Source organism: Micromonospora lupini str. Lupac 08 (assembly GCF_000297395.2).
GTDB lineage: Bacteria > Actinomycetota > Actinomycetes > Mycobacteriales > Micromonosporaceae > Micromonospora > Micromonospora lupini.
In genome coordinates, this window is sequence record NZ_HF570108.1 from 3,728,588 (window position 1) to 3,783,327 (window position 54,740).

The 54,740-nt window shown below is 72.1% G+C and carries 62 protein-coding genes, 2 pseudogenes and 1 riboswitch (2 of these 65 running past the window's edge); of the genes and pseudogenes, 20 read left to right on the top strand and 44 right to left on the bottom strand.

Translation table 11 applies throughout. The annotated features are described in order from the left end of the window. The 4 genes from MILUP08_RS18200 to MILUP08_RS18215 all read right to left on the bottom strand — a co-directional run. Positions 1–316, bottom strand: partial view of a thymidine kinase gene (locus tag MILUP08_RS18200; protein WP_007460278.1) — the 5' portion only. The gene continues 401 nt to the left of window position 1, outside the view; 316 of the gene's 717 nt are visible here — the first part of the coding sequence; it begins with the start codon at positions 314–316; the stop codon falls past the left edge of the window. Positions 317–372: 56 nt separating this feature from the next. Continuing rightward, positions 373–1,764, bottom strand: a complete 1,392-nt coding sequence (locus tag MILUP08_RS18205; protein ID WP_007460279.1) for an MFS transporter — start codon at positions 1,762–1,764, stop codon at positions 373–375. 17 nt (positions 1,765–1,781) lie between these two features. Continuing rightward, positions 1,782–2,549: a glycerophosphodiester phosphodiesterase family protein gene (locus MILUP08_RS18210; RefSeq protein WP_007460280.1), complete on the bottom strand. Its 768-nt coding sequence runs from the start codon at positions 2,547–2,549 to the stop codon at positions 1,782–1,784. Between the two features lie 81 nt (positions 2,550–2,630). Continuing rightward, positions 2,631–3,128 (bottom strand): MarR family winged helix-turn-helix transcriptional regulator, encoded by a 498-nt coding sequence (locus MILUP08_RS18215; protein WP_007460281.1) that lies wholly within the window; start codon positions 3,126–3,128, stop codon positions 2,631–2,633. A 35-nt stretch (positions 3,129–3,163) separates the two neighbouring features. On the opposite strand from MILUP08_RS18215, the gene MILUP08_RS18220 reads away from it, so the two are divergent. Then, positions 3,164–4,063, top strand: coding sequence for an alpha/beta hydrolase (locus tag MILUP08_RS18220; RefSeq protein ID WP_007460282.1), 900 nt, complete (start codon positions 3,164–3,166; stop codon positions 4,061–4,063). Positions 4,064–4,103: 40 nt separating this feature from the next. Here the strand turns inward: MILUP08_RS18220 and MILUP08_RS18225 are convergent, their stop codons facing one another. Both MILUP08_RS18225 and MILUP08_RS18230 read right to left on the bottom strand, forming a co-directional pair. Further along, the gene (locus MILUP08_RS18225) at positions 4,104–4,946 is read right to left on the bottom strand and encodes an SDR family NAD(P)-dependent oxidoreductase (RefSeq protein ID WP_007460283.1); all 843 of its coding nucleotides are present in this window, start codon (positions 4,944–4,946) and stop codon (positions 4,104–4,106) included. A gap of 117 nt (positions 4,947–5,063) precedes the next feature. Continuing rightward, on the bottom strand, positions 5,064–5,837 hold the full coding sequence (locus MILUP08_RS18230) for a lysophospholipid acyltransferase family protein (protein ID WP_039908272.1): 774 nt from the start codon (positions 5,835–5,837) through the stop codon (positions 5,064–5,066). 153 nt (positions 5,838–5,990) lie between these two features. Here MILUP08_RS18230 and MILUP08_RS18235 point away from each other — a divergent pair, with 153 nt between their 5' ends. From MILUP08_RS18235 to MILUP08_RS18245, 3 genes are all read left to right on the top strand, one after another. Then, on the top strand, positions 5,991–7,406 hold the full coding sequence (locus MILUP08_RS18235) for a cytochrome ubiquinol oxidase subunit I (protein ID WP_007460285.1): 1,416 nt from the start codon (positions 5,991–5,993) through the stop codon (positions 7,404–7,406). A 14-nt stretch (positions 7,407–7,420) separates the two neighbouring features. After that, entirely contained in the window at positions 7,421–8,419 is a 999-nt protein-coding gene (cydB, locus tag MILUP08_RS18240; RefSeq protein ID WP_007460286.1) for a cytochrome d ubiquinol oxidase subunit II, read from the top strand. Between the two features lie 107 nt (positions 8,420–8,526). Next, positions 8,527–9,720: a GNAT family N-acetyltransferase gene (locus MILUP08_RS18245; RefSeq protein WP_007460288.1), complete on the top strand. Its 1,194-nt coding sequence runs from the start codon at positions 8,527–8,529 to the stop codon at positions 9,718–9,720. Between the two features lie 33 nt (positions 9,721–9,753). On the opposite strand, the gene MILUP08_RS18250 is transcribed toward MILUP08_RS18245, so the two are convergent. Continuing rightward, on the bottom strand, positions 9,754–10,188 hold the full coding sequence (locus MILUP08_RS18250) for a MarR family winged helix-turn-helix transcriptional regulator (protein WP_007460290.1): 435 nt from the start codon (positions 10,186–10,188) through the stop codon (positions 9,754–9,756). A 95-nt stretch (positions 10,189–10,283) separates the two neighbouring features. Here MILUP08_RS18250 and MILUP08_RS18255 point away from each other — a divergent pair, with 95 nt between their 5' ends. Continuing rightward, positions 10,284–10,736 carry a MarR family winged helix-turn-helix transcriptional regulator gene (locus tag MILUP08_RS18255; protein ID WP_007460293.1) on the top strand — a complete coding sequence of 151 codons (453 nt, stop codon included), beginning with the start codon at positions 10,284–10,286 and terminating at the stop codon, positions 10,734–10,736. Positions 10,737–10,743: 7 nt separating this feature from the next. Here the strand turns inward: MILUP08_RS18255 and MILUP08_RS18260 are convergent, their stop codons facing one another. From MILUP08_RS18260 to MILUP08_RS18270, 3 genes are all read right to left on the bottom strand, one after another. Next, positions 10,744–11,430 (bottom strand): hypothetical protein, encoded by a 687-nt coding sequence (locus tag MILUP08_RS18260; protein ID WP_007460295.1) that lies wholly within the window; start codon positions 11,428–11,430, stop codon positions 10,744–10,746. Between the two features lie 74 nt (positions 11,431–11,504). Continuing rightward, positions 11,505–11,966, bottom strand: coding sequence for a peroxiredoxin (locus tag MILUP08_RS18265; protein WP_007460297.1), 462 nt, complete (start codon positions 11,964–11,966; stop codon positions 11,505–11,507). Between the two features lie 45 nt (positions 11,967–12,011). Continuing rightward, positions 12,012–12,845 carry a patatin-like phospholipase family protein gene (locus tag MILUP08_RS18270; protein WP_007460298.1) on the bottom strand — a complete coding sequence of 278 codons (834 nt, stop codon included), beginning with the start codon at positions 12,843–12,845 and terminating at the stop codon, positions 12,012–12,014. A gap of 78 nt (positions 12,846–12,923) precedes the next feature. Here MILUP08_RS18270 and MILUP08_RS18275 point away from each other — a divergent pair, with 78 nt between their 5' ends. Then, positions 12,924–13,652, top strand: coding sequence for an SDR family oxidoreductase (locus MILUP08_RS18275; RefSeq protein WP_007460300.1), 729 nt, complete (start codon positions 12,924–12,926; stop codon positions 13,650–13,652). Between the two features lie 33 nt (positions 13,653–13,685). Here the strand turns inward: MILUP08_RS18275 and MILUP08_RS37140 are convergent, their stop codons facing one another. The 3 genes from MILUP08_RS37140 to zwf all read right to left on the bottom strand — a co-directional run bounded on the left by MILUP08_RS37140 (position 13,686) and on the right by zwf (position 16,729). Next, the gene (locus MILUP08_RS37140) at positions 13,686–13,811 is read right to left on the bottom strand and encodes an MFS transporter small subunit (RefSeq protein ID WP_007460302.1); all 126 of its coding nucleotides are present in this window, start codon (positions 13,809–13,811) and stop codon (positions 13,686–13,688) included. Continuing rightward, on the bottom strand, positions 13,808–15,220 hold the full coding sequence (locus MILUP08_RS18280; protein ID WP_007460305.1) for an OFA family MFS transporter: 1,413 nt from the start codon (positions 15,218–15,220) through the stop codon (positions 13,808–13,810). Before MILUP08_RS18280 ends, MILUP08_RS37140 begins: the two co-directional genes overlap by 4 nt. Positions 15,221–15,349: 129 nt before the next feature. Next, a complete protein-coding gene (gene zwf / locus MILUP08_RS18285; protein WP_007460307.1) occupies positions 15,350–16,729 on the bottom strand; it encodes a glucose-6-phosphate dehydrogenase in 1,380 nt (459 codons plus the stop codon). A 337-nt stretch (positions 16,730–17,066) separates the two neighbouring features. Between zwf and MILUP08_RS34190 the strand changes: the two genes are divergently transcribed. Continuing rightward, positions 17,067–17,849, top strand: a complete 783-nt coding sequence (locus tag MILUP08_RS34190) for an alpha/beta fold hydrolase (protein WP_144056956.1) — start codon at positions 17,067–17,069, stop codon at positions 17,847–17,849. Continuing rightward, positions 17,842–18,432, top strand: coding sequence for a DinB family protein (locus MILUP08_RS18295; protein ID WP_039908281.1), 591 nt, complete (start codon positions 17,842–17,844; stop codon positions 18,430–18,432). The genes MILUP08_RS34190 and MILUP08_RS18295 overlap by 8 nt, the downstream gene beginning before the upstream one ends. Before the next feature lie 352 nt (positions 18,433–18,784). Here the strand turns inward: MILUP08_RS18295 and MILUP08_RS18300 are convergent, their stop codons facing one another. The 3 genes from MILUP08_RS18300 to MILUP08_RS18310 form a co-directional block, all read right to left on the bottom strand. Then, a complete protein-coding gene (locus MILUP08_RS18300; protein ID WP_144056957.1) occupies positions 18,785–20,062 on the bottom strand; it encodes an MFS transporter in 1,278 nt (425 codons plus the stop codon). 377 nt (positions 20,063–20,439) lie between these two features. Beyond that, complete coding sequence (locus MILUP08_RS36770) at positions 20,440–21,186, bottom strand: hypothetical protein (protein ID WP_237747121.1); 747 nt, start codon at positions 21,184–21,186, stop codon at positions 20,440–20,442. Next, positions 21,183–21,677, bottom strand: a complete 495-nt coding sequence (locus tag MILUP08_RS18310) for an AAA family ATPase (protein WP_144056958.1) — start codon at positions 21,675–21,677, stop codon at positions 21,183–21,185. The genes MILUP08_RS36770 and MILUP08_RS18310 overlap by 4 nt, the downstream gene beginning before the upstream one ends. Before the next feature lie 5 nt (positions 21,678–21,682). Here MILUP08_RS18310 and MILUP08_RS18315 point away from each other — a divergent pair, with 5 nt between their 5' ends. Further along, positions 21,683–22,690: a tyrosine-type recombinase/integrase gene (locus MILUP08_RS18315; RefSeq protein ID WP_039906230.1), complete on the top strand. Its 1,008-nt coding sequence runs from the start codon at positions 21,683–21,685 to the stop codon at positions 22,688–22,690. Positions 22,691–22,697: 7 nt separating this feature from the next. On the opposite strand, the gene MILUP08_RS18320 is transcribed toward MILUP08_RS18315, so the two are convergent. Then, positions 22,698–23,477, bottom strand: coding sequence for an endonuclease/exonuclease/phosphatase family protein (locus tag MILUP08_RS18320; RefSeq protein ID WP_007460320.1), 780 nt, complete (start codon positions 23,475–23,477; stop codon positions 22,698–22,700). A gap of 180 nt (positions 23,478–23,657) precedes the next feature. Here MILUP08_RS18320 and MILUP08_RS18325 point away from each other — a divergent pair, with 180 nt between their 5' ends. Next, positions 23,658–24,431: a sulfite exporter TauE/SafE family protein gene (locus MILUP08_RS18325; RefSeq protein WP_007460321.1), complete on the top strand. Its 774-nt coding sequence runs from the start codon at positions 23,658–23,660 to the stop codon at positions 24,429–24,431. Positions 24,432–24,471: 40 nt separating this feature from the next. Here the strand turns inward: MILUP08_RS18325 and MILUP08_RS18330 are convergent, their stop codons facing one another. Both MILUP08_RS18330 and MILUP08_RS18335 read right to left on the bottom strand, forming a co-directional pair. Further along, positions 24,472–24,981 carry a peptide deformylase gene (locus tag MILUP08_RS18330; RefSeq protein WP_007460322.1) on the bottom strand — a complete coding sequence of 170 codons (510 nt, stop codon included), beginning with the start codon at positions 24,979–24,981 and terminating at the stop codon, positions 24,472–24,474. A 31-nt stretch (positions 24,982–25,012) separates the two neighbouring features. Beyond that, positions 25,013–26,209 (bottom strand): chorismate-binding protein, encoded by a 1,197-nt coding sequence (locus MILUP08_RS18335; RefSeq protein WP_007460323.1) that lies wholly within the window; start codon positions 26,207–26,209, stop codon positions 25,013–25,015. 123 nt (positions 26,210–26,332) lie between these two features. Here MILUP08_RS18335 and MILUP08_RS18340 point away from each other — a divergent pair, with 123 nt between their 5' ends. Beyond that, on the top strand, positions 26,333–26,533 hold the full coding sequence (locus tag MILUP08_RS18340; protein WP_007460326.1) for a DUF5999 family protein: 201 nt from the start codon (positions 26,333–26,335) through the stop codon (positions 26,531–26,533). 129 nt (positions 26,534–26,662) lie between these two features. Here the strand turns inward: MILUP08_RS18340 and gcvP are convergent, their stop codons facing one another. The 3 genes from gcvP to MILUP08_RS18355 form a co-directional block, all read right to left on the bottom strand. Continuing rightward, on the bottom strand, positions 26,663–29,485 hold the full coding sequence (gcvP, locus tag MILUP08_RS18345; RefSeq protein WP_007460327.1) for an aminomethyl-transferring glycine dehydrogenase: 2,823 nt from the start codon (positions 29,483–29,485) through the stop codon (positions 26,663–26,665). Between the two features lie 71 nt (positions 29,486–29,556). Continuing rightward, a riboswitch (glycine riboswitch) is annotated at positions 29,557–29,655 on the bottom strand. A 60-nt stretch (positions 29,656–29,715) separates the two neighbouring features. Continuing rightward, positions 29,716–30,576: an NAD-dependent protein deacetylase gene (locus MILUP08_RS18350; RefSeq protein WP_007460328.1), complete on the bottom strand. Its 861-nt coding sequence runs from the start codon at positions 30,574–30,576 to the stop codon at positions 29,716–29,718. 49 nt (positions 30,577–30,625) lie between these two features. Next, positions 30,626–31,696 carry a MerR family transcriptional regulator gene (locus MILUP08_RS18355; RefSeq protein WP_007460329.1) on the bottom strand — a complete coding sequence of 357 codons (1,071 nt, stop codon included), beginning with the start codon at positions 31,694–31,696 and terminating at the stop codon, positions 30,626–30,628. A gap of 104 nt (positions 31,697–31,800) precedes the next feature. On the opposite strand from MILUP08_RS18355, the pseudogene MILUP08_RS37145 reads away from it, so the two are divergent. From MILUP08_RS37145 to MILUP08_RS18375, 5 genes and pseudogenes are all read left to right on the top strand, one after another. Further along, positions 31,801–31,965, top strand: a pseudogene (locus MILUP08_RS37145) (NAD(P)H-binding protein); the annotation flags it as partial. A 116-nt stretch (positions 31,966–32,081) separates the two neighbouring features. Further along, a complete protein-coding gene (locus MILUP08_RS37150) occupies positions 32,082–32,456 on the top strand; it encodes an NAD(P)H-binding protein (protein ID WP_272944021.1) in 375 nt (124 codons plus the stop codon). A gap of 160 nt (positions 32,457–32,616) precedes the next feature. Beyond that, a complete protein-coding gene (locus tag MILUP08_RS18365) occupies positions 32,617–32,952 on the top strand; it encodes an ArsR/SmtB family transcription factor (protein ID WP_007460332.1) in 336 nt (111 codons plus the stop codon). 3 nt (positions 32,953–32,955) lie between these two features. Continuing rightward, positions 32,956–33,231 carry a hypothetical protein gene (locus MILUP08_RS18370; protein WP_007460334.1) on the top strand — a complete coding sequence of 92 codons (276 nt, stop codon included), beginning with the start codon at positions 32,956–32,958 and terminating at the stop codon, positions 33,229–33,231. 27 nt (positions 33,232–33,258) lie between these two features. Continuing rightward, complete coding sequence (locus MILUP08_RS18375) at positions 33,259–34,845, top strand: serine hydrolase domain-containing protein (protein ID WP_007460337.1); 1,587 nt, start codon at positions 33,259–33,261, stop codon at positions 34,843–34,845. Positions 34,846–34,893: 48 nt separating this feature from the next. On the opposite strand, the gene MILUP08_RS37155 is transcribed toward MILUP08_RS18375, so the two are convergent. The 15 genes and pseudogenes from MILUP08_RS37155 to MILUP08_RS18450 all read right to left on the bottom strand — a co-directional run bounded on the left by MILUP08_RS37155 (position 34,894) and on the right by MILUP08_RS18450 (position 46,563). After that, the gene (locus tag MILUP08_RS37155) at positions 34,894–35,589 is read right to left on the bottom strand and encodes a DivIVA domain-containing protein (RefSeq protein ID WP_007460339.1); all 696 of its coding nucleotides are present in this window, start codon (positions 35,587–35,589) and stop codon (positions 34,894–34,896) included. Next, positions 35,586–36,782, bottom strand: coding sequence for a globin domain-containing protein (locus MILUP08_RS18385; protein ID WP_007460341.1), 1,197 nt, complete (start codon positions 36,780–36,782; stop codon positions 35,586–35,588). The genes MILUP08_RS37155 and MILUP08_RS18385 overlap by 4 nt, the downstream gene beginning before the upstream one ends. Before the next feature lie 2 nt (positions 36,783–36,784). Beyond that, a complete protein-coding gene (locus tag MILUP08_RS18390; RefSeq protein ID WP_007460343.1) occupies positions 36,785–37,183 on the bottom strand; it encodes a group I truncated hemoglobin in 399 nt (132 codons plus the stop codon). A 364-nt stretch (positions 37,184–37,547) separates the two neighbouring features. After that, entirely contained in the window at positions 37,548–38,144 is a 597-nt protein-coding gene (locus tag MILUP08_RS18395) for a MerR family transcriptional regulator (RefSeq protein ID WP_007460345.1), read from the bottom strand. A 195-nt stretch (positions 38,145–38,339) separates the two neighbouring features. Continuing rightward, on the bottom strand, positions 38,340–38,804 hold the full coding sequence (locus MILUP08_RS18400; protein WP_007460347.1) for a bifunctional nuclease family protein: 465 nt from the start codon (positions 38,802–38,804) through the stop codon (positions 38,340–38,342). A 185-nt stretch (positions 38,805–38,989) separates the two neighbouring features. Beyond that, a complete protein-coding gene (gene ftsR, locus MILUP08_RS18405; RefSeq protein ID WP_193376631.1) occupies positions 38,990–39,691 on the bottom strand; it encodes a transcriptional regulator FtsR in 702 nt (233 codons plus the stop codon). Between the two features lie 50 nt (positions 39,692–39,741). Beyond that, positions 39,742–40,194, bottom strand: coding sequence for an oxoglutarate dehydrogenase inhibitor Odhl (gene odhI, locus MILUP08_RS18410; RefSeq protein WP_007071101.1), 453 nt, complete (start codon positions 40,192–40,194; stop codon positions 39,742–39,744). Between the two features lie 217 nt (positions 40,195–40,411). Beyond that, positions 40,412–40,792, bottom strand: a complete 381-nt coding sequence (gene gcvH / locus MILUP08_RS18415) for a glycine cleavage system protein GcvH (RefSeq protein WP_007460354.1) — start codon at positions 40,790–40,792, stop codon at positions 40,412–40,414. Between the two features lie 83 nt (positions 40,793–40,875). Further along, entirely contained in the window at positions 40,876–41,841 is a 966-nt protein-coding gene (locus MILUP08_RS18420) for a DUF881 domain-containing protein (protein ID WP_007460355.1), read from the bottom strand. Positions 41,842–41,852: 11 nt separating this feature from the next. Next, positions 41,853–42,185 (bottom strand): small basic family protein, encoded by a 333-nt coding sequence (locus MILUP08_RS18425; protein ID WP_007460356.1) that lies wholly within the window; start codon positions 42,183–42,185, stop codon positions 41,853–41,855. Then, positions 42,182–43,120, bottom strand: coding sequence for a DUF881 domain-containing protein (locus MILUP08_RS18430; RefSeq protein WP_007460357.1), 939 nt, complete (start codon positions 43,118–43,120; stop codon positions 42,182–42,184). The genes MILUP08_RS18425 and MILUP08_RS18430 overlap by 4 nt, the downstream gene beginning before the upstream one ends. Further along, positions 43,117–43,748, bottom strand: a pseudogene (gene clsA / locus MILUP08_RS18435) (cardiolipin synthase ClsA). Before clsA ends, MILUP08_RS18430 begins: the two are co-directional and overlap by 4 nt. A 293-nt stretch (positions 43,749–44,041) precedes the next feature. Then, positions 44,042–44,506 (bottom strand): MarR family winged helix-turn-helix transcriptional regulator, encoded by a 465-nt coding sequence (locus MILUP08_RS18440; RefSeq protein ID WP_039906243.1) that lies wholly within the window; start codon positions 44,504–44,506, stop codon positions 44,042–44,044. Between the two features lie 56 nt (positions 44,507–44,562). Next, complete coding sequence (locus tag MILUP08_RS18445) at positions 44,563–45,741, bottom strand: PP2C family protein-serine/threonine phosphatase (RefSeq protein ID WP_007460361.1); 1,179 nt, start codon at positions 45,739–45,741, stop codon at positions 44,563–44,565. Between the two features lie 75 nt (positions 45,742–45,816). Then, entirely contained in the window at positions 45,817–46,563 is a 747-nt protein-coding gene (locus MILUP08_RS18450) for an SAM-dependent methyltransferase (protein WP_007460362.1), read from the bottom strand. A gap of 113 nt (positions 46,564–46,676) precedes the next feature. On the opposite strand from MILUP08_RS18450, the gene MILUP08_RS18455 reads away from it, so the two are divergent. From MILUP08_RS18455 to MILUP08_RS18465, 3 genes are all read left to right on the top strand, one after another. Next, complete coding sequence (locus MILUP08_RS18455) at positions 46,677–47,549, top strand: universal stress protein (protein WP_007460363.1); 873 nt, start codon at positions 46,677–46,679, stop codon at positions 47,547–47,549. 72 nt (positions 47,550–47,621) lie between these two features. Then, complete coding sequence (locus MILUP08_RS18460) at positions 47,622–47,834, top strand: hypothetical protein (protein ID WP_007460364.1); 213 nt, start codon at positions 47,622–47,624, stop codon at positions 47,832–47,834. Further along, positions 47,831–48,307 (top strand): hypothetical protein, encoded by a 477-nt coding sequence (locus tag MILUP08_RS18465; protein WP_007460365.1) that lies wholly within the window; start codon positions 47,831–47,833, stop codon positions 48,305–48,307. The genes MILUP08_RS18460 and MILUP08_RS18465 overlap by 4 nt, the downstream gene beginning before the upstream one ends. Here the strand turns inward: MILUP08_RS18465 and MILUP08_RS18470 are convergent. Then, positions 48,304–48,510 carry a hypothetical protein gene (locus MILUP08_RS18470; RefSeq protein WP_007460366.1) on the bottom strand — a complete coding sequence of 69 codons (207 nt, stop codon included), beginning with the start codon at positions 48,508–48,510 and terminating at the stop codon, positions 48,304–48,306. The two genes, MILUP08_RS18465 and MILUP08_RS18470, sit on opposite strands and share 4 nt — an antisense overlap. A 133-nt stretch (positions 48,511–48,643) precedes the next feature. Between MILUP08_RS18470 and MILUP08_RS18475 the strand changes: the two genes are divergently transcribed. Beyond that, positions 48,644–49,294, top strand: a complete 651-nt coding sequence (locus MILUP08_RS18475) for an HhH-GDP family DNA glycosylase (RefSeq protein ID WP_007460367.1) — start codon at positions 48,644–48,646, stop codon at positions 49,292–49,294. A gap of 5 nt (positions 49,295–49,299) precedes the next feature. Here MILUP08_RS18475 and MILUP08_RS18480 read toward each other — a convergent pair whose 3' ends face one another. From MILUP08_RS18480 to selA, 6 genes are all read right to left on the bottom strand, one after another. Then, positions 49,300–49,485, bottom strand: a complete 186-nt coding sequence (locus tag MILUP08_RS18480; RefSeq protein ID WP_039908288.1) for a hypothetical protein — start codon at positions 49,483–49,485, stop codon at positions 49,300–49,302. Between the two features lie 74 nt (positions 49,486–49,559). Then, entirely contained in the window at positions 49,560–50,837 is a 1,278-nt protein-coding gene (locus MILUP08_RS18485) for a hemolysin family protein (protein WP_007460370.1), read from the bottom strand. Positions 50,838–50,916: 79 nt separating this feature from the next. Then, positions 50,917–51,114: a hypothetical protein gene (locus MILUP08_RS18490; protein ID WP_030327722.1), complete on the bottom strand. Its 198-nt coding sequence runs from the start codon at positions 51,112–51,114 to the stop codon at positions 50,917–50,919. Positions 51,115–51,170: 56 nt separating this feature from the next. Continuing rightward, positions 51,171–51,914 (bottom strand): hypothetical protein, encoded by a 744-nt coding sequence (locus MILUP08_RS18495; protein ID WP_007460373.1) that lies wholly within the window; start codon positions 51,912–51,914, stop codon positions 51,171–51,173. Between the two features lie 462 nt (positions 51,915–52,376). Continuing rightward, positions 52,377–54,131, bottom strand: coding sequence for a selenocysteine-specific translation elongation factor (gene selB / locus MILUP08_RS18500; RefSeq protein ID WP_007460376.1), 1,755 nt, complete (start codon positions 54,129–54,131; stop codon positions 52,377–52,379). Between the two features lie 2 nt (positions 54,132–54,133). Further along, on the bottom strand, positions 54,134–54,740 hold the end of the coding sequence (gene selA, locus MILUP08_RS18505) for an L-seryl-tRNA(Sec) selenium transferase (protein ID WP_007460378.1). The gene runs 698 nt beyond the window's last position; the window shows 607 of its 1,305 coding nt (coding positions 699–1,305); its start codon lies off the right edge, out of view; the stop codon is at positions 54,134–54,136.

The following is a 54,740-nucleotide window of genomic DNA, read 5'->3' on the forward strand; positions in this document are numbered from 1 at the left end:
CCCGCAGGTCCAGGTCGTCGGTGACCTCGATGGCCTCGTGGGCCAGGCCGATGCGGGTGGTGACCTGCGGGCCCAGCGACCTGTCGATGCGGGTGGTGACCAGCCCGCGGCGGCCCTGCCGGGCGTGGTTGTAGTTCATCTGCAACGCCATCGTGGACTTGCCGCAGTCCATCGGCCCCCAGAAGAACTTCAACGCCGCGGCGTGCACCGGACGCCCGTCGAGCCCGCGCGCGGCCGCGCAGCCGGCCGGTGCGTGCGGCTGGCCGGGGAAGGGGTGGGCCAGGCAGGTCGGGGCGGTAGCGGCGTCGTCGGTCACGGTCGGGCAGCCTAGCCGATCGACCGGTCCGGATCTGTCGGGTGCGGGATGCGTGCTCAGAGCACCCGGGGTGGGGTGTTGCCGGCGGCGACGATGGCCCGGCGGATCGGTACGGCGGCGAGGAGCAGGAACCCGACCACGAAGAAGATCAGCAGTGAGACCAGGCCCACCCGGTAGGAGGCGGTGAGTTGGAACACGAGGCCGAACGCGAGGGGGCCGAGCCAGCTGGTGCCCTTGTCGCTGATCTCGTAGAAGCCGTAGTACTCGCCCTCCTTGCCGGTGGGGATGAGCTGGCTGAACAGGGACCGGCTCAGTGCCTGGCTGCCGCCGAGGACCAGGCCGATGGCCGCGCCGAGGATCATGAACGGCACCGGCGCCTCGGCGGGCAGCCGGAACGCGCCGAGGATCACACCGGTCCACAGCACCAGGCTGAGCAGCACCGTCTTCCACGCGCCGATGCGCCGGGCCAGGGCGCCGAGGCTCAGCGCGCCGCCGAAGGCGAGGAACTGCACGAGCAGGATGGTGACGATCAGGGTGCTCTGCTCCAGCCGCAGCTCCTCGGTGCCGTACTGGCTCGCGAGGGTGATGACGGTCTGGATGCCGTCGTTGTAGACGAGGAACGCGAGCAGGAAGAACAACGTCAGCGGGTACGCCTTGACCTCGCGCAGGGTGTGCCCGAGCTGCCGGAACCCGTCGGTGAGCACGTTGCCGCGCGCCACCAGGGCCGCCGCGGCGGGGCGTTCGCGCAGCCAGCGCAGCGGCACCAGCGTGAACGCGGCCCACCACACCCCGGCGGAGACGATCGACCAGCGGGCCAGGTCCAGGGTGCGTTGCGGGTTGTCGTCCTCGCTGAGCACTGTGACCGCGACCAGGTTCAGCGCCAGCAGCACGCCACCGCCGAGGTAGCCCAGCGCCCAGCCGCGGCTGGAGATGCCGTCGCGCTCGTCGGGGCCGCCGAGCTGCGGCAGGAACGAGTTGTAGACCACGATCGCGGCGCCGAACGAGATGTTGGCGACCAGGAACAGGGCCCCGCCGAGCAGGTAACGGTCGCCGGTGACGAAGGCCATCGCGATGGTCGCGGCGGCGCCGGTGAACGCGGCCCCGCCGAGCAGCCGCTTCTTGTGCGCCGACCGGTCGGCGATCGCCCCGATGACCGGCAGCACGAACACGGTGAGGAACACCGACAGCGAGATGAGGTACGGGTAGTACGAGCCGGCCGCGACGCGGATGCCCAGCGGGTGCACGTACCCGTCGCAGGTGTCGGCGCCCAGCTCGCAGCCGGCGGCCAGCTCGGCGACGGTGGTCAGGAACGGGCCGAGGAACACGGTGATCACCGTGGTCTGGAACGCGGAGTTCGCCCAGTCGTAGATGTACCAGCCGCTGCGCTCGCGGCGGGTGCTCGCCGGGGGCGGGGTGTCGTCCACCGTGGGGGTCACGGTCTCGGCCATCGGGGGTCCTTCGATGGTCAGGCGGCCCAGTGGCCGCGGCTGCGGTAGACGTCGCGCAGCACGCCGACGTGATCGGTCATGATGCCATCCACACCACGATCAAGTAAGTCGTGCATCTGGGCGGGTTCGTCGATCGTCCAGACGTGCACCTGCAACCCCAGGCGGTGGCAGTAGTCGAGGAACCGGCGGTCCACCACCGGCACCCGCCCGTAGCGCGGCGGCACCTGCGCGGCGACCACCGACGGCGGCAGCCGCAGCGGGCGTCCGTGCAGGGAGGCGAGCCGCAGCCGGGCGACCCCGCGCATGCCGAGGCTGGTGGCGACGCGCCCCTGCGTGAGCGCCCGCAGCCGGGTCAGTCGGGCGTCGCTGAACGAGGCGAGCAGCACCCGGTCGCCGGCGCCGGCCCGGGTCACCGTCGCGACCGTCGGCGCGACGCCGCCGTCGGCCTTCACGTCGATGTTGAAGCGGACCTGCGGCCAGGCGCCCAACACCTCGTCGAGCCGGGGTACGACGGCGGCGCCGCCGACGCGTACCGAGGCGAGGTCGGCCCAGCGCAGGTCGGCGATGCGCCCCGCCTCGCCGGTGACCCGCGCGAGCGTCGGGTCGTGGAAGATCACCGCGACCCCGTCGGCGGTGGCGTGCACGTCGGTCTCCACGTACCGGTAGCCCAACCCGACGGCCCGGGCGAACGCCTCGGTGGTGTTCTCGTCGCCCTCGGCGGCGCCGCCCCGGTGGGCGAACGCCAGCGGCGCGGGCGCGTCGAGGTAGCCGAATCGGTTCAGCACGCGACGCAGTATGCCCCCGGTTGGTGGCCTGCGGGTGGCCGGCCGGCGTCTGGTCGCCCGCTCGCGCGGACCTGGCGGCTTTCAGCCCACGGGAGTGCCGACACCGCCGTGCTCCAGGGTGGCGCGCAGCCGTGCCAGCGTGTGACCGAGTTTCGCGACCTGGGCCGGGGCGATCGACCCACCGATGTGCGTGGCCAGGTGTCCCTGGAAGGTGACTTCGGCGTCACCGACCAGCTCCGCGCCCTGCGGGGTCAACTCCAGCAGCAGTGACCGCCCGTCGGCGGGGTTCGGCACGCGCCGCACCCAGGCCCGGGTCTCGAGCCGGCCCACGCCCTTGCTGGTCGCCCCGACCCCGATCGCGAAAAACTCGGCGAGATCGGCGACCCGCGAACCAGGATGGTCACGTAGGTAGGCCAGAAACTCGAACTGCGACGCCACGATGCCGTGCCTGCGGCGCAACGTCTCGTTCAACGCGTTGTAGAGCCGCGTCTCGCAGCGGACCAGGTCACTGAAGACCTGGGCGAGTGTGGCGGGCCCGACACCGGAAAAAGATGCCGCGGCAGGTATATTAGCTTCCACGGCAGCTACTTTATCGCCCGTGGGAGGCGTCGGACATGAGCAGGGAACAGCGCGCGGCAATCATCGGCATGCTGGGCGACGGGCCCAAGGACTTCGCGCCGGAGCCGGTCGAGACGATGCGGGAGAGCTTCGCCGCGCTCATGGCGCCGTTCCCGGTTCCTCCGGTGCGGACCTCGGAGCTGACCCTGGGCGGCCGTCCGGCGGTGCTCGTCGAACCGGAGGGCGAGACCCGCCCCGGCACGATCCTCTACTTTCACGGCGGCTCGTTCGCGCTCGGATCTCCGCGGACCGCGATGGGCCTGACCGCGAGCCTGGTCACGCGGACAGGAGTGCGGGCGTTCTCCCTCGACTACCGACTGGCTCCGGAGAACCCGTTCCCGGCCGCGATCGAGGACTGCCTCGCGGCGTACCGGTCCCTGCTCGACAGCGGCGTCGCCGCCGGGTCGATCGCGTTCGCGGGGGATTCCGCCGGTGGTGGTCTCGCGGTGACCACCACCCTCGCCGCCCGAAACGCCGGGTTGCCCCTGCCGGGCGCGCTTGTCGCGTTCTCGCCGGGCCTGGACCACACCCGCACGGGCGAGTCGATGGACACCAAGGAGGGCATCGACCCGTTCTTCACCCGGCAGGGCATGGCTTACACGGCGGATTTCTACCTCGCCGGCCAGGACCCGAACCAGGAGCTCGCCGCGCCCGCCGTGCTCGCCGACCTGACCGGCTTCCCGCCGATCCTGCTGCAGGTCGGCACGAACGAACTGCTGCTCGACGACTCGGTCCGGCTGGCGAAACGCGCCCGCGACGCCGAGGTCGACGTCATCCTCGACATCACCGCGGGCGTTCCGCACGTCTTCCAGTCCTTCATCGGTCAACTCGACGAAGCCGACCAGGCCCTGGACCGCGCCGCCCTGTTCGTCACGCAGCGACTACAGACGCCCTGAGCCCCCGGCGACCCGCCGCGCCCGCCGCTCGTGCCCGCGGTCAGGCCAGCCAGCCGCCGGTCAGCCGGGCGACCGCGGAGCCGTCGAGGTCGGCGAGTTTGACTCCGACGAACTGCCGGGCGCCGTCGGAGGTCTGCACCCGTACCGGCGGCGCCGGGTCGGTCAGCGCGGCGAGCACCACCGCCGCGGCGTCGGCGGGGGACTGCGCGGCGGCGAACGCCTGCCCGGTGCGGGCCAGGTAGGCGCGCAGCGCCGGCCCGTACACCCCGGCGGCGGCGATGGCGGCGTCGGCGTCGATGGCGATGTTGGTGACGAACTCGCTGGCCACCGCGCCCGGCTCGACGACTGTGACCCGTACGCCTGTGGTCGCGGCGAGCGGGGCGAGGGACTCCAGGTACCCCTCGACGGCGAACTTCGCCGCGCAGTACGCCTCGTTGAACGGCTGCCCGACGATCCCGCCGACGCTGGAGACGGTGACCAGCCGGCCCCGGCTGGCCCGCAGGTGGGGCAGGGCGGCGCGGCTGACGTGCAGGACGCCGAAGAAGTTGACCTCCATTGCGGCCCGGACGTCGTCGACGGTGTCCTGTTCCAGGGTGCCCACGTGCCCGGCGCCGGCGTTGTTGACCACCGCGTCGAGCCGGCCGTACGCGCCGATCACGTCCTCGACGCAGCCGTCGACCGCGTCAGCGTCGGTGACGTCGAGCCGGCGTACGTCGATCAGGTCGGCGACCCCGGCGGCGCTGGCGGCCTCGCGCAGCCGGTCGGCGCGGGCCACGTCGCGCATGGTGGCGACGGTCCGCCAGCCGGCCCGCGCGCAGCCCAGCGCGATCTCCAGCCCGATGCCGGTGGACGTTCCGGTGATCAGCACGGTCTGCTCGCTCATGGATCTCCTCTTTCGTGGTGCTCGGTCGATGATCGACTCGGTTTCCGGAAAACCGGGGTGTCCGGGGCGCGGGTATACCCCGGTTTCCGGGAAACCGACTTGATCTCGGAGCCGCCGTCAGGCTGAGCGGCGGCGGTGGGCGCGGCTGGTGTCGGCGGGGCGGCCGGGGTCGACGTGGCGGGGGAGGTCGGGTTCGTCGGGACGCAGCGGGGCGAGGGTGTCGGTGAGCGCGTCGACGATCCGGTCGGTGGCCCGCCGGGCGGCGCCGGGAGTCGCCGCCGCCGTCTCGCCCAGGTCGACGGGCGCGCCGAAGTGCACCCGGATCACCGGGCGGCGCCACAGCGCGCGGGCGATGCCGCGCAGCATTCCCTTCGGCGCCCGGTAGGGCAGCACCTCGTGCGCGCCCCACTGGGCGACCGGGACGACGGGGGCGCCGCAGGCCAGGGCAAGTCGGGCGGCGCCGGTCTTGCCGCGTTCGGGCCACATGCCGGGGTCCAGGCCGATGCGTCCCTCGGGGTAGATGAGGATCACCGAGCCCGCCGCGACGGCGGTGGCGGCGTCGTCGAGGGCCCGGTGCACGGCGCTGGTGCCCCGGTCGACCCGGATGTGCCCGGCGTGACGCATGGCGGCGCCGAGCAGCGGGACGCGGAACAGCCCGGCGGTCGCCATGATCCGCGGGGCGATGCCGCGGGTCTGGCAGGCGGCGACCATCACCACCGGGTCGAACGGGCTGATGTGGTTGGCGGCCAGCACCAGCGGGCCGCGGCGCAGGTGCGCCGGGACGTCGCCGGTGACCTCGAGGCGGGCGAGCAGGCCGACCAGGGCGCGGGCCAGCAGGAGGGCCGCGCGCCAGATCGACGGTGGCTGCCAGGGGGAGTGCGCGGTGTCCATCAGCGCGCCATCGTCGCACGCGGCGAGGTGATCGCGAGGCCGGGTCGGGGTGATCAGGGTCATGGGTCCCGGGTGAGTTCGGGTCGTCCGAGCGTCTACGACGAGCAGTAGTATTTACTACGTCTGGTAGTACGAATGGCAGGGGGTTCTCAGGTGGACGCGTTGGACGTTGCCCGCTGGCAGTTCGGTGTCACCACCGTCTACCACTTCCTCTTCGTGCCGCTGACCATCGGCCTGTCGGTGCTGGTGGCCATCCTGCAGACGATGTGGCACCGCACCGGCAACGAGCGCTACCTCAAGCTCACCAAGTTCTACGGCAAGCTCTTCCTGATCAACTTCGCCATGGGTGTGGTCACCGGCATCGTGCAGGAGTTCCAGTTCGGCATGAACTGGAGCGACTACTCCCGCTTCGTCGGCGACATCTTCGGCGCGCCCCTGGCCATCGAGGCGCTCGTCGCGTTCTTCCTCGAATCCACCTTCATCGGCCTGTGGATCTTCGGCTGGGACCGGCTGCCCAAGCGGGCGCACCTGGCCAGCATCTGGGCCGCCGCGATCGGCACCAACCTGTCCGCGTACTTCATCCTCGCGGCCAACTCGTTCATGCAGAACCCGGTCGGCTTCCGGATCAACCCGGACAGCGGACGCGCCGAACTGACCGACTTCCCGGCCGTGCTCACCAACAAGGTCGCCCTGATCACCTTCCCGCACACCCTGGCCGGCTCGTTCCTGGTCGCCGGGTCGCTGATCGTCGCGGTCGGCCTCTATCACGTCATCCGCAACCGCGACTCCGCCGACGCCGGCGCGTACCGCTTCGCCACGAAGTTCGGCTCCTGGGTGGTCCTGGTCGCCTCCGCGGCCGTGCTGTTCACCGGCGACATCCAGGGCAAGATCATGACCGATGTGCAGCCGATGAAGATGGCCGCCGCCGAGGGCCTCTACACCACCGAGAGCCCCGCCTCGTTCTCCGTGCTCACCATCGGCAGCCTCGACGGCAGCCGCGAGGTGTTCGCCCTCAAGATCCCGTACCTGCTGTCGTACCTGGGCACCGGCGACCCGCACGGCACCGTGCACGGCATCAACGACCTGCAGGCCCAGTACGCCACCCAGTACGGCGCGGGCAGCTACACCCCGATCATCCCGGTCACCTACTGGAGCTTCCGCTTCATGGTCGCCTTCGGGATGGCCGCCGGCGCGATCGCCCTGCTGGTGCTGTGGAGCCAGCGCAAGGGCCGCACTCCCCGCAGCAAATGGCTGCTGCGCGCCGGGCTGGCCATGCCGGTGCTGCCGCTGCTGGCCAACTCCTTCGGCTGGATCTTCACCGAGATGGGCCGCCAGCCGTGGATCGTCTTCGGCGAGATGCTCACCCGCAACGGCGTGTCCCGCAGCGTCTCGCTGGCCGAGGTGCTCACCTCGTTCACCGCCTTCACGCTCATCTACGCCACCCTCGCCGTGATCGAGGTCAAGCTCCTGCTGCGCTACGCCAGGGCCGGCGTGCCCGACGTCAGCGAGGAGCACCCCGTCGACGACACCCACGACGACGCCGAGCGCCCGCTCGCCTTCGCCTACTGATCCCGGAGCCCATCGTGGACCTGACCACCATCTGGTTTCTCCTCGTCGCCGTGCTGTTCACCGGGTACTTCATCCTGGAGGGCTTCGACTTCGGCGTCGGCATGCTGCTTCCCGTCCTCGGCCGCGACGACCGGGAACGCCGCGTCCTGATCAACACCATCGGCCCGGTCTGGGACGGCAACGAGGTGTGGCTGATCACCGCCGGCGGCGCCATGTTCGCCGCGTTCCCCGAGTGGTACGCCACCCTGTTCTCCGGGTTCTACCTGCCGCTGCTGCTGATCCTGCTGGCCCTCATCGCCCGGGGCGTGGCCTTCGAGTACCGGCACAAGCGCCCCGAGGCGTCCTGGAAGCGCCGCTGGGACACGGCCATCGTGGTCGGCTCGGTGGTGCCGGCGATCCTGTGGGGCGTCGCCTTCGCCAACATCCTGCGCGGTGTGCCGCTGGACGCCGACCACGAGTACGTCGGCGGTCTGCTGGACCTGCTCAACCCGTACGCCCTGCTGGGCGGCGCGACCACCCTCGCGCTGTTCGCCACCCACGGCGCGGTGTTCCTGGCTCTGAAGACCACCGGCGACGTCCGCCAGCGCGCGGGCGCCCTCGCGGTGCGCCTGGGCGTCGGGGCCGCCGTGCTCGCGGTCGGGTTCCTGACCTGGACGTTGAGCATCCGCTCCAGCGCGGCCGCCGTCGTGCTCGCCGTCGGCGCGGCCCTCGCCCTGCTCGGCGCGCTGGCCGCCGCCCGGGTACGCCGGGAGGGTTGGGCGTTCACCGGCACCGCCGTGGCGATCGGCCTGGCCGTGGCGACCCTGTTCGCGGCGCTGTTCCCGAACGTGCTGCCGTCCACTTTGGACGCGGCGGGCACGCTGACGGCCACCAACGCCGCCTCCACCCCGTACACCCTGAAGATCATGACCTGGGTTGCGGTGATCTTCACTCCGGTCGTGCTGGGCTACCAGGCCTGGACGTACTGGGTGTTCCGCAAGCGCATCGGCGTGGCCAACATCCCCCAGCACTGACCGGGCGGGCGCCGCATCGGCGACGGTGCGGGATCCCGTTGCAGCGGATCCCGCACCGTCGCCGATATGGCGTCGATGCCGCCTCGCGTTCCCGCTACGGTGTGCCGATGCCCGCCCCCGTGCACGTTCGTGAACTCACCCTCGCCGACCTCGACGCCGCCTGGGAGTTGGGCCGGTTCGCGTTCGGCTCGACAGCGGAGCGCCCGGCGTCGACCAGCGTCGCGGTGCCCGGCATGACCCGCTACGGCGCGTTCGACGACGCCGGCCGGCTCGTCGGCAAAGCCGTCGACCTGCACCACGACCAGTGGTGGTCCGGTCGGGCGGTGCCGGCCGCCGACGTCGGCGGGGTGGCGGTCGCCCCCGAGGCCCGAGGTCGCGGCGTGGCCCGCGCCCTGCTCACCGCCCTGCTGCGCGGCGCCCGCGAGCGCGGCGCGGCGGTCAGCGCCCTGTACCCGACCGTCGCCGCCCCGTACCGGTCCTGCGGGTGGGAGACCGCCGGTGTGCTGCGCACCGTCGACCTGGCCACCGCCGCGCTGCCCCGGCACCGCCCCTCCGCGCACCTGACGGTGCGGGCCGGCACACCCGCCGACCTGCCCGCCGTCACCGCCCTCTACGAGCGCGTCGCCCGGCACCGCAACGGGATGCTGACCCGCCGGGGTGAGCTGTTCGACCACTTCGCCGCCGACGGGGGCCTGCCCGGCGACGGGCTCACAGTCGTCGAGGCCGACGGCGACCTGGTCGGTTACGCCACCTGGCAGCGGGGCCGCGGCTACGGCGCGGATTCGGTGCTCACCGTCGACGAGGCCCTGGCCGTCACCGCCGAGGCGGCCCGGGAACTCGTCGGGGTGCTCGCCAGCTGGGCCAGCGTCGCGCCGACGCTGCGGCTGTGCCCGCTCGACGGCGACGCCGTCAGCACCGTCCTGCCGCTGGAGTCGGCGCGCGACCACGAGCGGGACCTGTGGATGCACCGCCCGGTGGACGTGGCCCGGGCGGTCGAGGCGCGCGGGTGGCCCGCCCACACCCGGGGTGTCGTCGACTTCGCCCTCACCGACGCGCTCGCCGAGTGGAACACCGGCACGTGGCGGTTGACAGTGGCCGACGGCGCCGCCGACCTGACCCGGATCGACGCCGCGGCCGACCTGCGGTTGGACGTACGCGGTTTCGCGCTGCTCTACGCCGGAGCGGCGTACGCCCGGTCGGTCGCGCAGGCCGGGCTGCTGCACCACAGCGCCGGTGTGGACCCGGCCGCTCTCGACCTGTTGGGCGCCGGCGGTCCGGCGCAGCTGCTCAACTACTTCTGACCGACCGCCGCGCGGGTCGGCGGTGGCGTGCGGTCAGGCCGGTGTCGCCGCCAGTTCGGCGTTCGCCCGTTGGGTGATCAGGGTCAGCACCCGGGCGGCGGCGCTGGCCTCGTCGGCCGGGATGTCCCCGTACAGCCGGGTGGTGATGCCGGCGGCGGCGTCGGCGATGCGGGCCTGCGTGGCGCGACCGGTGTCGGTGAGCCGCACGGACGCCTCGTCGAGGTGCGCGAGGTCGGCGTCGACGAGGCTGGCGATCACCTCGTGCACGGCCGGTTCGTCGACCTTGAGGGTGCTGGTGATCCGGCGCACGAGGTGAGCCGGCTCGACGGGGCCGGCGGCGAGGACGTTGAGCGCGAGGACCTGGCCGAAGCTGACCCCGAGGGGCGCGACCGCCCGTTCGAGGAGTGCCCGGGTCGCGTAGTGGGCCTGACCGATGGCCTGGCCGGTGAGGGTGGGAGTGGTGGACATGACGCCTCCTGAAAACATTGGCCGAACCAACGTTGGTGATGCCAACGTAGCACGGTTCGTGGGTCGCGCCAACGATTCCTGTTAGGCTGCCGCCCATGGACGCCACCGCCCCGCAGTCACCCGCCGGGCTGCGCACCACACCGAGCTGGCTGCTCAACCAGACCGCCAGCCACGCCGGCCGCCTGCTCGCCGAGGGCTTCGCCGCCCACGACCTGCGCGGCTACCACTACCGACTGCTCGCCGCCCTCGCCGAGGACGGCCCCGCCAGCCAGGCCGACCTCGGCCGCCGCTGCGGCATCGACCGCAGCGACGTCGTGGCCGCCGTCAACGACCTGGCCGGTCGGGGACTCGTCATCCGCGCCCCCGACCCGGCCGACCGCCGCCGCAACGTCATCAGCCTCACCGACACCGGCGCCGACGAGGCCCACCGGATGACCGACACCGTCACCCGCGTACAGGACGACCTGCTCGCCCCCCTGTCCACCGCCGAACGCGCCGAGCTGACCCGACTGCTCACCCGGCTGCTGGACCACCACACCCGGCGCTGAGCACCACTCAGCGGGCCTCGCGCAGCTCCGCCAGCCGGGCCTCGATCTCGGCCAGCTCCGCGCGCAGCTTCTCCGCCTGCTGCTCCGCCTCGGCCCGCTCGGTGCCCAGAATCTGCTCCACCGCCTCCTGCACACCGGGCACGTCGACGAGCGCCACCATCTTCAACGCCTCCGCCGGCTTCACCACGTACGGCTTCGCCAGCGCCTTGCTGCCCTGCTGCGCGGCGACCGTCCACTCGCCGTCGGCGTACGCCAGCGTCACCGTGAGACCCGCGGGCCCCTTCGGCTTGACGGCCTTGACCGCCCGCCGCGCCGGCGGCTTCTCGGTCTGCTCCACCTTCGGCTCCTCCTGTCGCTGCGCCGGCACCCGCGGCGTGTCCAACACGAACTCCGGCTCGGCCACCACGGGCGGCGCCGGCGGCTCCGGCTCGGCTTTCGGCTCCGCCACCCGACGACCCGCGCCCTTGGGCGCCACCGCCAGATCGGCGGGGGAGAACGGCAACTCGTCGCGGCCGAAACGCACCACCACGAACTCGTCGGACACCTCGGGGTCGGTCAGCTCGACGACCTGACCGACCTGACCGGCGATCTGACCCGCCGACGCGGTGAACACCACCCGCGGCTTACGACCGGCCGCCAACGCCTCCCGGATGCTCTGCACCTCGTCAGTGGACAAACCCTGGCCGGCATCCATCACAACCCTCTTCCGTACACCTGTTTGATTGCTGCCTTGATACCAGTCGGCTGCGACACCCGCCGCAAGGGGGGTCAGCCGCCCAGCGCCCGCAGCGCCCGGTCCGCGTGGTCGTTCATGCTGACCTCGCTGTGGATCACCTCGATGACCCGCCGGTCGGTGCCGATGACGAACGTCATCCGCTTCGTGCTCAACGGCCCCAGCGGCACCCGCCGCTTGACTCCGAACGCCTGCGCCACCGTGGCGTCGGGATCCGACAGCAGCGGATAGTCGAAACCGTGCAGCGTCGAGAACTCCGCCTGCTTCGCCACCGGATCACGGCTGATGCCCACCCGCGACGCGCCCAACGCCGTGAACTCCGCGCCCAGGTCCCGGAAGTGACAGCTCTCCGCCGTGCACCCCCGGGTCATCGCCGCCGGATAGAAGAACAGCACCACCGGACCCGTCGCCAGGAACTCCGACAGCCGCCGTGGCGTACCCGTCTCATCCGGCAGTTCGAAGTCCTCCACGACGTCGCCGACACCCACACCCGCCACCGCGCACCTCCGTTGTCCGATCGAACGCGCGGTGAGCGTAAGCGATCACACCCAGAGCGCCCGCACCTCGTCGGCCACCGCCGCGGCCTGCGTCCACCCGGCCCGCGCCGCGCCGGCACGCCGCGCCGGATCCAGCACGTTGCGGCCGATCGCCGCACGCGCCGCCGCGTCCGGCGTCACCACCACCACCCGCGACCCGGCCGCCCGCAGCTCGGCCACCTGCGCCGCCAGCCGCGGCATCGGCCCGAACGACGCCGACGTCGGCGCGAGGACCAGCACCCGCTGCGCGCCCGCCGCCAGATCCGCGTTCACGCTCGAGCGCATCCCACCGTCGACGAAACGACGCGCCCCGATCGTCACCGGCGGCCACACCCCGGGCACCGCGCAACTCGCGCCCACCGCGTCCACCAACGACACCCCGTCGGCGCCGTCGAACACCACGAACTCACCCGACGCCGCGTCGACCGCCGTCACCAGCAGCCGCCGCGCCGGCCACTCCCGGGCCGGCAACCGGGCCTCGATCACCGCCCGCTGCGACGCCTCAGACGGAGTACGCGCCGCCACCGCCATCGCCCCGATACGCGCCCTCGACCGCACCGCGTCCCGCGTACGGCCACCGGCCCACAACAACCGCGCCACCACCCACAACCCCAACCGCGCCGCTGTCTCACCCGTCGAAGGGGCCAACTGCTCCTCGTACAACCCCTGCAGCGGCACCCCCGAGCGCACCTGCGCGCCGACCACCGAACCCGCCGACGTGCCCACCACCAGATCGGCCTCGGTGACCGCCACACCCCGTTCGACCAACGCGGCCAGCAGCCCCAACTCCCACGCCACCCCGGTCACCCCGCCACCGCCGAGCACCAACGCCCGCCGCATGTGACCCTCCTCTCGACGACCGGCCCACGCCGGCCACGGTAACGTCGGCCCGACCCACCCGACAGCCCGGAGGCACTCGTGGCACCCGTCACCGTCATCACCGGCGGTGGCCGCGGCATCGGCGCGGCCACCGCCCGCCGACTCGCCACCGCCGGCCACCACATCGCCCTGTGCTACCGCCGCGACGACACCGCCGCCGCAGCGGTCCTGGCCGACCTGCACGCGGCCGGCGCGCAGGCCGTCGCCGTCCGCGCCGACACCACCGACCCCGACCAGGTCGCGGCCCTGTTCGACGCCGCCGCGCAGCTCGGCCCGCTCACCGGCCTGGTCAACAACGCCGGCGTCACCAGCCGGATCGGCCCGTTCACCGAGCTGCGCGTCGACGACCTGCGCCGCGTCGTCGACGTCAACCTCATCGGGTACGTCCTCTGCGCCCAGCAGGCCGCCCGCCGCCTCACCGACGGCGGCGCCATCGTCAACGTGTCCTCGGCCGCGGCGACCCTCGGCAGCCCGGGGGAGTACGTCCACTACGCCGCCGTGAAGGCCGCCACCGACACCCTCACCGTCGGCCTGTCCAAGGAACTCGCCCCGCGCGGGATCCGCGTCAACGCCGTCGCCCCGGGCCTCGTGCGCACCGACATCCACGCCGACTCCGGCGTCCCCGACCGCGCCGACAGCGCCGCCGGCCGCATCCCGATGGGCCGCGCCGGTGAACCCGACGAGATCGCCGCCGCCATCGCCTGGCTGCTCGGCCCGGACGCCTCCTACGCCACCGGCACGGTCCTGCGCGTCTCCGGCGGCCTGTGAGCCGGGGCGCGCACGACGCCCCGGCTCACACCCTCAGTGCGTGAACAGCTTCGCCGCCGTGATGACCGTCTGCACGACCCCGTAGCCGAGCAGCACCGCCACCACCAACCAGGAGATCCACAACCGCGCCTGCTGCGCCTGCCGACCGTCGTCACTCATCGCGTACCACCCTTCACTGCCGCCTCGTCCTCGTCCACGCCCTGCTGCGCCGCCGGCTCGTGATAGCGCTGCGGCACCGGCCGCACCAGAAGGTTCGCCACGAACCCCACTGCGAGGACACCCACCATCGTGAACAGCGCCGGCCGGTACGCCGCCGCCGTCAACGTGCCCGGCTTGCCCTGCGCGTCGAGGAACCCGTTCACGATCAACGGCCCGGCGATCCCCGCCGCCGACCACGCGGTCAGCAGCCGCCCGTGGATCGCACCCACCTGGTACGTCCCGAACAGGTCCCGCAGATACGCCGGCGCCGTGGCGAACCCGCCGCCGTAGAACGACAGGATCACGCAGGCGAACAGCACGAACAGCGCCGTCGCCGTCTGCCCGAACACGGCCAGCAGCGCGTACGACACCATGCCCACACCCAGGTACACCAGGTAGATGGGCTTGCGGCCGATGACGTCCGACGTCGACGACCAGACGAACCGGCCCGCCATGTTGAACAGCGACAGCAGACCCACGAACCCGCCGGCCGCCGCCACCGACACCGCCGACGTGCCGTTGTCCCGGAAGAAGTCCTGGATCATCGGGCTGGCCTGCTCCAGGATGCCGATACCGGCCGTCACGTTGCAGAACAACACCACCCACAACAGCCAGAACGAGCGGGTCTTCACCGCGTTGGCCGCCGACACGTTCGCCGTGGTGACCAGCGGCTTCGCCGCCACCGTCGCCGGGTCGAAGCCCGCCGGACGCCAGTCGTCGGCCGGCACCCGCACGTTCGCCACCCCGAACATCATGATCACGAAGTAGCCCAGGCCGAGCGTCACGAACAGCCACACCAGCGCGCTGCCCGACGCCGTCGAGCCCGCGTTGGACGGGTCGTAGCCGCTGTCGTAGAACGACAGAAGCTGACGCGACAGGGGAGAGGCCACCATCGCGCCACCACCGAACCCCATGATCGCCAGACCGGTGGCCAGACCCGGCCGGTCCGGGAACCACTTGATCAGCGTCGAGACGGGGGAGATGTACCCGATGCCCAGCCCGATGCCGCCGAGCAGGCCGTAGCCCAGATACAGCAGCCACAGCTGCTTCGTGGCGATGCCCAGCGACCCGACCAGGAAACCCACCGCCCAGAAACAGGCCGAGACGAACATGGCCTTACGCGGCCCGTTCGCCTCCACCCACGTCCCCGCCACCGCGGCGGACAACCCCAGCATCACGATCGCGATGCTGAAGATCACCCCGATCGCCGTCTGACCGGTGTCGAAGTGGGCGATCAACGAGTTCTTGTAGACGCTTGTGGCGTAGACCTGGCCGATGCAGAGATGAATGGCCAACGCCGCCGGGGGAATGAGCCACCGGCTGTAGCCGGGCGGCGCGACGGTGTGCCGACGATCGAGTGCGGAAAGCATGCGCTGCTTCCTCTCCGACGAGGACGTGAGACACCCCCACATGCCCACACCCCACGCACGCGGCAAACCTCACCGTCGCCGGACGGTCCCTCCGGTGAGCTGAGCGGTCACTCAGCCCACCGTCGCCGCCTACCCCAGGTCCGGCACGTGCCAGCCGCCCGCCAACGCGTCGGCGTCCGCCGGACCCCAACTGCCCCTGTCGTACGCCCGCACCGGCGTCGACAGATCCAGGATCGGCTCGACGATCCGCCACTCCTGCCGGATCGTCTCCGCCCGGGCGAAACGCAGATGCTGCCCGTCCATCGCATCGTCGAGCAACCGCTCGTACGCCTCCTGACGGCGACCCAACGCCGCCCCGAAATCCACCGACAGGTCAACCGGACGGCTCGCCACCTCCGCACCCGGGCTCTTCGCCTGGATCGACATCGTGATGCCGTCCCCACGACCCAACCGGAACCGCAGCAGATTCGCCGACGCCGCCGCCCCACCCGCGGCGGGGATCAACGGACGCTGCGGCTGCTTGAACTCGACCACCACCTCCGTCGCCGTCCCCGGCAACGACTTGCCCGTCCGCAGATAGAACGGCACACCCGCCCAACGAGGAGAATCGACAGTCAACCGGGTCGCCACGAACGTCTCCGTGTTCGAATCCGGCGCGACACCCGGCTCGTCGCGGTAACCCGCGTACTGCCCCCGCACCGTGAACTCCGGCGACAGCGGCTCGATCTGCCGCAACACCGCAGCCTCCGCCTCGCGAAACGCGTCCGTGTCGTCACCCTCCGGCGCGTCCATCGCGATCAACGCGACCACCTGAAGAATGTGGTTCTGCAACACGTCACGAGTCGCGCCCACCGTGTCGTAGAACCCGGCACGACCCTGCGTGCCGAACCCCTCGGCCAGAGTGACCTGCACGTTGTCGATGTGCTCGCTGTTCCACAACGGCTCGAACAACCGATTCGCGAACCGGAACGCGTACAGGCCCTCCACGGCCTCCTTGCCCAGGTAGTGATCGATCCGGAACACCCGCGTCGGATCGAAGGCCCCCTGCAACGTCCGATCCAACTCCGCAGACGACGCCAGGTCCCGCCCGAACGGCTTCTCCACGATCACCCGACCACGATCGGCCAACCCGACCGCCGCCAACCCCTGCACCACCGAACCGAACACCATCGGCGGAATCGCCAGATAGAACACCGGCCGCTCGGCGTCGCGCAGACGCTCCGCCAGCCGCTGGTACGTCACCGGATCCGCGTAGTCGCCGGAGATCATCGACAGGTTGCCCGCCAGGGCGTCGAACGCCTCGTCGTCCACCTCGTCACTCGCCTCGGCCACCGACTTGCGGGCCGTCGCCACCAACTGCTGATCATCCCAGGGGGAGCGGGCCACCCCGATCACCGGCACATCGAGACGCCCCCGCCGGGTCAACTCGTACAGCGCCGGAAAGAGCTTCTTCGAGACGAGATCACCTGTCACGCCGAACAGCACTACCGCGTCTGAGCGCACGTGCATGGCACTTCCATCCGATCATGTGGAAACCTGATCTTCCGAACGGACAACCGCGCGCCCCACTGGAGGAATTCCCCGGCAACGACGCACGTGAGGTCGGCGACAGCGACGGCGCATACCTTGAAAAAGGCTCACCGATCAGGCGTGACGCGGGCAACACCCGACCTGATCGAACGATCTCGATCATCCTAAGGCCGGCAAACCCCGCCGCTCCACCCCGTCCCACCGATACGCCACGACCGAAGACGCCAGCGAACCTCCGCGCGACAGGGGAGAACCCGCAATGAACCTGGCAGCCGACCGATCCACCACACCCGGCCCCGAAGTGGTGTGCCTACCCATGTTCGCCACGACCCGTGCCGCCACCGCCACCGCCTTCGGCCCCGCCCTCGCCGGCGCCGACCTGCGCGAGACGTACCTGGACCTACCCGGCCACGGCGACAGCCCGGCCACCTGCCCACCCACCTCCCAGGCCCTGCTGGACACCGTCTGCGCATGGCTCGACCACCACGTCGACGCACCCGTCCTGCTCGCCGGCGCCTCCTACGGCGCCTACCTCGCCGCCGGCATCGCCCGCCAACGACCCGACCTGGTCCGCGGCCTGCTCCTCGTCTGCCCGGGCATCACCATCGCACCGGCCAGCCGCACCCTGCCCGAGCACCGCCCACCCCCCGGACCCGCCGGCTGGCTCGACGACGCCCCCACCGACCTGCGCACCCACCTCGACACCGCGCTCGGCCACCGCACCCCGACCGTCGTCGCCACAGTGCTCGCCGCCCTGCGCTCCGGCGGCCCCGGCGACGACACCTTCCAACAGACCCTGCGCACCGGCCCCGGATACGCGCTCCCCGACGAGACAAGCGACACCCCCTACCACGGCCCCGTCAGCGTGCTCACCGGCCGACAGGACCACATCGTCGGCTACGCCGACCAGTTCCACGCCATGCGCCGCTACCCCCGGGGCACCTACACCGTCATCGACTCCGCCGGGCACTACCTGCCCTACGAACAACCAGCGCTGCTGCGCGCCCTCACCCAGGACTGGCTGCGCCGGGCGCTGACCCCGCTGTCGCCAGGGCACATCACGGCACCGCGCATGCCCGACAATGGCGGGCATGGCTGACCTCGACGATATGAAGGCCGCGTTGCTCTATTACCTGCGGCGGACGCGCAACGACCTCATCTGGAAGCTCGACGGTCTGAGCGAACGCGAGGCCAGAACACCCCGCACCGTGACCGGCAACAACCTGCTCGGAGTCGTCAAACACTGCCTCAACGTCGAAGCCGCCTACTTCGGGCTGGCCTTCGGCCGGCAGTTCCCGACGCCCGAGGAACTGGTTCCCCTGCAGGCATTCGACGACGACCCGCAGGCCGACTGGTACGCGCGCGAGGACGAGACGAAAGACGGCCTGATCGACCTGTACCGTCGTGTCGCGCTGTTCGCGGACGAGACGACCGACCAGCTGCCACTCGACGCGCCCGGGCGGGTGCCGTGGTGGCGGCCAGGCCACCAGGACGTGACCCTGTACCGGATCATCCTGCACGTGACCGGCGACCTCGCTCGGCACGCCGGTCAGGCGGACATCATGCGCGAGCACCACGACGGCGCGATCGGCTGGCACCAGGACGGCACCAGCATCCCGGACGGATACGACTGGCCCGCGTACGTCACCAAGCTGCGAAAGCTAGCCGACCACTTCGCGTGACCACCCGCGCCCGGCGGCCCCGGACGGGCGATCATGGCCGATCCGAGCTGGGGGAGAGGCGACGCGGAAACGGGATGTGCCCGGCCGACGAGAACTCTCGCCGACCGGGCACATCCACGGCTGGGCTCAACTGCCGGCGCCCAGGTCCTTCAACCCCCGCGGCATCTCGGCGACGCCGCTCGTCCCGCCGGCGACGGCGTCCCGACACCCTCCCGCAGCTTGGCGTCGCACTGACCAAGGCGGGTCGCCACGGGAGCGCCGACGGTGTGTCGGCGATGGGGGACATCAGAACCGCCCGAATGCTGGCCTTCGTGGAACCTCACGACAGGCCTCGCCGGGGCCGAGAAGGCGCTCATGCCGTCTTTCCCTGCGTTTCGGCCAAAGGGGCGTCGCGGCAGGCGGGCGGTCGGGGAGCATGTGCGAGCACCGACCAGGCGAGCGGAAGTGCGACCAGCACCACCGCCTGGATCGCGAGCAACGCCGCGACGATGCCCCAACGGTCTGCCACCAGGCCGGCCCCCACGGCGACGAGCGCATACAGCACGCTACCGAGCAGCGACCCGAGCGAACCCATCGTCGCGCGTTCCCGATCGCTGAACTCGCGCTGCAGCAACGTCTGCTGAGCGATTGTCGACATGCCGTAGGCCGGTGACCCAAGCAGCACGGGCGAAAACACCGTCGGCTTGACCAAGGCCGCGACGTTCGCCACGTTGTCGAACAGCTCACCGAACAGCAGAGTACGGGCCGCGCCCACCCGGCCGACCACCCAACCACTGAGGCGAAAGCCGACGAAGGAAACGCCATGGCCGAAGGTGCGCCACAGGCCCAGAGCCCAGAGCGGCCACAGACCTGCCACGAAAACAGGCGACAACTGAGCCGCGCTTTCGCTGCTGTAACGAAGCGCCGACACCAGAGTCATCCGGCGGAGCACCGGATTACGGCGGATGCCGCGCAGGGCCGATCCGAGATGCGCCAGCAGGTTCGATTCCAGCGGGCCGTGTACCGACGGTTCCCGGACCCGCAACGCGACGAGCACGCACAGCACCTGTGGCACGACCGACAGCACGACCACCGCACGCAGCGACCACGCGTCGGCGACCACGCCACCTATGGCTGCCGCCAGCGCGAGCGCGAGCTGGAACATCGAGTTCACGTGGCCCGAGTGCCGGGGGAACTCCTCCTCCCGGTCGGCTCCGAGCAGAGTGTCGTACAGGAGCGCGTCGTTGTTGCCGCTCCACAGCGAGGTCGCCAATCCCTCCAGTACAACGGCTGCAACGAGGAGGCCGTAGCCGGAAGCGCCGGCGTACCCGAGGTGGGCGGCCACCATGACGACGGCACCGGCGATCATCGTGCCGCGACGCCCGAGCCGGTCGGAGAGCATGCCGGTGGGGACTTCGAACGCCGCGGAGGACAGCTTTTTCAGCGCAATCAGGCTCGCGGCGGTCGTGTACGAGCCGGTGACCTGCGCGAAGTAGATGACCATGATTGGCCCGTACATGCGGAAGTCGCCGAGGAAGTTGAACCAGCCCAGCAGGCGAACGTTACGGCTGACGGTCTCGTCAGCATGGTTCGGCGCAGCCGGAGCTGACCTGAGAAGGACGCGGTGGGCCGAGGAACGACGAGCGGACACAGCAGAGCTCCCGGAAAGGCGGACGGAGACGCCGAAAAGCGCCAAGGGCCGGTGACACGTGTCACCTCGCCCCGGCGACCGGGATGTGGGCTGAGTCCGCTACACGTGCGGCGTTACGAGCCTGCGACTGCGGTCGCCAGGGGGCGAATGGAAGCTCCAGCCGACGACTCAGACATCAGTGCTCCTCGGTTCCCAGGCGGACGGTCCGCAACAGCTCGCACTCTAGCGACCGACGATCTACGTGTCCGTCTATTTGTTGACGAGCACCAGACGGCGTCGCCTGGAAGCCCTCTCGGTCGATCCCCGGGTGCCACCGTCAACATTCGATAATGCACATTATGTAAAGTAGGCCGGATCGCCTGGTCCCCTCGTCGTCTTCAGTCGCGCGTCAGACCCGGCGGGCAGGCATCCTCGTCCGGTCCGACGAGGCGCGCGTTGACCAGCGGATTGCGGCGCAGGCCCGCGAGCACGAGCGTGCTGCCGCCGACGTCGGTCCAGGTGTCGTCCCAGAGGGCGGAGACGAGCCAGGAGCGATCCGCCGGAAAGAAGAGATCGGGCAGCGCCCCGTCGCCGCGCAGGTGACCGGTCCGCCAGGTGAGCGTCTGCTCGGGTCCGGCTTCGACAAGCACGTAGGACCAACCCTCGTAGATCGACACCTTCGCCGCGCGTGGGAAAACGACGTCGTGGGCGCCGGTGTCGAGATAGCCCAGCCACCAGGGCTGCTCGGGGGTGGCCGTGGCGAGTTCGCGGACCACGGCGAGTTCGTGGGCCTCCAAGCTGACGCCGCCGGGCGGGTGGAACGTGGCGTACGCGTCGAAGACCGGCGGGATTGCCGCGGTAACCGAGAGGCCTGGTGTGGTGTGGCCGGCGATCCAGTCGATGTCGCCGGCCGTGCCGATCCGCCAGCTGCGTCCGTCGCTGGTGCGTACGGGGTACCCGCTGGTCGCCGGGACGCGTTCGTCGTGACCGTCGGGGGCGACGGCTGGTACCGCTCCTGGCTCGCCACGGGTCGGCTCCGCGTGCCGCTCCGGGCAGGCGTGCTCGGGCTGGCCGTCGTGCTCGGTGTAGATGAGCGGCAGGCGGGGCCGACCGCAGGTGGAGCAGTTCGCGGCTGGCGACGTCACGTCGGCCACGATACGTGCCTCTCGATCACCGCGACCCGCTTCCAGAGCGGTCCGGCCGGTACGTCCACCAGATGGTGTCCGTACTCGTCGTACACCTGCTTGTGCACCCGCGCGAAGGCCAGCGATTCGGCGTAGCTGATCCGGCGTGCGGGTGTGTGTCGGATGGAGCCCAGCGGACTGATCAGGAAGACCAGCCGCTGGTAGGTCCGCAACCGCGCGATCCGGTCGAGTTCGGCCCGCAGCGCCGGGCCTGTCGACCTGCGCTGGTAGCGGGCCAGCGCCAGGGTGCACAGTGGTGATCGATCGTGCAGTTGCACCGGCCCGCGACTGTCGGCCGCGACCTGACGGCGGTACTGGAGGACGGCGACCGCGTCGAGGAAACTCGGCTCGCGCCACGGTTCGGCGCACCCCTGCGCCTGGCGCGCGGCGATGACGGCATCTTCTCCCCCTCTTGCGCCCCTTCCGGGTAACGCGAAAATGCTGCATAATATCCCTTATGCATGACAAAAAGGACGAATCGCTCATGGGGTTGATCGAGGAGTTCCTGACCGCCCGCGCGACCCGCAAGCCCTCCCCCCACACCCTGGCGGCCTACAGGCGGGACCTGCACGCGGTGGCCGCGCTGGTGGCCGAGGATGACACCACTCCCCTCCCCCTCGACGCGCTGTCGATCACCGACCTCTCCCCCCGCGTGCTGCGGGCGGCCTTCGCCCGGTTCGCCGCACCCCGGGCGCCCGCGTCGGTGCACCGCGCCTGGTCCACCTGGAACAGCTTCTTCACGTTCCTGGTCACCGATCAGGTGGTGGCGGGCAATCCGATGCCGGCGGTCGGTCGGCCCCGGGCGCTACTCCCCCAGCCGAAGCCGCTGCGCGGTGCGGACACCCCCGAGGTGCTGCTCGCGGCGGTTGCCCGTGACGACGGTCGGCAGCGTGATCCGTGGCCGGAGCGGGACGTGGCGGTGGTGGCGGTGGCGTTGTGCGCGGGGCTGCGCCTGTCGGAGTTGTTGGCGCTGCGGGTCGGTTCGCTGGCGGGTCGGCCGGGCGAGCGGCGGATCGAGGTCGCCGGCAAGGGTGGGCGTCCGCGGGTGGTGCCGATCGAGGCCGACCTGGACCGGGTGGTGGCGGACTACCTGGACAGTCGCCGTCGGCGTTTCGGGTCGCGGTCGGTACGCCCCGATTCGGCGTTGCTGGTGGACCGGCACGGTGAGCCGCTGCGCCGCGGTGGTCTGCAGTATCTGGTGGAGTCGTGTTACCGGCGGGCGGGGATCGGTGACCGGGTGCCGCGTGGGGCGCGGTTGCACGCGTTGCGGCACACGTTCGCGACGCGGTTGGCGGAGGACGGGGCGAGCGCTGCGGAGATCATGCGGTTGTTGGGGCATGCGTCGTTGGCGTCGTCGCAGACGTACATCGAGGTGACGGCCGGGCAGCAGCGTGAGGCGATCCGTGCCAGTCGTACCAACCGGGCGTTGGCGGCGCTGACCCCGGGGCGGGAGGCCACCGGGTGACCGGGAGTCAGCCGAGGTCGACGAGCAGGGGGCGGTGGTCGGAGATGGTGGACGGTGGGGCGGTGACGGCCCGTACGGGTGGGAGCTGGGTGAGGGCGTGCCGGTCGGCGAGGATGTGGTCGAGTTGGACGCGGGGCTGCCCGGAGGGGTAGGTGGGGCGTCGGCCCAGGGGTCGCCAGCCGGAGATGAGGCGGGCCGGGCCGGCGGGCAGGTTGAGGTCGCCGAGCAGGATGCGGGGGCCGGGTAGCGCGCGGAGGGCGCGCACGGTCTGGCGGAGTTGGCGGGCGTTCCAGCCGGGCACGAACGACAGGTGGGTCGCGGCGGCGGTGAGGGGGCCGTGTGGGGTGTCGAGGACGGCGGCGAGGACGACGCGGGGTTCGTCGTGCAGCAGGATGAGGCCGCCGCCGGGGCCGGGGACGTAGACGGGTGAGCGGACGGGGGCGGGTGTGAGTCGGGTGATGTGCCAGCTGCGGACGGGGTGGCGGCTGATGAGGCCGATGCCGTAGCAGGGTTCGCCGTGGCCGTCGTCGTCGTGGCGCAGGGGGCGGAACTGTTCGCCGGGTGTGCCGACGACGGCGGCCGCGAAGCGGTGGTGTGGCGCGTCGAGGGCGTGGGCGGCGATGGCGGTGAGGTCGAGGTTGCCGCTGCGGTGTTGGTCGAGGTCGACTTCCTGCAGGGCGAGCACGTCGGCGTCGAGGGCGGCTACGGCGGTGGCGATTCGGTCGGGGTCGACGAGTCCGTCGGTGAGGGATCGTCCGTGCAGCAGGTTGAAGGTGGCCAGGCGCACTCCTGCACCCTACGTCTCCGTGGCAGGGTTGCCGGGTGGTGAAGGTGTTGCTGTGTTCGATGCTGGTGTTCGTGGCGGTGGGCGCGTTGGGGGTGTGGTTGCGGCGTTCGCGGGGTCGTTGAGGTGAGGCTTGCCACTTGAGGTCGGTCGGCTCTGGCCTGGTGGGGAGAATTGCCGCCCGTGGACGCCATATCGCTGAGTACGTTGCTGGTCGCCGCTGCGGCGGCGGGGTGGGTGGATGCTGTGGTCGGCGGTGGTGGGTTGCTGTTGTTGCCGGCGTTGCTGGTGGCGGCGCCGGGGTTGCCGGTGGCTACGGCGTTGGGGACGAACAAGTTGGCGGCGATCTTCGGTACGGCGACGGCGGCGGCGACGTATGCGCGGCGGACGACTGTCGACTGGCGGGTCGTGGGGCCGGCGGCGGGGTTGGCGGTGTGCAGCGCGGGGGTGGGTGCGGCGCTGGCGGGTGCGGTGCCGGCGTCGGCGTACCGGCCGGTGGTGTTGGTGGTCCTGGTGGCGGTGGCGGTGTTCGTGCTGCTGCGTCCGCGCCTGGGGGTGGTGGCCCTGCCGGGGCGGCGTACGCCGGTGCGGGTGGCGGTGGCGATCGGCGTGGCCGGGGTGGGCATCGCGTTGTACGACGGGTTGATCGGTCCGGGTACGGGGACGTTCCTGGTGTTGGCGTTCACGGCCCTGGTGGGTGCGGATTTCGTGCACGGGTCGGCGATGGCGAAGGTGGTCAACGCGGGGACGAACCTGGGTGCGTTGGTGGTGTTCGGGGTGACCGGGCACGTGTGGTGGTTGCTGGGCGCGGGGATGGCGGTGTGCAACATCGCGGGCGCGGTGGTGGGTGCGCGGATGGCGTTGCGTCGTGGTTCGGGGTTCGTGCGGGTGGTGCTGTTGGTGGTGGTGCTGGCGTTGGTCGCGAAGTTGGGTCACGACCAGTGGGTGGCCCGCTGACGGAGGCGGGGCGCGGCTCCAGGGTCTGTGTCGAAGCCTGCTAGGCGCGGCGGCTGGGTGAGTCGAAGCTGCCGGCGCGGATTTCGCGCAGGGCCCGGCGGCGGGTGTCGCCGCGCAGGGTGTCGACGTAGAGGGTGCCGTGCAGGTGGTCGGTTTCGTGTTGCAGGGCGCGGGCGAGGAAACCGGTGCCGGTGATGGTGAGGGGTTCGCCGTGCTGGTCGACGCCGTGGGCGGTGGCGTGCAGGGCGCGGGGGGTCGGGAAGTACAGGCCGGGGATGGACAGGCAGCCCTCCTCGTCGTCCTGGAGTTCGTCGGAGAGTTCCAGGGTGGGGTTGACGAGGTGGCCGCGGTGGCCGTCGGCGTCGTAGACGAAGACCTGGGCGTTGACGCCGATCTGTGGTGCGGCGACGCCGGCGCGGCCGGGCTCGCCGAGCAGGGTGTCCATCAGGTCGGTGACCAGGGCGCGCAGGCCGGCGTCGAAGGTGGTGACCGGGTCGCATTCGGTGCGCAGGACGGGGTCGCCGATGATCCGGATGGGCCGCATGGTCATGGGGGTCAGCGTATCGCCGTCGGTGGCGGGGTCAGTGTCCGGCCAGGGTGGCGCGGACGGGTGTGGTCTTCGCGGCGGCTTCGGCGACTTCGGCGTGGGCGTCGCTGTCCCAGGTGATGCCGCCGCCGGCCCAGGTGTGCAGGTGCTCGCCGTCGGCGGCGGCGGTGCGGATGGTGAGGCCGAGGTCGATGTGGCCGGGGGTGACCCAGCCGAGGGCGCCCATGCTGGCGCCGCGGCCGACGGGTTCTGCGGCGGCGATGTGGGTCAGGGCGGCGAGTTTCGGTGCGCCGGTGACGGAGCCGCCGGGGCAGGTGGCGCGTAGCAGGTCGGCGAGGCCGAGGCCGTCGGCGGGGGTGGCGCGGACGGTGGATTCGGCCTGCCAGAGGTCGCACCAGCGGCGCACGGTGAACAGGTCGTCGACGGTGACGGTGCCGGTGCGGGCGATGCGGGCGAGGTCGTTGCGTTCGAGGTCGACGATCATGATGTGTTCGGCGCGTTCCTTGGCGCTGGTGAGCAGTTCGGCGCGGCCGGTGGGGGTGGCGGGGCGGGTGCCCTTGATGGGTCGGGTGATGAGGTGTCCGTCGCGGACCTCGATGAGGGTTTCCGGGGAGGCGCAGCCGATGGCCCAGTTGTCGCCGGTGAGGACGCCGCCGTAGCGGGCGCCGGGTAGTGCGCCGAGGCGGCGGAGGGCGGGCAGTGGGTCGCCGGTGTAGGGGGCGGCGGCGTGGCCGACGAGGTTGGCCTGGTAGAGGTCGCCGCGGGCGATGGCGGCGCGGACGGCGTCGACGGCGGCGGCGTGTTGCTGTGGTGTCCAGCTCTCGGTCCACGCACCGAGCCACCAGGGTGTCGCCGCGCGGGCGGGGGCGCGTCGGGTGGGGCCGTGGTCGTAGACGACGACGGCGAGGTCGGGCAGGGTGGGGGCGGGTTCGGGCGCGGGGGTGGGGGCGCCGGCGAGGTGTGCTCCGGCGGCGGCGGAGAGGTAGAGGGCGGCGCCGCAGGGTCCGGCGGTGTCGTGGTGGCCGGTGGTGGGGCGGGTGAGGTCGCGCAGGTTCAGGCCGTGGGCGGCGAGGAACTCTTCGGCGAGTGCGGCGGGGTCGCCGCCGTCGGTGCGGTGCCAGTGCAGGCGGGCGCGTTCGGCGAGTGTGTCGCGACAGGCTGTGGGTGCCGCCGGCACATCGACCAGCACCTGTGGGAGCGTTTCCACGCCGTATGGTCCGACCTTCCTCATCCGTTCAGTGGATTTCCCGTACGCCAGGCCGCCACCTGCTCGATGCTGGACACTTTCGCTTGGTACTGTGCGTCACTGGTCATGTGAACCATGACACAGTGCCCCCACAGTCCGGAGAACCCGATGTGCCAGCACCAACCGACCTGCCCCTCCGCTGAAGCCACCGACCGGGAAGCCGCACGAGTCCTCGCCTGCTTCCGTGAGCAGGGCTGGAGCCTGCTCTGCAACGGTGTCATCGTCTTCGAGGACACCGGCGAGCTGCTCCCCGACGGCAGCAGCATCGCACCGCACCGCGGCCCCGCCCGCCACGCTCTCGTGGCCTGAACGACCACCCAGCGTCACCGAACAGCCGCCGTCGACCCAGGCTAGTCCCCCGGTACGGGACGTCCCCGCCCAGGTCGCAGCGGCAGCCGGGGCAGGCCGTACCGCCCGCCCCGGCTCGCCCGAGGAGCGTCAGTCCTCGAATGCCTCGGGCGACGGGCACGAGCAGACCAGGTTCCGGTCGCCGTACGCGCCGTCGATGCGCCGCACCGGCGGCCAGTACTTACCGGCCCGGTCCACCCCGGCCGGGTATGCGCCCACCGACCGCGGGTACGGGTGCGGCCACTCGTCGCCGCTGACCATCGCCGCGGTGTGCGGCGCGTTGGTCAGGGGGTTGTCCCCCGCCGGCCACTGCCCCGCCGCGACCTGCTCGATCTCCGCCCGGATCGCGATCATCGCGTCGCAGAACCGGTCCAGCTCGGCCAGGTCCTCGCTCTCGGTCGGCTCCACCATCAGCGTCCCGGCGACGGGGAACGACATCGTCGGCGCGTGGAAGCCGTAGTCGATCAGCCGCTTCGCCACGTCGTCGACGCTCACGCCTGTCGCCTTCGTCAACGGCCGCAGGTCGAGGATGCACTCGTGCGCCACCAGGCCCTTGTTGCCGGCGTACAGCACCGGGTAGTGCCCGCGCAGCCGCGCCGCCACGTAGTTCGCGGCGAGGACCGCCACGCCGGTGGCCCGGGTCAGGCCCTCGGCGCCCATCATCCGCAGGTACGCCCACGGGATCGGCAGGATGCCCGCCGACCCGTACTTCGCCGCCGAGATCGCCGGCGTCGCGTCGGCGTGCGCGCCCAGCGGGTCGCCGGGCAGGAACGGCGCGAGGTGCGCGCGTACCGCCACCGGGCCGACGCCGGGGCCGCCGCCGCCGTGCGGGATGCAGAACGTCTTGTGCAGGTTCAGGTGCGACACATCCGCGCCGAACCTGCCCGGCTTGGCGAACCCGACGAGGGCGTTGAGGTTCGCGCCGTCGACGTACACCTGCCCGCCGGCGTCGTGGACCTTCGCGCACAGCGACGCGATGCCCGTCTCGTACACGCCGTGCGTCGACGGGTACGTCACCATGATCGCGGCGAGGGCGTCGCGGTGCTTGTCGATCTTCGCGTCCAGGTCGACGAGGTCGACGTTGCCGTTGTCGTCGCAGGCCACCACGACGACGCGCATGCCGGCCATCACGGCCGACGCGGCGTTGGTGCCGTGCGCCGACGACGGGATCAGGCACACGTCGCGGTGCGTCTCACCCCGCGAGGCGTGGTACGAGCGAATCGCCAGCAGACCGGCCAGCTCACCTTGCGACCCGGCGTTGGGCTGCACGCTCACCGCGTCGTAGCCGGTCACCTCGGCCAGCCACGACTCCAGCTGACCGATCATCTCCCGGTACCCGGCGGTCTGCGCGTCCGGCGCGAACGGGTGGACGTTCGCGAACTCCGCCCAGCTGACCGGCTCCATCTCGGTGGTCGCGTTCAGCTTCATCGTGCACGACCCCAGCGGGATCATGCCCCGGTCCAGGGCGTAGTCGAAGTCCGACAGCCGCCGCAGGTAGCGCAGCATCGCCGTCTCCGAGTGGTGGCTGCGGAACACCGGGTGGGTGAGGAAGTCACTGGTGCGGGCCAGGTCGACAGGCAGGGCCGCGTCCACGGCCCCGTCGAACGCGGGCACCCCGAACGCCGCCCACACCTGCGCCAGGTGCGCGAGCGTGGTGGTCTCGTCGCAGGACACGCCCACCCGGTCGGCGTCGACCAGCCGCAGGTTCACGCCCCGCTCGGCGGCGGCCGCGACGACCTGCGCCGCCGCGCCCGGCACGCGCGCGGTGACGGTGTCGAAGAACGCGACGTCCGCGACGTCGACGCCGCCGGCGCGCAGCCCGGCCGCGAGCCGCGCCGCCATGGCGTGGGTACGCGTCGCGATCTCCCGCAGTCCGTCCGGGCCGTGGTAGACGGCGTACATGCCGGCCATCACGGCGAGGAGCACCTGCGCGGTGCAGATGTTGCTTGTCGCCTTCTCCCGGCGGATGTGCTGCTCGCGGGTCTGCAACGCCAGCCGGTACGCCGGGTTGCCGTCGGCGTCGCGGGACACCCCGACGAGGCGGCCGGGCAGCATCCGCTCCAGGCCGGAACGCACCGCCAGGTAGCCGGCGTGCGGTCCACCGAAGCCCATGGGTACGCCGAAGCGTTGGGTGGTGCCGGCGGCGATGTCCGCGCCGATCTCCCCCGGTGCGCGCAGCAGCGTCAACGCCAGCAGATCCGCGGCGACGGTGACCAGCGCCCCGACGGCGTGCGCCGACTCGACGAGACCCGCGTGGTCACGGACCGCCCCGGACGCCCCCGGGTACTGCAGGTGCAGACCGAAGAACTCCCCCGGCAGCTCGTCGCGCTCGACGTCGACGACCCGCACCTCGATGCCGAGCGGCTCGGCCCGGCTGGTGATCACCGCGATGGTCTGCGGCAGGGCGTCGGCGTCGACGACGTACACCCGGCTCTTGCTCTTGGACGCGCGCCGCGCGAGGGTCATGGCCTCCGCGGCGGCGGTGCCCTCGTCGAGCATCGAGGCGTTCGCGGTGGCCAGGCCGGTCAGGTCGGTGACCATCGTCTGGAAGTTCAGCAGCGCCTCCAGGCGGCCCTGGCTGATCTCCGGCTGGTACGGGGTGTATGCCGTGTACCAGGCCGGGTCCTCCAGCACGTTACGGCGGATCACCGCCGGGGTGTGCGTGCCGTGGTAGCCCAGACCGATCATCGACACGGCGACGGTGTTGCGCGCCGCGAGGGCCCGCAGCTCGGCGATCGCCTCGGCCTCGGTGGCCGCCTCCGGCAGGTCGAGGGTGCCGTGCCAGCGGATCACCTCGGGGATCGCGGCGTCCATCAGCTCGTCGATCGAGTCGTGCCCGACGGCCTCCAGCATGCGGCGCTCGTCGTCCGCTCCGGGACCGATGTGACGGGTGGCGAACTGCTCTACGGACATCAGGGGCGCTCCCGGGCGAGGTCGACGGATCGGCCTCCCCCTCTGTCGCGCCCGCACAGCGCTCCACAGTGCCTGCCCACGAGGTCCTTTTGCCTGAGAGGTTCCGGGGAGGATTTGCCCCTTCGGCGCCGCCCCTGCTGCTGTCGGGCGGTCTCTCCCACGTGGGTGGTACCGGCATGGTCAACGCTACCAGCGCCGGTGTTTCCGGCAGATGTCCTACCCCTGTGACGTCACACGCCGGCCGGCGCGGCCAGCGGCGCGGCCCCGCCGGCGACCCGCTCGGCAAGCGCCGGCAGCACCGTCCCCAGCGGCGCGTCGACGCACACCGTGGCGTACCCGTCACCGCGGGTCGGCCCCTGGTTGACGATCGCCACCGCAATGCCCCGTTTCGCCGCCCGGATCACGAACCGGCGCCCCGACATGACAGTCAACGACGACCCGAGCACCACCACCGCGCGCGCCTGCTCCACAAGCGCGAAACACCGCGCCACCCGCTGCGGCGGCACGGTCTCGCCGAAGAACACCACGTCCGGTTTCAGCATCCCCGTCCCGCAGATCCCGCAGTCCACCGGCCGGAACCCGGCCACCTGCTCGTCGGGGAGATCCACATCACCGTCCGGGTTGACGGCGGCGACGCGGGCCACGAAGTCCGGGTTGGCCTCACGCAGCCGCCGGTCGACCTCCTCCCGGGAGGTCAGGTTGCCGCAGTCCAGGCAGACCACCTCGTCGAGGCGGCCGTGCAACTCGACCACCCGGTCGCTGCCGGCGGCGCCGTGCAGCCCGTCGACGTTCTGCGTGATCACCGCGTCGACCAGACCGGCGCGTTGCAGCCGCGCCACCGCGCGGTGCCCGTCGTTCGGCGCCGCCCGCGCGATCAGCCGCCACCCCAGGTGGCTGCGCGCCCAGTACCGCCGCCGCGCCAGGGGATCCCGGGTGAACGCCTGGAAGGTCATCGGGGTGTGCCGGCGCGCCACCCCGCTGGGCCCCCGATAGTCCGGGATACCCGATTCGGTGGACAGGCCCGCACCGCTGAGCACCACCACCTGACCACCGGCCACCAGCGAGGTCAACGCGTCCAGACTGTTCGTCACCCCTCCATGCTGCCTCAGCGCACCCGCCGACGCCGAACACCCGCCGCGTCTACACCGCGACGACGTCCGCGACGACGCACGCGATGTTGTCCGGCGCCCCCGCGGCCCGCGCCGCGGCGATCAGGTCCCGCACCGCGCGCTGCGGATCGGCCGCCGCGCGCAGCGTCGCGAACAGGGCCGCCCGGTCGACGACGGCCCACAGCCCGTCGGAGCACAGCAGGTACCGGTCACCGGGCAGCGCCGTGCGCAGCGCCAGGTCGGCCTCGACCTGCTCACCGCCGCCGAGCGCCCGCACCAGCAGCGCCCGCTGCGGATGCGCGCCCGCCTCGTCGCGGTCGAGCCGACCCTGATCCACCTGGGCCTGCACCCACGTGTGGTCCTGCGTCAGCAGGGACAACTCACCGTCGCGCAACAGGTACGCCCGGGTGTCACCGACGTGCACCACCGCCAGGTGGGTGCCGCTGCGCAGCAGCGCGGTGAGCGTCGTCGCCGGCTGGTGCTCGTCGGTCGCCAGCCGCCGCACCACCCGGTCGGCGTCGGTGACCGCCCCCGCCAGCGTCGTCAGCAGGTCGACGGGCGGCCCGTCGGCGAGATCCACCGCGGTCAGGGCGTCGACGGCGGCGGCGCTGGCGGCCGCGCCGCCGGGCCCTCGCACCCCGTCGGCGACGGCCAGCAACCGGTCACTGGCGTACGCGACGTCCTCGTTGCTGTCCCGCACGATCCCGCTGTCACACCCGGTGGCGTAGCGGACGGCGACGGCACGGTTCGTTCTCGACGACATGGTGGTGCTCCCTTCGGACAGGTGATCCACGAGGAGGCCGGCGAGCCGGGCGCGAGCCGCGGTGTCGACCGACACCTGCCGCCAGTACGCGGTGACCGCCTCCGCCGCCGCCGCGGGCTCCAGGTCGCACACGCCGCGGATCTGTGCCAGCGGCATGCCGATGCGACGTAACTGGGCCACCAGCCGGGCCAGCGGCACCTGCCGCGGGTCGTAGAGCCGGTAGCCCGACTCGGGATCCACCGCGGCCGGCGTCAGCACCCCCACCCGCGCGTACAGGCGCAACGCCTTCGGCGTCAGCCCCGCCGCCCGGGCGAACGCCCCGATGGTCAGCAACCCCACGTCGGCATCCTCCTCGCGCCGGTCACGGCGACCGGCACCCGTCACCCTGGGGGTTGCCCACAGGTCAAGGTCAAGCCCACCGCCCGCGCCGGTAGGTTGGACACATGCGCGTCGTCATCGCCGGAGGCCACGGCAAGATCGCCCTGCTGCTGGAGCGTCACCTCGCCGACCGCGGCGACACCGCCGTCGGCCTCATCCGCAACCCCGACCAGGCCGACGACCTGCGCGCCGCCGGCGCCACCCCGATCGTCTGCGACCTGGAGCACGCCGACGTCGACGAGGTCGCCGCGCACCTGCGCGACGCCGACGCGGTGGTGTTCGCCGCCGGCGCCGGCCCGGCAGCGGCGCCGCGCGCAAGGACACCGTCGACCGGGCCGCCGCCGCGCTGCTCGCCGACGCCGCCACCCGCGCCGGCGTCCGCCGCTACCTGCTGGTCTCCTCCATGGGCGTGGACAGGCCACCGGCCGCCGGCACCGACGACGTGTGGGCCGCCTACCTGCGCGCCAAACGCGCCGCCGAGGACGACCTGGGCGCCCGCGACCTGACCTGGACGGTGCTACGACCCGGGCGGCTCACCGACGACGAACCCACCGGGCAGGTCACCCTCACCCGACACGCCGGCCGGGGCGCCATCAGCCGCGCCGACGTCGCAGTGGTCCTCGGCGCGCTCCTCGACGAACCCCGCACCGCCGGCGCGACCCTCGAACTCGTGAGCGGACCGACACCGATCGCCGACGCGATCCGCGCCGCCGCCCTCTGAGCCGTACCCCGCCGGCCTGCTGCCTCCCTCCCGCCCGGCGCTGGCGGTCGCTCTGTCCCCTGTGCCGCCCTGGCGTTGACACCGCGAACCCCCACTGTCAGACTTTTATGACACGGGATGTCAGAGAAATCTGACACGGCTCGGAGGAGGGAATTTCCGGATGAGTGGCACCCCGCCGACCGGCGACGAGTTGGTGCCGCTGCTGGCCGCGCTGGCCAACCCGCACCGGCTGCGGATCCTTGCTGCCCTGGTCCAAAGACGCACCTACGTCAGCGAACTGGCACGACGCCTGCACATGAACCGGCCGCTGCTCTACATGCACCTGCAGAAGTTGGAGGCGGCCGGTCTGGTGACTGGCGAACTGGTGACCGCACCCGACGGCAGCTCGGTGAAGTACGTCCAGGCCGTGCCGTTCACCCTGGCCCTGGACCTGGACGTGATCGCGCTCGCCGCGCAGACCCTGACCGGCCCGGTGCCGGCCGTAGAACGGGAGTGAGCAATGACCCCTCAGATGGCGTCGGACATGGCGCAGACCTCCACCATCGCCTCGACGGTGGTCGTGGTGACGGTGATCGCCATCGCCGCCTTCGTCGCGATCGGCCTCTACCGCGCGCGGCATGGTGCGGCCCGTGAGACGAGCTATCGGGTGCTCGCCGAGCGCAGCGCCGACAGCGCCCACGCCGTGGCGGACGAACTCAAGGGCGTGCGCGACGAACTCGGCGACGTCCGGCAGCGGTTGGCCGCGCTGGAGAAGCTCCTGAGTCAGATCGGTTGACGTGCCGAGTCGACGAGGACGTGCGACATGACCACCACCTGGGCTCGACTGCGGACACGCACCCGGCGCCTCACCGGTGCCGCCGCCCTTCTGGCGGTGGCCACGGCGGCCACTCCAATCGCAGCCCCACCCCCGGCCCCCCACGTCGCCACCGCCGACGAGTTGACCGCCGGCGAGAACTACCTGCGCGCCTACATGGATGAGATCAAAGCGCCCGGCCTGGCGTACGCGGTCGTCGGCGGCGACGACGTGCTCATCCGGGGCGCATGGGGTCTCGACGGCGACGGCCGGCCGATCACGACACGGACGCCGTTCCTGCTCGGGTCGACGAGCAAGTCGTTCACCGCGCTGGCGGTGGCGCAACTGGCCGAGGCCGGCCGCGTCGACCTCGACACCCCGGCGTCCACCTACCTCCCGTGGCTGCGCCTCGGTGACGCGCAGACCGCCCGGACGGTCACCATCCGCCACCTGCTCACCCACACCAGCGGACTCCCGCAGGTGTGGAGCACCACCCTGACCGACCGGTACGACAACCGCCCCGGCGGCCTGGCCCAGTCCGTACGTGACCTCGCCACCCTGCGGCCCACCACCGCTGTCGGGCGGACCTATCAGTACAGCGACGCCAACTACATGATCCTCGGCGCGCTCGTCGAGAACGTCAGCGGCGACACCTTCGGCGCATACCTGCGCCGACACGTGCTCGACCCCCTGCGGATGACGCACTCCGCGGCCTCCGCCGACGAGGCCAACGCCCTCGGAATTCCGGCCGGGCACCGCTACTACCTCGGTCGGCCACAACGTTTCGCTGCGCCATTCGACACCGCCGGAGTGCCTTACGGCTTCCTCGCCGCCAGCCTCGACGACCTGTCCCACTACGCCATCGCACAGCTGGGCGGCGGCCGCTACGGCGACACCCGGATCCTCGGCCCTGACCGCACCCGACAGATGCACACCGGAACCGTGGCCACCGGTCACGGCACCTACGGGTTCGGCTGGCAGAACAGCACGCTCGACGGCATCGGCACCCGCATGGTCTGGCACGCCGGCGCGACCCCCGACTACTTCACCCACATCGTGCTGACCCCCGACGCGAACCTCGCCGTGATCATCATGACCAACGTCTACGGTCTGCCGATGGACGCACAACTCAGCGCCGGGGCGTTCAACCTCACCCGCATCCTGCACGGCGGCGCACCCGCGTCCGTCAGCGCCGACCCCATCCACTCCTGGGTCCTGGCCGGGCTGGCCGCCGTCACCGCGCTGCTGCTCACCGCCCTGGCCTACTCCTGGATCCGCCTGGCCCGCGGCCGGCGCCAGAGCACCATCCGGCGCGCCCCACCACTCGCCGCCACTGCCGCCGAGGTGGCGGCGTGCGCCGCCGTGGCGGCCGGCGCCGCCTGGCTGGTGCCGTCCTTCTGGGAGGGCGCCGGACTCGTCAAACTCCAGTTGTGGGCACCAGACATCGGACACGGCATCACAGTCGTCATCACCCTGGCCGCCATTCTCGCGCTGACCCGACTGGGCATGGGTGTGTACGCCGTGCTCCCCCACGGATCGTCCTCGCCGACACGAACGACCGAGACTCCCGTGCACCCCGAGCAACGAGGCAACTGAAACGCCACCCGGGCGGGGCTCGCCCTACGCGGACCCCACCCGGGTGCGTCACCGCTGGTGATGACGCGGCAACGCCGCCTGCCCCGCCGCGCCACCCACGAAGGGCGCCCCCGGCGTCTCCTTCGCGATCCGGTCCATCGTGCGGGCCAACTGCTCACTGCCGTCGTCGAGATGCCGCGCCGCCGCCTGCATGTGCGACACCATCATCTCCCCGAAGATCCGCAACGCCTCCCGGGTCGCCACCGTGTCGTCGAAGCTCGACCCGGCCGAACTGCGGTACTCCGCCACCGCCCGCTCAGCCTCCTGCTTCGCCTCCTCCGCCGCGGCCCGCATGTAACTCTCGTACTGCACCCGCGCGTACTCGGCGACCCGCCGCGCGTAGTCGTGCGCCTGCGCGATGATCTGCTCGGCCTCCCGCTGCGCCGCCGACAGCAGATTCACCTCCTTCGCCGCCGGCACCTTCGCCGCCGCCGGAGTGCTCGGGATCACCCCGTGCCGGTGCAACTCCACCCGATCGGTGAGCCGCTCGTTCTCCGCCCGCAGGTTCGCGATCTGCGTCGCCAACAGATCCAACTCGTCGGCCACCTGCACCCGGAACCGGTCCACGTCCGCGTTGTCGTAGCCACGCCGCGCGAACGGCGCCGTCCCGAACTCCCACCGCCGAACCCGGTCGGAGGTCATCCGCACCTGCACACCGCCGGACACCTGCATACCGTCGTACCGGCTGATCGGGGTCGCGCTCACCGCTCACGCCTCTCGTTCGCGACTACGGGGCCCGCGAGCCCCTCACTCGACTGCTGGGCCGCCGTACGCCACGCCGGGCCGTACCACTGCTTGCCCAGACCCTCGTGATGCACCTGACCCTCGTGGTAACCCGCCCGCGCCAACGACTGCACCGCGTGCGACACCATCTCGTCCGACCCGCACACGTACACGTGCCGCGAACGCCAGTCACCATCGGCCAACGCCCGGTCCACCGCGGACACGAACTCACCCGGCCGGTTCACGTCGGCGCCCACCACGTACGTCACCGTCAACCACGGACACGACGACGCCAACTTGTCGATCGCGTCGCTGTCGTAGAACTCGCTGCGCGACCGCGCACCCACATACAGGTCCACGCGACGACGGGAACCCTCCGCGGCGACCTGCTCCACCAACGCCTTCACCGGCGCCCAGCCGGTGCCCGACGCCAACAGCAACAGATCACTGGAACCCGCCGACCACAACGCCAGGCGCTCCCCCACCGGCGCGGCCAGGTGCACACGGTCCCCCACCGCCGACCCGTACACCAGCCGCGACGACACCGCGCCACCCGGAGCGGCCCGCACATGCAACTCCAGCGTGCCGTCGGCACGCGGCGCGTTCGCCGGTGAGTAGTACCGCCACGACCGCACCGACGGATGCGACACCCCGATCGACTGACCCGGGGTGAACGGCAACAGGTACTGCGGGCGCACCGTCAACACCGCCACGTCGAACGCCCGCCGCTCGTGGGCCACGATCTCGGCCACCCACCACGGCGGGTTCACCGCCTCGGCGGCCTGCGCCGCCTCCATCATGACCTGCGCGATCAGCCCGTACGCCGCCGCCCAGTCCTGGGCCAGCTCATCGGTCCACTGGTCGGCGAGGAAATGCTGCAACGTCGCCAGCAGCGCCTCACCGACCGCCGGATAATGCTCCGCGCGGACCGCGAACTTCCGGTGATCCGCGCCGAGGTCCTGCAGGAAACCCACCAGCCGATCGACCTGATCCACATGGGACACGATGTGCCCCAACGCGGTGACCAGCCGATCGCGCTGCCCCGCCATGTTCGTGGGGAACATCTGCCGCGTCTCGGGATGCGCCAGAAACAACGTCGAATAGAAGTAGAGCGGCACCTCGTCGCCGTGCCCGGCGACGAGGGACCAACTCTGCTTGAGTCGGGCCGCGTCCACGCTCAGACGCCCGGACGCTCTCCGGCGGCCACCACCTGGTCCTGCACCTGCGCCAGCACCGCCCGCACGTCGTCCTGCACGTCGGCCGGAACACCCAACTCGGCAAGCGTCGCGATCAGGTACTCACCCACCTTGGCGTAGTGCGCCACCGGAATGCCCAACGGCTGGTGCGCCTCGGCCAACCCGCGACCCGTGTACTCGTTCGGGCCACCCAGCACCACCGTCAACATCAACGCCAGGTGCCGACGCTGACCCGCCATGTCCACAGTGGCGAAATAGCCCGCCAACTCCGGATCGGCGAGCACCTTGTCGTAGAACAGCTCCACGGCCGCCTTCACCGAACTCGCGCCGCCGATGCGGTCGTAATTCGAGGCGGGAGCGGTCTCTTCCGTAACCGTCACGGTCGTTCCTTCCGGGGTGACAGGTCGCGCGCGCGGTGACGCGCAGGGGCAACGGCCACCGACGTCACACCGTCAAGCCACGGCGCCGCACCGGGGACCGTGACGGACCATAGCGTGCCCGCGACCTCCGGTCAGGGCCCCCCTATCGGTTTCCCGACAGTCGACGCACACGTACCGTCACCACAGTCGACCCCGAAGATCCACCGTCGGCAACCGGAAGAACACCCACCGTATCCACTGTGGAATCGATCACCGGGGAAATCGTCACCCGGACCTCACGACCTGACCCACAGTCACCAGACGGACGCGGCCAAAAAAGTCATACGTGTTGACGGGCCGCGCACCAGCAGACGCGCAGCGCGACTCAGCCGGCCCGCCGCCGTGCCCGCCGCGCCGCCAACTCGTCACCCACCGGATCCGACGCGGACCCCACCACCGGCTCCGCCGGACCGCTCACCGCCGGCTCCGCCGGCAGATGCGACAACGAGCCCTGAATCTCCTTGAACGCCCCACCGATCGCGATCCCGAAGACGCCCTGCCCACCCTGCAACAGGTCGACCACCTCCTCCGGAGACCGACACTCGTACACAGTCGTCCCGTCGGAGATCAGCGTGATGCCCGCCAGATCCTCCACACCACGCGACCGCAACGCCTCGATCGCCTTACGGATGTTCTGCAGGGACACCCCCGCGTCCAACAACCGCTTCACGACCTTCAACACCACCAGATCTCGGAACGAGTACAACCGCTGCGTCCCCGAACCCGACGCGTCCCGGACGCTCGGCACCACAAGCGTCGTCCGCGCCCAGTAATCCAACTGCCGATAACTGATGCCCACCGCGTGGCACGCCGTCACACCTCGGTAGCCCACCGAGCCGTCACCCTCAGTCGCCACACCCGGCGACGAGGCACCCGGCTCACCCAACTGTGTACCCGGATCGGAATCCTGCGGCTCATGCATCCGGACAACCTCCCCGTCAGTGCGGCGACACATCGTTTCCTCCGATGCGCACCCCTCGACACGGCAACCCTAACGCCACCCTCAGGGGTTACCACGGAGGAACCGACGCGACACGCCGCGCAGCCACCGAGAAAGATCACCAACCACGCGCCGCCGTCACCCACCGTGACACCAGCGCGGAACCGAGCCGCTCGCTCAGCCCGCGAAATCCTCCGGACGCACCTGCTCCAGGAACTCGCGGAACTTCTCCACCTCGTCCTCCTGCTCATCGGGGATAACGATCCCCGCCTCGCTGAGGACCTGCTCCGCACAACGAATCGGCGCACCGACCCGCAACGCCAACGCAATCGAATCGCTCGGCCGCGCCGACACCCGCACCCCATCACCGATCAACAGATCCGCGTAGAACACGTTCTCCTTCAGCTCGGTGATCTCCACCGCCTGCAACGGCGCCTGCAACGCCGCCAACACATCCCGCAGAAGATCATGCGTCAACGGACGGGCCGGCTTGACCCCCTGCTGCTCATAAGCGATAGCCGTGGCCTCGACCGCGCCGATCCAGATCGGCAGATAGCGGTCGCCCTCGACCTCCCTGAGCAGGACGATCGGCTGGTTGCTGGGCAGCTCCACCCGAACTCCGACCACGCTCAGCTCGCGCACCGCCGCCTCCGTGTCGTTGTCACCTACGCCGCACCGCGCCCTTCCCTGCACGGTACACGGACCGCAACACGGCCGTCCGATGCGCTTCAGCACCACGCCCGCGCCAGAAAGGGGTTACCCCGGCAAGCCTACGGCACGCTTCGGAGAAGAGATCTTTCCGCTCCACCGCCACCTGCCGGGCACCCTCACCGACCCAACGTCGAGCGCAGCCCCACCCGCACCAACGCCGCGTGCAACTGCTCCGACAACGCCACCAACTCCCGCGCCGTCTCCGCCGCCCGCGCCCGCGCCGCCGGATCACTCTGCCGCGCCAACGGCGCCACCAACTGCGCGAACAACCCGACCTCACGATCGGCCGCACTCCGGTAACCCCGCAGATGCCGCGGCTCCAACCCGTACGCCGCCAAACCCGCCACCGCCGACGCGATGATCAACGCATCCGCGTCATACCACCCCGGCGGATCCGACACCAACACACCGAGCCGCTCCAACTCCACCAGAGTCGACTCGTCGATCCCAGAACGGGCCACCAACTCAGCCCGGCCGAGCCGCACCTGCGACGACTCGGCCGGCTCCGCCGACTCCCGACCCGGCACCGCACCATCGGGCCCCACCGCAACCAACGCCGGCCGCGACCGCTCCGGCTGCTCACCGGACGAATCCCACTGCGCCAACTGCTCACGGATCACCCGCAACGGCAGGTACCGATCCCGCTGCGCGGTCAACACGAACCGCAACCGCGCCACATCGTCCCAGCTGTACTTCCGGTAACCCGCCGCCGTCCGCTGCGGCTCCACCAGCCCCTCGGCCTCGAGGAACCGCAGCTTCGAAATGGTCGTGTCCGGGAAATCCACCCGCAACTGCCCCAGCACCTCACCGATGCTCATCAGCGGCTGGGACCGGGCCGCCCCGGGTGGCGTGGAGGCCGCAGGCTCGTTCACCCCCGGCCGGCCTCCTCCTCCGGGCGCGGACCGGCGATGAACACCACCCGGAACTTACCGATCTGAACCTCGTCACCATTGCTCAACGTGGCCGCCTCAACCCGCTCACGATTCACGTACGTGCCGTTCAGGCTACCCACGTCCCGCACCGTGAACGTCCCACCATCACGGTGGAACTCCGCGTGCCGGCGCGACACCGTCACATCGTCGAGGAAGATGTCACTGTCCGGATGCCGGCCACTGGTCGTGACATCGTGGTCCAACAGGAACCGGGCACCCGCATTCGGACCGCGACGAACCACCAGCAGCGCCATACCCGGCGGCAACGAACCGGACATCCGGCTCGGCACCACATCGGTGTCCGGCCCTTCCAGCACTTCGTCGAGCGAGCCGAGATTGAGCGTCGAGGTGACGTCGAGTGGGGGGAACTCGTCGTCTGGGCGCGTCATGGGACCACCTCACGGATCTGTTCGGTCGGCGTCGGGTAATGGCGGGTCTGGCCGCCGGGCGTTCGTTCACCCGGCGGCTGGCTCCCCGTGCCCGGGAAGGCAATTCCACAACGCTCAACTAATGGGTTCTTCTCGGTCGACTGGGCGAGCCTAGCCAGCGCCGAAATGCAGGGCAACCGGACGCGCGCAGACAACACGCACACCGGATCAAGCACACTCAGCCTTCGGTGATCTTCTGGTACGCGCCCGCCGTCAGCAACCCGTCCGTCGCCGTCGGATCGTTCGGCGTGATCTCCACCAACCAACCCGCACCGTACGGATCCGTGTTGATCAGCTCAGGAGTGTCACCCAACGCGTCGTTACGCGCCGCCACCGTGCCCGCGACCGGCGCGTAGATCTCCGACACACTCTTGGTCGACTCGATCTCACCCAGCGAGTCACCGGCCGCCACGACCGCACCCGCCTCCGGCAACTGCACGTACACGATGTCACCCAACGCGTCCTGCGCGAAGTGCGTGATGCCGACCCGGACCGAGCCGGTGCCGTCACCCGCCACCCACTCATGCTCGGCGGTGTATCGCAGATCCTCGGGAATCACCAGACGCGTCCTCATCCATCGGTGCCCCGGACCACCCGGGCCCGGCGCGGCCGCGCCGGTCAGGAGACCGGACGGGCGTGTTCCTACTTGGTCGGCACGTGCAGCGCCGAAACCTCGGCAACCTCACGCTCCCCAAACGTCACGTTACCGCCGTCACCCCGGACCGACGCGACCACCCCACCAGGAATGTTCAACGCCGTACGCATCGTCGCCGGATCACCGATCACCGTGATCGTGAACGGCCCCGTCAACCGACGCCCCTCCACCATCAACGACCCGTTGTCCCCATCCAGGAAGTACGTCGATGCGATCACCCGCACCGTCGCCCGGTCACCACCGGAGATCTGCATCGCCTCCGCGCCCGCGCCCCGCAACTCCTGCACCGCGTCCAACACCCGGTCCGCCGTGATCGGCTTGATCCCGTTGCTGGTGAACTGCACCGTCAACCCCGGCCCCACCGCCGGCAACGTACCCGCCAGAATCCCCAGCTCGTCCGCCCGACGAGTCGCCTCGTCCAACGCCGCCTGCCGACCCTGCGCACCCGAGGCCAACTGCCGCTGACTGTCCTCCAACGCCCGAATATCCTGCTGCAGGCGATTCTCCCGCGCATCCAGATCCGACAGGATCCGCACCAGGTCCTCCTGACGCGTCGCCCCCAACGTCGGATCCGTCGACGTCGTCCGCAACTGCACCACCAGGGTGAACCCCAGCAGCGCCAACAACGCCGCGATCATCACCCCCGCAGCACTGAACCGCGACCGACCCGCCACCACCGGCGCAGTCGGCTCAACCACCGGCTCGTCGACCGGTTCACCCGCACGCGACACCGCGCTCAGGTCCACCGTCGCACCGTCATCGACCGGCGCCACCCCGGGCTCCGCACCCGGCGACTCCGGCTCCTCCGCCGGCCCATGCGGCGCCAACGGACTCAACTCGTCCGGATCCGGCGCGTCCGGCCGCGGATCCGGCTCACCCGCCGGACCACCCGGCCGACCCGGCTCCGCCGGCCGCGGCCAACCCGTCCCCGTCTCCGCCTGCTCGTCGCTCATCGCCCTCAAACCTACGCCCGGAACAGGTGCCGACGGATCGCCGCCACATTCCCGAAGATCCGCACACCCAGAACGACGACCACACCGGTGGACAACTGCCCGCCCACCCCCAACTGGTCACCCAGATACACGATCAGACCCGCCACCAGCACGTTCGAGATGAACGACACCACGAACTGCTTGTCGTCGAAGATGCGGTCCAACTTCGCCCGCACCCCACCGAACACCGCGTCCAACGCGGCGACCACCGCGATCGGCAGGTACGGCTGCAACGCCGCCGGCACCGTGGGATCAAGCCACACGCCCAGCACCACACCGGCGAGCAACGCCAGCACCGCGATCATCCGCCACCTCCGGAAGGGCTAGCGGTCCCCGGTGAACCCGACGACCCAGGACTGCCGGACCGGACACCCGACCCCGAAGGGCTCGGACTGACCGACGGCTTGGCGTAGCGTAGCTGCGGCTCCGGAGCCGCCGGCAGAGTGAGGTCCTCCGCCTTGCGCACACCGAACGACAGCCCGGTCTTCTGCGCGACCTCCCGCATCACCGCCGCGTTCCGACTGTCCTCGAACGTGCGCCGCATCGACCCCGGCCCGATCGCCGACACCTCGTACGGCCCCGTCACCGGCCGGAAATCCACCAGGATCGCCTCACCCGCCGTACGGATCGTCGACGTCGACGTCAACCGCTGACCGTTGATCGAGATCGCCTCCGCGCCGGCGCTCCACAACGCGTTCGCCACACCCTGCAGATCGCTGTACAGCACCTGCGACGGCCCCGCGCCCTTACCGGTCACCGCGTCCGCGTTGCCCGGAGCGTCCGCCAGACGCACCACCACACCGTCACCCCGCACCCGACCCAGCCCGGTGACCGCCTCCAGGTCCCGCAGACGCGCCGCCGCGGAGCCGCTCAACGCCGCGTCCCGCTGCCGGCTGACCTCCTCACGCAACTGGTCCGCGCGCGCCGACAACCGGTCGGTCTGACTCTCCCGCTCCTTGATCTGCGCCACCAACCCGGAGCGGGCCTGGGCACGCCCCGGCTCGTCCGCCATCGTCTGGCGATACGCCACCGCGAACAGGAAACCCAGCACCACCACCACGACCAGGCTGACCGACCGCGCCGGCCAACCCCGGGACGCGTCCGGCGACGACGCCACCCGCCGGCGCGCGGCCGCCGCGTCGGCGTACCCCGGATCCAGGGGGTTGCGGAACAGTTCGGTCAGGAAGTCCGGGGCGTACACCCGATCCGGACGGGGACGCTCGGGCGGCGTCGCGCTCACGCGGCCGCTCCCGGGCCGCGCGCCGCGCGCACCAGCCGCGCCGCCTGCACCACGTACATCGCGCCGGCCACCCAGTAGAGCACCAGCCCCCACCAGGCAACCCCCAGCCGATCGCTGCCGTCGCCGTCGCCGCGTCGCTCCACTCGGTGGCCAACAGCAGCACCGGGAACGCCGCGAGCAGCAGGAAGGTGGCGGTCTTGCCCACGTAGTGCACCGGCGGCGGCCCGTACCCGTAGCGGCGCAGCACCGCCAGCGAGCCGAGCAGCAGCGCCTCCCGGGCCAGCAGCGCCGCCGTGAACTGCCACGGCACCACCTCGCGGGCGGTGAAGGCGAGCAGCGTGGCGAGGATGTACAGCCGGTCGGCGAGAGGGTCGAGCAGCTCCCCGAGCCGGCTCACCTGACGAAGCCGGCGGGCGATCCAGCCGTCGACCCAGTCGGTGGTGCCGCCGATGGCCAGCACCACCACCGCCGCCACGTCCGCGCGGGCCACCAGGAACAGGTAGAGGAACAGGGGTACGCCCAGCAGGCGCCCGAAGCTGATGAGGTTGGGCAGGGTGAGCACCTGGTCGCCGGGGGTCTGGTCACCGGTGTCCCGCGGATGCTCTGCCCGAGCCGGCCGACGCGACACCGAACCTCCTCCACCGCACGCTCCGTCGCCAGACCGAGATCGGGCGCGGCGGAGGTCGTACGCGCTGTCGGGCCGGCAACCGCCGGCTCCCCTGCGGCCCCGGGATGGGACCTCTGCCCTGATGCGGCCCGCGCTCTCGATGATCACGGGGCCGGCTGAGTGCGCTGCCACTATATCGGGCTCGTTCGCCCGCCTCGGCCGCCGCCGCGCGTCGTCGGTGCGGCAGTGCCGCACTGTGGTGTGGATCACCACGCGTAAAGCGTCCTAGGATACTAGTGGAAGGGAGTGGCGGCTCAGGCCGTCTGGACCGCCTGATCGGTCTGCTGCTCCGGCACCGTCTGCGTCGCCGCGCGACCGAAGGCGAGCAACGACAGCAACAGATCGTGCTGCATCCGCTGCGGCATCCTGTCCAGCACGGCCTGCACCGCGCGCTGCCGCCGCTCCGCCAACTCCCGCAGCAGGGTCAGGGCGGCGGGAGTCGGCACCAACCGCACCTCCCGCCGGTCGCGGGGGTCGGCCACCCGGCGCAACAGACCGGTCGCCTCCAGGCGGTCGCAGAGGCGGCTGGCCGAGGAGGGCACCACGTCCAGCAGCTCCGCGAGGCCGTTGACGTTTGTCTCCCGCCGACCGCTGATCAGCATCAGCACCCGCAGCTGGGTCGGTGGCACCTGGTGCCGCGAGGCAGCCGAGTCGAGCACGGCGATCAGCGTCTCGGCGGCCGCGTCGATCGCCGAGGCGAGATCCGCAGGTCGCTCCACCCGATGTCCCCTGCCGTCGTCGCGCTGGTGCCCGCCCGGCGCGGCGGCGGCGACCCTCATCCGCCGTCCCGCTCACGCGGACCATGCCAGTCCAGGCAGACGACGACGGCGTCGTCGCGCAAATCGGAATCCGCGTGGTAGGCGTGCAGTTCGCGCATCACCGTACCAACCGCCTCGGTCGCCGGCTGCAACCGCGTGGCCCGCAGGGACCGGGCCATCATCCGCTGCCCGTACGGCTCCCGCCCCGCCGGCTCGGCCGCCCACACCCCGTCGCTGACGACGAAGACGCGGTCGCCCGGGGAGAGCAGGAACTCCTGCACCTCGTAGCGGGTCTCGGCGAACATGCCCAGCGGCAGCTGCTGCTCCAGCTTCATCGGCTCGACCGTCGCGCCCCGCATCCGCAGCAGGTGCGGTGAACCGGCGTCGACCGCCCGCACCCGCCCCGTGTGGATGTCCAGCTCCAGCAGCAGCGTGGCCACGTGCCGACGGCCCCGGTGCTGGTAGTAGACGGTGTCCGACGCCAGTTCCGCCTGCTCCACGAGGCCACCGTCGGAACGGCGGGCGTTGCGCATCGCGTTCACGGTGACCGCCGTCAGCAGCGACGCGGCCAGGCCACTGCCCTCGCCGTTGAGCACCGTCAGGGTGAGCCGGTCACCGTCCAACGACCAGTCGAAGTGGTCCCCACCGACGGTGTACGCCGGCTCCAACTGCCCGGCCAGGTGAAAGGCGCGGTGCGCCACGCTGCGACCGGGCAGCAGATCCCACTGCATCTCGGCGGCCATGCTGAGCCGCTCCCGGCGACGGGCCCGCCGATAGCGGTCGGTCTCCCGGTCCGCGGCCCGCATCGCCACCGCCAGGTCCCCGGCGATGTCCGTGGCGTGGCCGGTGACCGCCGGGCCCGGCACCGTCGGCAGCTCGATGAGCAGGACGCCCAGCCGCTCCCCCCACACCGTCAGCGGCAGATAGAGCCGGCACGCGCCGTCCTCGAGCCCGTCGCGCACCGGCTGCTGGCTGGAGAAGCAGCGCTGCGCCACGGTGTGCCGGGCCAGGGCGCCGGCCGCCGGCAGGTCCGGATCCAGCACCGGCCAGAGCCCGCTGATCCGGTAGTCGGCGACGAACACGTCGGTGCGCAACGCGCCCAACGCCGACCGGATCGCCCGGTCCGCCGCCTCCGCCAACTGGTCGGGCGCGGCCTCGCGCAGCGCGCGCGACACCCCGTCCGGCGCGTCCACCATGGTTGGTCGTCCCTCCAGAAACTTGCTACAGGGCAAGCATCATACGGACGCCGCCGGACAACCGGTCGTCGCGGGTCAGTCGGCCCCCCGCGTCGCCAGTACGCCGTGGAACGCGTCCGGCACCTCGGCGGGCGGGTCGACGGGCCGCCACCGCTGGACCGGAAGGATCCCGTCCGACGTCGGCGTCCACCGGCCCAGCAGCGGGGCGAACGCCGCCGGGGGACGCATCCGGAACGCCGGCCCCATCATCGCCAGCGCCTGGGGATGAGCCGCCAACTCCTCGGTGTCGAAGTCCACGGCCAGCAGGCTGCCCGGCGCCGCGGCCGCGTACAGCTCGTCAAGGGTGCGCGTGAGCGTGGCGTCGTCGAGGAACGCGGCGAGCCCGAGGAAGACCACCCCCACCGGCCGCCGCCCCCACCCCGGGACGAATCGGTGCAGCTGGGCCGGGTCGATCGTGCCGATGTCGGTGGCGTCGCCGTAGCCGTAGCCCGCCCGGTCGCTGTCGGCGAGGATCCGCTGCCCGAGCCGGATGGTGACCGGGTCGACGTCGGTGTAGAGCACCGTGGCCTCGGCGGCGACCTCGTGCACGTTGCCCCTCGTGGGCACGCCCGCACCGAACACCAGGAAGCCGTCCACGCCCTGCTCGACGATCGCCCGCACCGCCCGGCCGAGGAACGCCCGCAGCTCCCGGAAGACCGGCGCGCACGGTCCGTACGCCTGCTCGAAGGCGCCCGCGGCGGCCACGTCGACGTCGAAGTGGTGCTCCCCGCCGAGCCAGAAGTCGATCATACGAGCGGTGCTCGGCTCGTCCGGTTCACCCATCGACGACGCTCCTCCCCGTCCGGTCGCCGCCAGCGTACCGACCCGGGCCCGACCGGAGGTATCGCTCCGCCGCGCCGCCACGCCCGCGATACTGGCCCGGCGGGAGGTGGGCGGTGAACTCGGCGGCGGTGGTGGTCGGCGTGGACGGCTCGGAACCGTCCCTGCGCGCGGTGCGCCTGGCCGCCACCGAGGCCGTCCGCCGGCACCGGCCGCTGCGGGTGGTGCACGGGTTCATCTGGCCGCTGCTGCACGTGCCCGCCTCCCCCACGCCCGACGCGCCGCCCGGCGCCGGACTGCGCCAGCGGGCCCGGGAGCTGGTCGCCGCCGCGGTGACCGAGGCCGAGGCGACCGCGCCCGGGCTGACGGTCTCCGGTGAGATCATCGACGGCGAGGCGGCAGCGGTCCTGGTCGGCGAGTCCCCCACCGCCGCGCTCGTCGTCCTCGGCGACCGCGGGCTGGGCGGCTTCTCCGCGCTTGTCGTCGGCTCGGTGGCGGTGCAGGTCTGCGCGTACGCCGACTGCCCGGTGCTGGTGGCCCGCGGCGACGAACGGGCGGACGAGCCGGTGGTGGTGGCGATCGACGGTTCGGCGGCGTCCCGGCTCGCCGCCGACTTCGCCGCCGAGACCGCACTGGCGCGCGGCGTGCCGCTGCGCGCCGTGCACGCCTACCGGCATCCCGGCAGCAGCGGCCCCGGTGACATGCAACCCCTGGTGTACGACGAGGCGCAGCTGCACGGCGAGCAGGAACGGATGCTCACCGGCTGGCTGGACGGGCTTACCGAACGCCACCCGGGGCTGCGGCTGACCTGCCGGGCGACGCACGGCCGCGCCGGCGCGGTCCTCGCGGAGGCGTCGGGCGACGCCCAACTCATGGTCGTCGGGGGGCAGGGGCGCGGCGAGGTGACCGGCTTGCTGCTGGGGTCGGTGAGCCAGTCGGTGCTGCACCACGCCCGTTGCCCGGTCGCCGTGGTCCGCGGCCCCCGCTGACCGGGCGGGGTTGGCCCGCCGCCAGACGGGTAGACGGCCGCGGTACGCCAACGGCGACGAAGGAGGCAGCAGATGCCAGGACCACGGCCGGGCAGCAACGCGTACGACAAGCAGCGCGCGCGGATGCGCAACGCGATCGACGACTCGGGACGCCGGGTGCCCGACGGCAAGGCCAACCAGGTCGCGAACCGGATCCTGCAGGAGGATCGCGGCCAACGGGGCGTCGTACGCGGCGAGCGCACCTACGGCCCCAAGAGTGAACGCGAACCGGGCGACCCGAAGTGAGGGGGGTCGACCTGGCCGACGGCGCCATCGCGGGCGCCGTCGGCAGCACCGCGCTCAACGTCGTCGGCTATCTGGACATCGCCCTGCGGGCACGGCCGGCGAGCAGCACGCCCGAACAGACCGTCGACCGGCTGGCCGGCATCGCGCACCTGGACCTGGGGTCGGGGCCCCGGGCGGCGAACCGCCGCTCGGGGCTCGGGGCCCTCGTCGGCTACGGGCTGGGCATCGCCGCCGGCGTGGCGTTCGCGGCGTACGCCGGTGGTCGGCGCCAGCCCCTGCCGATGGCCACCGGCGTGCTCGGCGCCGGCGTGATGGCGATGACCGACGGGTCCATCACGGTGCTGGGGATCAGCGACCCGCGCACGTGGCGGCGCTCCGACTGGATCTCCGACATCATCCCGCACCTGGCGTACGGACTGACGGCCGCCGCCACCTGGAACAGGTTGCGGCGGCCGTCAGGTCGCGACCGTTAGGACCGGGTGTCGCTGTCGTCCTCGGCGACCGGCTCACCCGCCGGGCCGTACGGCGACACCTGGCCCTTGGGCACCGGCCGACCGGCGTCTCCGCGCGACGAGCCACGGTTGAGCGGATGCCCGGCCGGCTGGGGCCCCTTGCTGTCCTGACTCGTCGCTCCCTTGGCGTTACGCCGGAACTCCTCCTGCTGCGGGTTGACCACTGGTGTCTCCCTCCCGGTACGGCAGGCGGTGTCGACCGCCTCCGCCGGGGGCATACCCGTCCGGCCGGACGGCATTCCGGTCCCGCCCCGCGCCCGCAGGGCTAGCCGCGCCCAGGGCGGGTACGCAGCGAGTGTGGGTGACGACCGAGCGGTGGTGCGGGTCCTGCTGGACCGACGCAGCCACACGTACGCCGAGGAGGCCGGGATCCGGCTCGCCGACCGTCCCGGTCCGCTGTACCAGCTGCTGGTGCTGGCCACCCTGCTGAGCACCCGGATCCGGGCGTGCGTGGCGGTCGACGCCGCGCGGGAGCTGTTCGCGGCCGGCTACCGCACACCGCAGGCGATGGAGGCGGCGACCTGGCAGCAGCGGGTCGACGCGCTGGGCCGCGGTCACTACCGCCGCTACGACGAGCGCACCGCCACCATGCTCGGCACCGGCGCCCGGCTGTGTCTGGACCGCTGGCACGGCGACCTGCGGCGGCTGCACCGCGACGCTCAGGGCGACCCGTCCGGGCTGCGCCGACGGCTCACCGAGTTCCCCGGCATCGGGCCCACCGGCGCGGACATCTACCTGCGGGAGGCCCAGACGGTGTGGTCGGACCTGCGTCCGTACGCCGACCGTCGGGCCCTCGCCGGCGCGAAGCGGCTGGGCCTGCCCGGCTCACCGGACCGACTGGCCGGGCTGGTCGACGAACCGGACTTCGGCCGGCTCGCCTCGGCGCTGGTCCGGGTGGCGCTCGGCGAGGAGTCCGCCGGCGAGGTCACCCGCGTCGCCGCCGGGTGAGGCGCTCACTTGACGGTCTTGTCTCCCGGCCGCGTCAGGTACCACACGCCGAGCGCGGCGAGCAGCGCCAGGACGACCACCCCGCCGGAGATGCCACGGCCCTCCTCGGGGCTGCGGCCGGCGCTGCCGAAGTAGATCACCGCGAGGCCGGCGAGCACGGTGACGAACGTACGCAACCCTCGGTCCTTCACGTACCGCACGGTAGGAGGCGGGGCAGGCAGGCCGGGCCTTTTCGGGCGTCCTGTCCCCCGTCCGGGCGACACGGTCAACGCTCCGGGACGAACCCACTCAGCCGCACCCGCCGCACCGCCCGGTCGGCGACCTCCACCACCTCGATGGTCAATCCGGGCAACCGCACGGTCTCGCCCGGTTCACCCGGCAGGTGACCCAACCGTGCCAGCACCAGGCCGGCCACCGTCGTGTACTCCCGCGAGAGCGGGAAGCTCAGTCGCACCCCCAGGTCGGGCAGGTCGTGCAGGGGGAAGTCACCGGTCACCAGCAGCGACCCGTCCGGCTCCCGGACCACGCCGCGCACGTCGCGGTCGGTCTCGTCGTACAGCTCGCCGACGACCTCGGCCAGCAGGTCCTCCAGCGTGACGATGCCGTCGATGCCGCCGTGCTCGTCGACGACGAGGGCGAGTTGCTGGTGTTCCTGGCGCAACCGGCGAAGCGCGTCGGCCACCGGCAGGGTGACCGGCAGCAGCAACGGCGACCGGACCCGCTCCCCCACCGTCCCGGCGCCGGCCCGCACCAGATCGCGGATGTGCACCACGCCGATCACCTCGTCGAGCCCGCCGGGGCCGGTCACCGGGGCGCGGGACCGGCCCGCGACGGCCAGCAGGCGTACCCCCTCGTCGGCAGCCAGGTCGGTCGGCAGCGTGGTCACCTCCCGGCGGGCCACCAGGATCTCCCGCAGCGTCCGACCGGCGATGTCGAACGCGCCGGTCAGGATCTCCCGCTGCTGCGCCGACAGGCCACGCTGACTGACAAGCATCTCCCGCAGCTCCTCCTCGGTCATCTCCTCCCGGCTGGCCCGAGGGTCCCCGCCGGCCAGTCGGACCACCCGGTCGGTGGCCCAACTGAGCAGCCACACCGCCGGGCGCGACACCCGGGCGAGCAGGTCCAGCGGCCCGGCGCTGAGCAACGCCCACCGCTCGGCACGCTGCATGGCCAGCCGCTTGGGCGCCAACTCGCCAAGCACCAACGTGACGAAGGTCAGCGCCACCGTCACCAGCAGCACCGCGGCCGGGCGGGCCGCCGCGCCGAGGAAGCCCAGCGGGCCGACCAGCGGCTGGGCGAGCGACACCGCCGCGGCCGCCGAGGCGAGGAACCCGGCCAGGGTGATGCCGAGCTGGATGGTGGCCAGGTAGCGGTTCGGGTCCCGGGAGAGCCGGACCAGCCGGTCACCGGCGCGGGTCCGCCGCCCCAACCGTCGCAGCTGCCCCTCCCGCAGCGTCACCAGCGCCATCTCGCTGCCGGAGAGCGCGGCGTTGACAAGCACCAGCACGGCCACCAGCGCCACCTGCCCCAGCTGACCGCCCACCGCGCACCCCCGTTGACCGCCTCAGGTCACCTAACCGCAGCGCGCCCGGCTCCGGGTCCCGTTCCGGCCGTCCGGGCGCTCAGTCGACCTCCAGGTCGTCCAGCGAGATGGCGTGAGTCATCAACCAGCGGGCCAGCGCCGACATGCCGAACAGCCACAGCGGCACCGACTCGGTGGGGCCGTTTGTCGCGTAGATGGCGAACCGCAGGTCCGGCGCGCGGTACGCCTCGATCCGCCACCGGTGCTGCCGGTCCCGCCAGACCGCCGAAGGGTCCATGGCGTCACCGTAGGTGACCACCGACGGTCCGGGGGCAGGTTAGCCCGGCACCGGGATCAGCCCGGCACCACCGCGACGCCGAGCAGCGCACGCGCGGCGGACACCAACGCGGCGATGCCGATCCCGGCGAGCAGCAACCAACCGACACCGCGCCACCCCGAGCCGCGGTCGGGCGGCGGCGCCGAGGGTGGTCTCCACATCTCGCGGTACGACCAGGCCAGCACACCCACCCCGAACGGGAGGAGCCCGATCCAGTACCAGAACCAGCGGGTGCCGACCAACGGTGGAGCGCCGCCGACCAGCCGAACCAGCCACAGCAGGGTCACCGCGCCGGCGAGCAGCCCGGCTGCGTCGGCGATCCGGTGCGCCGCAGCGCCGGCGCTCTGCCACGGCCCCGCCACCGCAGCGAGTCTCGCGTCCAACCCGGCGGGCAGCTCCGTCGATTCCGGCCCGCCGGGGTGCGACTGCGCATCGGGCGGCTCGCCGAAGGCGTACCGGATTCGGCCGCTCGGCACGCTCCAGGCGAGCATCTCGCCCTGCGTGTCGTATCGCGGCTGCGGACGGCTGCCCCAGTACGCGTCGTCGTCGACCCAGCCCGACGCCCGCTGGTAGGTCACCACCCGGCCGGCCGCCAGATCCCGGTCAAGCTGCGCTGCCGTCGTCTCACGCGGCTCCACCCACCAGGCCAGCGACGCCCACAGCACCCACAGCACCGGCAACGCCCAGCGCAACGCGACCGGGACGAGGGCCCGCCACCGGCCACCGGACGGCCGCGACGGGGCCGGGGGCAGCTCGACCATCCCCCCACCATGGCAGCCGGTCACACTCCCGTCAGCCCCGAGGACGCCGCAACACGTCACGCATCCGTCGCCGGTCACCCGCCGCGCGCCTTTCAACGTCGCTCGGTGTCACCACTTCATCGGTCACCACTCGGTGACTCAGTGTTTGGCTCGGGTCGGGTACCCCCACCCCACTCCGCCCCTTTGCTCTGCTTCAACGGACGCAACACCGACCCTGAGCAGGCGAAAGCTCGCCTCGCCGTCGTCGACACAAGATCGGCGAGTATCGCCCTGCGTAACTGTTGCGTCCGTTGAAGCAGAGCAAAGGGCCCGGGTAGGACAGGTGGTGCTTCTACCGCCGTCACGCCACGTCACGGCCAGCTCCCGGCCTGGGCCGCCGCCTGCGAACGCGGGCGGGCCGCCCAACGCGCCGGGCACCGCGACGAGCGTACGAACACGACAGGCCCGCGTGCCGCCGCTTGTTCAGGTGACGACGACCCGGGCGTCGTCGGGTAGGCGGCGGGTGGCACCGCGACGGTCCAGCAACTCCAGCAGCGGCACCGCCACCCGGCGGGTGGTGTCCAACGCCTGCCGGGCCGCGGACAGGGTGAACGGCTGGGGCAGCCCGGCCAGCACGGTCACCGCCGCGTCGAGCGCGTCGGGCAGCAGCACCACGGTGTCGGCAAGCCGCAGCAGCGCGCCGGCGCGTACCGCCGCTCCGATCTCCCGGGGGCCCAGGCCCAGGTCGACGAGGCGGTCCGCCTCGGGGGCGCGAAACGGCCGGTCGGCGTACTCGGCGCGGACGCGCTGCACGGCCCGGGCCACCGGTTCCGGCAGGGTGTCGACGGCGGGCGTGCCGATCCGCCCGCCGTGGACCCGCAGCGGCGGGCGGATCAGCGCCTCGACAAGCGCCCGGTCGGGCAGGGCGAGGCGTTGACGCAGCGCGTCCACGGGCATGCCCGGCTCCAACGGATGCTCCCGCGCGTACCGGCCGACCTCCTCGGTGAGCTGCTCGCCCAGCCGCTGCCAGTGCGCGGGGTCGGCCAGCCAGTCACCGGCCACCGGCGTGGCCTGCACCGGCACGCCCATCCGCCGCAGCGCGCCGACCCGGACCAGACGACGGCGGCGCAGCTCACCGGCCAGGTCGGGTCGACCGTCGAGGTCGGCGAGGACCGTCGCGCGGGCGGCGGCCGCACCTCGCCGCGACAGCGGCGGCGGCGCCACGTCGAGGACCCGTACGCCGCCGGTCACGTGGTGTCGGCCGGGGTCACGCAGCAACGCCCGGTCTCCGACCAGCAGCGGCAGCGGGCGGGCCAGTCGCAGCCGGACGGTGTCCGCGCCGAGCGGGCGCACGCGCACCGGCACCGCCGCCGACCCCACGTGCAGGGTGAGGGTGGCGGGCAGGTCGACGGCCGGGTCGCCGGTGAGCCGCACGTCGATGACGTCGGTACGGTGGAACCGGCCCGGGGTGAGCAGCGCGTCGCCGCGGCCGAGCCGGTCCCGGGGCGTACCGCGCAGGTTGACCGCGACCCGGGCCACTGCCGCCACCTCCGGACGGGCCTCGCCCATGCAGTGCAGGCCCCGAACCCGGACCGTCTCCTCGGCCCCGGCCAGCTCCAGCACGTCGCCGACGCGCAACCGGCCGGCGCCCAGGGTGCCGGTGACGACGGTGCCGCTGCCCCGCACGGTGAAGCTGCGGTCCACCCAGAGACGCACCGGGTCGTCCACGGTGGGGGCGGGCAGCCGGGCGGCGAGCCGGTCCAGCGCGGCCCGCAGCTCCGGCAGGCCGGCGCCGGTCAGTCCACTGACCGCCACCGTCTCCACCGCACCGAGGCTGCTCGCCGCGATCTCGGCGCGGGCGCGTTCCGCCGCCGGCGCGGGGTCGGCCAGGTCCGCGCGGGTCACCACCAGCAGGCCGTGCCCGACGCCGAGCGCGTCGAGCGCCGCCAGATGCTCGGCGGACTGCGGCATCCACCCCTCGTCGGCGGCGACCACGAGCATCGCGGCGGGCACCGGGCCGACGCCCGCGAGCATGTTCGGCACGAACCGTTCGTGCCCGGGCACGTCGACGAAGGCGATGGTGGCGCCGGACGGCAACGTCGTCCAGGCGAAACCCAGGTCGATGGTCATGCCTCGGCGGCGTTCCTCGGCCCACCGGTCCGGTTCCATCCCGGTCAACGCCCGGACCAGCGTCGACTTGCCGTGGTCGACGTGCCCGGCGGTGGCGACGACGAACATGCTCAGTCGTCCCCGGGAACGCGCAGCACGGCCGCCAGGACCGCCTCGTCGGCGTCGACGGGCACACAGCGCAGGTCGAGCAGGAGCCGGCCCCGCACCACCCGGCCGAGCACCGGTTGGTCGCCGGTGCGCAGCGGCACGGCGTACCGCTCGGGCAGGCTCAGCACCCACGAGTCCAGCTCGACGCCGGGGGCGCCGCCGCCGCCGACCACGGCGACCGCCGGGACGACCTCCGCCTTGCGGCCGTCCGCGCCGAGGCGGTCACGCAGCAGCTCCACCCGGCGGCGCAGGGCGGCCGGGTCGGCGTGCAGCGCGGTACGCGTCGGCGTGTCCGGGCGGTGCAGGGTGGCGGCCAGCGCGGCCAGGGTCAGTTTGTCCACGCGCAGCGCCCGGGCCAGCGGGTGGCGGCGCAGCCGTTCGACAAGGGTGGCGTCGCCGAGCAGCAGGCCGGCCTGGGGGCCGCCGAGCAACTTGTCGCCGCTCGCGGTGACCAGGGCCGCGCCGGCGCGCAGGGTGCCGGCGGCGTCCGGTTCGTCGGGCAGCAGCGGATCCGGCGCGAGCAGCCCGGAGCCGATGTCGGCGACGACAGGCACGTCGAGCGTGGCCAGT

Excerpts from the sequence above, each read along its gene's own strand:
- MILUP08_RS18375 (WP_007460337.1), top strand. The coding sequence starts at position 33,259 with ATGACCACCACCTGGGCTCGACTGCGGACACGCACCCGGCGCCTCACC.
- gcvP (WP_007460327.1), bottom strand. The coding sequence starts at position 29,485 with ATGTCCGTAGAGCAGTTCGCCACCCGTCACATCGGTCCCGGAGCGGAC.
- MILUP08_RS18245 (WP_007460288.1), top strand. The coding sequence starts at position 8,527 with ATGCCCGCCCCCGTGCACGTTCGTGAACTCACCCTCGCCGACCTCGAC.
- ftsR (WP_193376631.1), bottom strand. The coding sequence starts at position 39,691 with ATGAGCATCGGTGAGGTGCTGGGGCAGTTGCGGGTGGATTTCCCGGAC.
- MILUP08_RS18370 (WP_007460334.1), top strand. The coding sequence starts at position 32,956 with ATGACCCCTCAGATGGCGTCGGACATGGCGCAGACCTCCACCATCGCC.
- MILUP08_RS18220 (WP_007460282.1), top strand. The coding sequence starts at position 3,164 with ATGAGCAGGGAACAGCGCGCGGCAATCATCGGCATGCTGGGCGACGGG.
- MILUP08_RS18365 (WP_007460332.1), top strand. The coding sequence starts at position 32,617 with ATGAGTGGCACCCCGCCGACCGGCGACGAGTTGGTGCCGCTGCTGGCC.
- MILUP08_RS18490 (WP_030327722.1), bottom strand. The coding sequence starts at position 51,114 with ATGGACCCTTCGGCGGTCTGGCGGGACCGGCAGCACCGGTGGCGGATC.
- MILUP08_RS18205 (WP_007460279.1), bottom strand. The coding sequence starts at position 1,764 with ATGGCCGAGACCGTGACCCCCACGGTGGACGACACCCCGCCCCCGGCG.
- MILUP08_RS37140 (WP_007460302.1), bottom strand. The coding sequence starts at position 13,811 with ATGAGTGACGACGGTCGGCAGGCGCAGCAGGCGCGGTTGTGGATCTCC.
- MILUP08_RS18270 (WP_007460298.1), bottom strand. The coding sequence starts at position 12,845 with ATGCGGCGGGCGTTGGTGCTCGGCGGTGGCGGGGTGACCGGGGTGGCG.
- MILUP08_RS18425 (WP_007460356.1), bottom strand. The coding sequence starts at position 42,185 with ATGATCGCGGTGCTGGCGTTGCTCGCCGGTGTGGTGCTGGGCGTGTGG.
- MILUP08_RS18460 (WP_007460364.1), top strand. The coding sequence starts at position 47,622 with ATGCCAGGACCACGGCCGGGCAGCAACGCGTACGACAAGCAGCGCGCG.
- MILUP08_RS18295 (WP_039908281.1), top strand. The coding sequence starts at position 17,842 with ATGGCTGACCTCGACGATATGAAGGCCGCGTTGCTCTATTACCTGCGG.
- MILUP08_RS18445 (WP_007460361.1), bottom strand. The coding sequence starts at position 45,741 with ATGGTGGACGCGCCGGACGGGGTGTCGCGCGCGCTGCGCGAGGCCGCG.
- MILUP08_RS34190 (WP_144056956.1), top strand. The coding sequence starts at position 17,067 with ATGTTCGCCACGACCCGTGCCGCCACCGCCACCGCCTTCGGCCCCGCC.
- MILUP08_RS18225 (WP_007460283.1), bottom strand. The coding sequence starts at position 4,946 with ATGAGCGAGCAGACCGTGCTGATCACCGGAACGTCCACCGGCATCGGG.
- MILUP08_RS18255 (WP_007460293.1), top strand. The coding sequence starts at position 10,284 with ATGGACGCCACCGCCCCGCAGTCACCCGCCGGGCTGCGCACCACACCG.
- MILUP08_RS18420 (WP_007460355.1), bottom strand. The coding sequence starts at position 41,841 with ATGAGCGACGAGCAGGCGGAGACGGGGACGGGTTGGCCGCGGCCGGCG.
- MILUP08_RS18340 (WP_007460326.1), top strand. The coding sequence starts at position 26,333 with ATGTGCCAGCACCAACCGACCTGCCCCTCCGCTGAAGCCACCGACCGG.
- MILUP08_RS18335 (WP_007460323.1), bottom strand. The coding sequence starts at position 26,209 with ATGAGGAAGGTCGGACCATACGGCGTGGAAACGCTCCCACAGGTGCTG.
- MILUP08_RS18495 (WP_007460373.1), bottom strand. The coding sequence starts at position 51,914 with ATGGTCGAGCTGCCCCCGGCCCCGTCGCGGCCGTCCGGTGGCCGGTGG.
- MILUP08_RS18450 (WP_007460362.1), bottom strand. The coding sequence starts at position 46,563 with ATGGGTGAACCGGACGAGCCGAGCACCGCTCGTATGATCGACTTCTGG.
- MILUP08_RS18315 (WP_039906230.1), top strand. The coding sequence starts at position 21,683 with ATGCATGACAAAAAGGACGAATCGCTCATGGGGTTGATCGAGGAGTTC.
- MILUP08_RS18330 (WP_007460322.1), bottom strand. The coding sequence starts at position 24,981 with ATGACCATGCGGCCCATCCGGATCATCGGCGACCCCGTCCTGCGCACC.
- zwf (WP_007460307.1), bottom strand. The coding sequence starts at position 16,729 with ATGCACGTGCGCTCAGACGCGGTAGTGCTGTTCGGCGTGACAGGTGAT.
- MILUP08_RS18250 (WP_007460290.1), bottom strand. The coding sequence starts at position 10,188 with ATGTCCACCACTCCCACCCTCACCGGCCAGGCCATCGGTCAGGCCCAC.
- odhI (WP_007071101.1), bottom strand. The coding sequence starts at position 40,194 with ATGACGCGCCCAGACGACGAGTTCCCCCCACTCGACGTCACCTCGACG.
- MILUP08_RS18280 (WP_007460305.1), bottom strand. The coding sequence starts at position 15,220 with ATGCTTTCCGCACTCGATCGTCGGCACACCGTCGCGCCGCCCGGCTAC.
- MILUP08_RS18260 (WP_007460295.1), bottom strand. The coding sequence starts at position 11,430 with ATGGATGCCGGCCAGGGTTTGTCCACTGACGAGGTGCAGAGCATCCGG.
- MILUP08_RS18230 (WP_039908272.1), bottom strand. The coding sequence starts at position 5,837 with ATGGACACCGCGCACTCCCCCTGGCAGCCACCGTCGATCTGGCGCGCG.
- MILUP08_RS18395 (WP_007460345.1), bottom strand. The coding sequence starts at position 38,144 with ATGCATGAGCCGCAGGATTCCGATCCGGGTACACAGTTGGGTGAGCCG.
- selB (WP_007460376.1), bottom strand. The coding sequence starts at position 54,131 with ATGTTCGTCGTCGCCACCGCCGGGCACGTCGACCACGGCAAGTCGACG.